57 protein-coding genes, 1 tRNA gene and 3 pseudogenes (2 of these 61 cut by a window edge) are annotated in these 55,236 nt (G+C 68.4%); 27 read left to right on the forward strand and 34 right to left on the reverse strand.

Annotated features, from left to right (window positions below; translation table 11 throughout):
* Both SKC42_RS01460 and SKC42_RS01465 read left to right on the forward strand, forming a co-directional pair.
* Positions 1-1,014, forward strand: the 3' portion of a protein-coding gene (locus SKC42_RS01460) for a dihydrolipoyl dehydrogenase family protein (protein ID WP_330962534.1). Its footprint begins 435 nt before the window's first position; the window shows 1,014 of its 1,449 coding nt (coding positions 436-1,449); its start codon lies off the left edge, out of view; its stop codon occupies positions 1,012-1,014.
* A 3-nt stretch (positions 1,015-1,017) separates the two neighbouring features.
* Positions 1,018-1,479, forward strand: a complete 462-nt coding sequence (locus tag SKC42_RS01465; RefSeq protein ID WP_330962535.1) for a cupin domain-containing protein — start codon at positions 1,018-1,020, stop codon at positions 1,477-1,479.
* Here the strand turns inward: SKC42_RS01465 and SKC42_RS01470 are convergent.
* Positions 1,476-1,910, reverse strand: coding sequence for a VOC family protein (locus SKC42_RS01470; RefSeq protein WP_330962536.1), 435 nt, complete (start codon positions 1,908-1,910; stop codon positions 1,476-1,478). The genes SKC42_RS01465 and SKC42_RS01470 overlap by 4 nt on opposite strands.
* A 68-nt stretch (positions 1,911-1,978) precedes the next feature.
* Between SKC42_RS01470 and SKC42_RS01475 the strand changes: the two are divergent.
* Positions 1,979-2,125 (forward strand): annotated as a pseudogene (locus tag SKC42_RS01475) (hypothetical protein); the annotation flags it as partial.
* A gap of 174 nt (positions 2,126-2,299) precedes the next feature.
* Positions 2,300-2,764 (forward strand): YbjN domain-containing protein, encoded by a 465-nt coding sequence (locus SKC42_RS01480; protein WP_330962537.1) that lies wholly within the window; start codon positions 2,300-2,302, stop codon positions 2,762-2,764.
* A 12-nt stretch (positions 2,765-2,776) separates the two neighbouring features.
* Here the strand turns inward: SKC42_RS01480 and purQ are convergent, their stop codons facing one another.
* From purQ to SKC42_RS01495, 3 genes and pseudogenes are all read right to left on the reverse strand, one after another.
* Positions 2,777-3,451, reverse strand: coding sequence for a phosphoribosylformylglycinamidine synthase subunit PurQ (gene purQ / locus SKC42_RS01485; protein WP_330962538.1), 675 nt, complete (start codon positions 3,449-3,451; stop codon positions 2,777-2,779).
* Positions 3,448-3,687, reverse strand: a complete 240-nt coding sequence (gene purS, locus SKC42_RS01490) for a phosphoribosylformylglycinamidine synthase subunit PurS (RefSeq protein ID WP_330962539.1) — start codon at positions 3,685-3,687, stop codon at positions 3,448-3,450. Before purS ends, purQ begins: the two co-directional genes overlap by 4 nt.
* A gap of 62 nt (positions 3,688-3,749) precedes the next feature.
* Positions 3,750-4,482: pseudogene (locus SKC42_RS01495) on the reverse strand (ATPase).
* Here SKC42_RS01495 and SKC42_RS01500 point away from each other — a divergent pair.
* Positions 4,459-5,097, forward strand: a complete 639-nt coding sequence (locus SKC42_RS01500) for an MBL fold metallo-hydrolase (protein ID WP_330962540.1) — start codon at positions 4,459-4,461, stop codon at positions 5,095-5,097. The pseudogene SKC42_RS01495 and the gene SKC42_RS01500 overlap by 24 nt on opposite strands.
* 90 nt (positions 5,098-5,187) lie before the next feature.
* Here the strand turns inward: SKC42_RS01500 and SKC42_RS01505 are convergent, their stop codons facing one another.
* Positions 5,188-6,855, reverse strand: a complete 1,668-nt coding sequence (locus tag SKC42_RS01505) for an FAD-binding dehydrogenase (protein WP_330962541.1) — start codon at positions 6,853-6,855, stop codon at positions 5,188-5,190.
* A 48-nt stretch (positions 6,856-6,903) separates the two neighbouring features.
* Positions 6,904-7,608 carry a DUF2334 domain-containing protein gene (locus SKC42_RS01510; protein ID WP_330962542.1) on the reverse strand — a complete coding sequence of 235 codons (705 nt, stop codon included), beginning with the start codon at positions 7,606-7,608 and terminating at the stop codon, positions 6,904-6,906.
* 184 nt (positions 7,609-7,792) lie between these two features.
* Between SKC42_RS01510 and SKC42_RS01515 the strand changes: the two genes are divergently transcribed.
* Complete coding sequence (locus SKC42_RS01515; RefSeq protein WP_330962543.1) at positions 7,793-9,406, forward strand: DHA2 family efflux MFS transporter permease subunit; 1,614 nt, start codon at positions 7,793-7,795, stop codon at positions 9,404-9,406.
* Here the strand turns inward: SKC42_RS01515 and SKC42_RS01520 are convergent, their stop codons facing one another.
* On the reverse strand, positions 9,407-11,545 hold the full coding sequence (locus tag SKC42_RS01520) for a S9 family peptidase (RefSeq protein WP_330962544.1): 2,139 nt from the start codon (positions 11,543-11,545) through the stop codon (positions 9,407-9,409). It abuts the gene before it with no gap.
* Entirely contained in the window at positions 11,542-12,447 is a 906-nt protein-coding gene (locus SKC42_RS01525) for a phosphoribosylaminoimidazolesuccinocarboxamide synthase (RefSeq protein WP_330962545.1), read from the reverse strand. Before SKC42_RS01525 ends, SKC42_RS01520 begins: the two co-directional genes overlap by 4 nt.
* Positions 12,448-12,499: 52 nt before the next feature.
* Here SKC42_RS01525 and SKC42_RS01530 point away from each other — a divergent pair, with 52 nt between their 5' ends.
* Positions 12,500-13,129 carry a hypothetical protein gene (locus SKC42_RS01530; RefSeq protein ID WP_330962546.1) on the forward strand — a complete coding sequence of 210 codons (630 nt, stop codon included), beginning with the start codon at positions 12,500-12,502 and terminating at the stop codon, positions 13,127-13,129.
* A gap of 13 nt (positions 13,130-13,142) precedes the next feature.
* Here SKC42_RS01530 and SKC42_RS01535 read toward each other — a convergent pair whose 3' ends face one another.
* Genes SKC42_RS01535 through purB form a run of 3 tightly spaced genes read right to left on the reverse strand, consistent with a single transcriptional unit; the run spans position 13,143 to position 16,622 of the window.
* Positions 13,143-13,907 carry a class I SAM-dependent methyltransferase gene (locus SKC42_RS01535; protein WP_330962547.1) on the reverse strand — a complete coding sequence of 255 codons (765 nt, stop codon included), beginning with the start codon at positions 13,905-13,907 and terminating at the stop codon, positions 13,143-13,145.
* A 52-nt stretch (positions 13,908-13,959) separates the two neighbouring features.
* Complete coding sequence (locus SKC42_RS01540; RefSeq protein ID WP_330962548.1) at positions 13,960-15,207, reverse strand: cytochrome P450; 1,248 nt, start codon at positions 15,205-15,207, stop codon at positions 13,960-13,962.
* The gene (gene purB, locus SKC42_RS01545) at positions 15,204-16,622 is read right to left on the reverse strand and encodes an adenylosuccinate lyase (protein ID WP_330962549.1); all 1,419 of its coding nucleotides are present in this window, start codon (positions 16,620-16,622) and stop codon (positions 15,204-15,206) included. Before purB ends, SKC42_RS01540 begins: the two co-directional genes overlap by 4 nt.
* Positions 16,623-16,842: 220 nt before the next feature.
* Here purB and SKC42_RS01550 point away from each other — a divergent pair.
* Positions 16,843-17,629 (forward strand): annotated as a pseudogene (locus tag SKC42_RS01550) (DUF429 domain-containing protein); the annotation flags it as partial.
* On the opposite strand, the gene SKC42_RS01555 reads toward SKC42_RS01550, so the two are convergent.
* Entirely contained in the window at positions 17,586-18,203 is a 618-nt protein-coding gene (locus SKC42_RS01555) for a TetR/AcrR family transcriptional regulator (RefSeq protein WP_442931932.1), read from the reverse strand. The pseudogene SKC42_RS01550 and the gene SKC42_RS01555 overlap by 44 nt on opposite strands.
* Positions 18,204-18,276: 73 nt before the next feature.
* Between SKC42_RS01555 and SKC42_RS01560 the strand changes: the two genes are divergently transcribed.
* On the forward strand, positions 18,277-19,185 hold the full coding sequence (locus SKC42_RS01560; RefSeq protein ID WP_330962551.1) for an alpha/beta hydrolase-fold protein: 909 nt from the start codon (positions 18,277-18,279) through the stop codon (positions 19,183-19,185).
* A 30-nt stretch (positions 19,186-19,215) separates the two neighbouring features.
* Positions 19,216-20,799, forward strand: a complete 1,584-nt coding sequence (locus SKC42_RS01565; RefSeq protein ID WP_442931933.1) for a gamma-glutamyltransferase family protein — start codon at positions 19,216-19,218, stop codon at positions 20,797-20,799.
* Here the strand turns inward: SKC42_RS01565 and purD are convergent.
* Entirely contained in the window at positions 20,796-22,064 is a 1,269-nt protein-coding gene (gene purD, locus SKC42_RS01570) for a phosphoribosylamine--glycine ligase (protein WP_330962552.1), read from the reverse strand. The genes SKC42_RS01565 and purD overlap by 4 nt on opposite strands.
* A 49-nt stretch (positions 22,065-22,113) precedes the next feature.
* A complete protein-coding gene (locus SKC42_RS01575) occupies positions 22,114-22,518 on the reverse strand; it encodes a MarR family winged helix-turn-helix transcriptional regulator (RefSeq protein WP_330962553.1) in 405 nt (134 codons plus the stop codon).
* Between the two features lie 81 nt (positions 22,519-22,599).
* Between SKC42_RS01575 and SKC42_RS01580 the strand changes: the two genes are divergently transcribed.
* On the forward strand, positions 22,600-23,685 hold the full coding sequence (locus SKC42_RS01580; protein WP_330962554.1) for an aldo/keto reductase: 1,086 nt from the start codon (positions 22,600-22,602) through the stop codon (positions 23,683-23,685).
* 58 nt (positions 23,686-23,743) lie between these two features.
* Here the strand turns inward: SKC42_RS01580 and SKC42_RS01585 are convergent, their stop codons facing one another.
* From SKC42_RS01585 to SKC42_RS01605, 5 genes are all read right to left on the reverse strand, one after another.
* Positions 23,744-25,114 (reverse strand): HNH endonuclease signature motif containing protein, encoded by a 1,371-nt coding sequence (locus SKC42_RS01585; protein WP_330962555.1) that lies wholly within the window; start codon positions 25,112-25,114, stop codon positions 23,744-23,746.
* A gap of 110 nt (positions 25,115-25,224) precedes the next feature.
* Positions 25,225-25,662, reverse strand: coding sequence for a carboxymuconolactone decarboxylase family protein (locus SKC42_RS01590; RefSeq protein WP_330962556.1), 438 nt, complete (start codon positions 25,660-25,662; stop codon positions 25,225-25,227).
* Complete coding sequence (locus SKC42_RS01595; protein WP_330962557.1) at positions 25,662-26,516, reverse strand: NAD(P)-dependent oxidoreductase; 855 nt, start codon at positions 26,514-26,516, stop codon at positions 25,662-25,664. The genes SKC42_RS01590 and SKC42_RS01595 overlap by 1 nt, the downstream gene beginning before the upstream one ends.
* Positions 26,513-27,262, reverse strand: coding sequence for an SDR family oxidoreductase (locus SKC42_RS01600; RefSeq protein ID WP_330962558.1), 750 nt, complete (start codon positions 27,260-27,262; stop codon positions 26,513-26,515). Before SKC42_RS01600 ends, SKC42_RS01595 begins: the two co-directional genes overlap by 4 nt.
* Before the next feature lie 18 nt (positions 27,263-27,280).
* Positions 27,281-28,756, reverse strand: coding sequence for an aldehyde dehydrogenase (locus SKC42_RS01605; protein WP_330962559.1), 1,476 nt, complete (start codon positions 28,754-28,756; stop codon positions 27,281-27,283).
* 209 nt (positions 28,757-28,965) lie between these two features.
* Here SKC42_RS01605 and SKC42_RS01610 point away from each other — a divergent pair, with 209 nt between their 5' ends.
* The 10 genes from SKC42_RS01610 to SKC42_RS01655 all read left to right on the forward strand — a co-directional run bounded on the left by SKC42_RS01610 (position 28,966) and on the right by SKC42_RS01655 (position 36,608).
* A complete protein-coding gene (locus SKC42_RS01610) occupies positions 28,966-29,610 on the forward strand; it encodes a TetR/AcrR family transcriptional regulator (RefSeq protein ID WP_330962560.1) in 645 nt (214 codons plus the stop codon).
* On the forward strand, positions 29,607-30,833 hold the full coding sequence (locus SKC42_RS01615) for a cytochrome P450 (protein WP_330962561.1): 1,227 nt from the start codon (positions 29,607-29,609) through the stop codon (positions 30,831-30,833). The genes SKC42_RS01610 and SKC42_RS01615 overlap by 4 nt, the downstream gene beginning before the upstream one ends.
* Positions 30,834-31,658 (forward strand): SDR family oxidoreductase, encoded by an 825-nt coding sequence (locus tag SKC42_RS01620; RefSeq protein WP_330962562.1) that lies wholly within the window; start codon positions 30,834-30,836, stop codon positions 31,656-31,658.
* Entirely contained in the window at positions 31,655-33,022 is a 1,368-nt protein-coding gene (locus SKC42_RS01625; protein ID WP_330962563.1) for a cytochrome P450, read from the forward strand. Before SKC42_RS01620 ends, SKC42_RS01625 begins: the two co-directional genes overlap by 4 nt.
* Positions 33,019-33,243 (forward strand): ferredoxin, encoded by a 225-nt coding sequence (locus SKC42_RS01630; protein WP_330962564.1) that lies wholly within the window; start codon positions 33,019-33,021, stop codon positions 33,241-33,243. Before SKC42_RS01625 ends, SKC42_RS01630 begins: the two co-directional genes overlap by 4 nt.
* 1 nt (position 33,244) lies before the next feature.
* Positions 33,245-33,784: a nuclear transport factor 2 family protein gene (locus SKC42_RS01635; protein ID WP_330962565.1), complete on the forward strand. Its 540-nt coding sequence runs from the start codon at positions 33,245-33,247 to the stop codon at positions 33,782-33,784.
* Between the two features lie 169 nt (positions 33,785-33,953).
* Positions 33,954-35,081, forward strand: a complete 1,128-nt coding sequence (locus SKC42_RS01640) for an NDMA-dependent alcohol dehydrogenase (RefSeq protein ID WP_330962566.1) — start codon at positions 33,954-33,956, stop codon at positions 35,079-35,081.
* Between the two features lie 63 nt (positions 35,082-35,144).
* A complete protein-coding gene (locus SKC42_RS01645; RefSeq protein WP_330962567.1) occupies positions 35,145-35,621 on the forward strand; it encodes an FAD-dependent oxidoreductase in 477 nt (158 codons plus the stop codon).
* Positions 35,622-35,675: 54 nt separating this feature from the next.
* Complete coding sequence (locus SKC42_RS01650) at positions 35,676-36,101, forward strand: ketosteroid isomerase family protein (protein WP_330962568.1); 426 nt, start codon at positions 35,676-35,678, stop codon at positions 36,099-36,101.
* Between the two features lie 102 nt (positions 36,102-36,203).
* Complete coding sequence (locus SKC42_RS01655; RefSeq protein ID WP_330962569.1) at positions 36,204-36,608, forward strand: HIT family protein; 405 nt, start codon at positions 36,204-36,206, stop codon at positions 36,606-36,608.
* Here the strand turns inward: SKC42_RS01655 and SKC42_RS01660 are convergent.
* Complete coding sequence (locus SKC42_RS01660; protein ID WP_330962570.1) at positions 36,596-38,038, reverse strand: sensor histidine kinase; 1,443 nt, start codon at positions 38,036-38,038, stop codon at positions 36,596-36,598. The two genes, SKC42_RS01655 and SKC42_RS01660, sit on opposite strands and share 13 nt — an antisense overlap.
* Before the next feature lie 51 nt (positions 38,039-38,089).
* Positions 38,090-38,812 carry a two-component system response regulator PhoP gene (gene phoP, locus SKC42_RS01665; protein WP_330962648.1) on the reverse strand — a complete coding sequence of 241 codons (723 nt, stop codon included), beginning with the start codon at positions 38,810-38,812 and terminating at the stop codon, positions 38,090-38,092.
* Between the two features lie 158 nt (positions 38,813-38,970).
* Between phoP and SKC42_RS01670 the strand changes: the two genes are divergently transcribed.
* Positions 38,971-39,696, forward strand: coding sequence for a hypothetical protein (locus SKC42_RS01670; protein ID WP_330962571.1), 726 nt, complete (start codon positions 38,971-38,973; stop codon positions 39,694-39,696).
* A 27-nt stretch (positions 39,697-39,723) separates the two neighbouring features.
* A tRNA-Thr gene (locus tag SKC42_RS01675) sits at positions 39,724-39,795 on the forward strand.
* A gap of 754 nt (positions 39,796-40,549) precedes the next feature.
* Here SKC42_RS01675 and SKC42_RS01680 read toward each other — a convergent pair.
* Positions 40,550-41,332 carry a DUF732 domain-containing protein gene (locus tag SKC42_RS01680; RefSeq protein WP_330962572.1) on the reverse strand — a complete coding sequence of 261 codons (783 nt, stop codon included), beginning with the start codon at positions 41,330-41,332 and terminating at the stop codon, positions 40,550-40,552.
* A gap of 181 nt (positions 41,333-41,513) precedes the next feature.
* Between SKC42_RS01680 and SKC42_RS01685 the strand changes: the two genes are divergently transcribed.
* Complete coding sequence (locus SKC42_RS01685; protein ID WP_330962573.1) at positions 41,514-41,720, forward strand: hypothetical protein; 207 nt, start codon at positions 41,514-41,516, stop codon at positions 41,718-41,720.
* Here the strand turns inward: SKC42_RS01685 and SKC42_RS01690 are convergent.
* From SKC42_RS01690 to SKC42_RS01705, 4 genes are all read right to left on the reverse strand, one after another.
* On the reverse strand, positions 41,717-42,499 hold the full coding sequence (locus SKC42_RS01690) for an enoyl-CoA hydratase (RefSeq protein ID WP_330962574.1): 783 nt from the start codon (positions 42,497-42,499) through the stop codon (positions 41,717-41,719). The two genes, SKC42_RS01685 and SKC42_RS01690, sit on opposite strands and share 4 nt — an antisense overlap.
* Before the next feature lie 105 nt (positions 42,500-42,604).
* Positions 42,605-43,516, reverse strand: coding sequence for an MAP_0585 family protein (locus SKC42_RS01695; RefSeq protein ID WP_330962575.1), 912 nt, complete (start codon positions 43,514-43,516; stop codon positions 42,605-42,607).
* A 53-nt stretch (positions 43,517-43,569) separates the two neighbouring features.
* Positions 43,570-44,034 (reverse strand): lipoprotein LpqH, encoded by a 465-nt coding sequence (locus SKC42_RS01700; protein ID WP_330962576.1) that lies wholly within the window; start codon positions 44,032-44,034, stop codon positions 43,570-43,572.
* Positions 44,035-44,190: 156 nt separating this feature from the next.
* The gene (locus tag SKC42_RS01705) at positions 44,191-44,835 is read right to left on the reverse strand and encodes a S1 family peptidase (protein ID WP_330962577.1); all 645 of its coding nucleotides are present in this window, start codon (positions 44,833-44,835) and stop codon (positions 44,191-44,193) included.
* Between the two features lie 229 nt (positions 44,836-45,064).
* Here SKC42_RS01705 and SKC42_RS01710 point away from each other — a divergent pair, with 229 nt between their 5' ends.
* Positions 45,065-46,507 carry a DHA2 family efflux MFS transporter permease subunit gene (locus SKC42_RS01710; RefSeq protein WP_330962578.1) on the forward strand — a complete coding sequence of 481 codons (1,443 nt, stop codon included), beginning with the start codon at positions 45,065-45,067 and terminating at the stop codon, positions 46,505-46,507.
* A 1-nt stretch (position 46,508) separates the two neighbouring features.
* Here the strand turns inward: SKC42_RS01710 and SKC42_RS01715 are convergent, their stop codons facing one another.
* The 4 genes from SKC42_RS01715 to SKC42_RS01730 all read right to left on the reverse strand — a co-directional run bounded on the left by SKC42_RS01715 (position 46,509) and on the right by SKC42_RS01730 (position 49,477).
* Entirely contained in the window at positions 46,509-46,910 is a 402-nt protein-coding gene (locus SKC42_RS01715) for a nitroreductase family deazaflavin-dependent oxidoreductase (RefSeq protein ID WP_330962579.1), read from the reverse strand.
* Positions 46,911-47,055: 145 nt separating this feature from the next.
* Complete coding sequence (locus tag SKC42_RS01720; protein ID WP_330962580.1) at positions 47,056-47,931, reverse strand: alpha/beta fold hydrolase; 876 nt, start codon at positions 47,929-47,931, stop codon at positions 47,056-47,058.
* 81 nt (positions 47,932-48,012) lie between these two features.
* Positions 48,013-48,177, reverse strand: coding sequence for a hypothetical protein (locus SKC42_RS01725; protein WP_330962581.1), 165 nt, complete (start codon positions 48,175-48,177; stop codon positions 48,013-48,015).
* Positions 48,178-48,328: 151 nt separating this feature from the next.
* Entirely contained in the window at positions 48,329-49,477 is a 1,149-nt protein-coding gene (locus SKC42_RS01730) for a TDT family transporter (protein WP_330962582.1), read from the reverse strand.
* A gap of 431 nt (positions 49,478-49,908) precedes the next feature.
* Between SKC42_RS01730 and SKC42_RS01735 the strand changes: the two genes are divergently transcribed.
* Positions 49,909-51,456 carry an LCP family protein gene (locus tag SKC42_RS01735; RefSeq protein ID WP_330962583.1) on the forward strand — a complete coding sequence of 516 codons (1,548 nt, stop codon included), beginning with the start codon at positions 49,909-49,911 and terminating at the stop codon, positions 51,454-51,456.
* Positions 51,457-51,483: 27 nt separating this feature from the next.
* On the opposite strand, the gene SKC42_RS01740 is transcribed toward SKC42_RS01735, so the two are convergent.
* Complete coding sequence (locus SKC42_RS01740) at positions 51,484-52,275, reverse strand: SDR family NAD(P)-dependent oxidoreductase (protein WP_330962584.1); 792 nt, start codon at positions 52,273-52,275, stop codon at positions 51,484-51,486.
* Between the two features lie 65 nt (positions 52,276-52,340).
* Here SKC42_RS01740 and SKC42_RS01745 point away from each other — a divergent pair, with 65 nt between their 5' ends.
* On the forward strand, positions 52,341-53,234 hold the full coding sequence (locus SKC42_RS01745; RefSeq protein ID WP_330962585.1) for an NAD(P)-dependent oxidoreductase: 894 nt from the start codon (positions 52,341-52,343) through the stop codon (positions 53,232-53,234).
* Here the strand turns inward: SKC42_RS01745 and SKC42_RS01750 are convergent.
* The 3 genes from SKC42_RS01750 to SKC42_RS01760 all read right to left on the reverse strand — a co-directional run.
* Positions 53,217-54,047: an SDR family oxidoreductase gene (locus tag SKC42_RS01750; RefSeq protein WP_330962586.1), complete on the reverse strand. Its 831-nt coding sequence runs from the start codon at positions 54,045-54,047 to the stop codon at positions 53,217-53,219. The two genes, SKC42_RS01745 and SKC42_RS01750, sit on opposite strands and share 18 nt — an antisense overlap.
* An 84-nt stretch (positions 54,048-54,131) precedes the next feature.
* Entirely contained in the window at positions 54,132-55,064 is a 933-nt protein-coding gene (locus tag SKC42_RS01755) for an enoyl-CoA hydratase (RefSeq protein ID WP_330962587.1), read from the reverse strand.
* 90 nt (positions 55,065-55,154) lie between these two features.
* Positions 55,155-55,236: the 3' end of an ABC transporter permease gene (locus SKC42_RS01760; protein ID WP_330962588.1), read on the reverse strand. It continues 707 nt past the right edge of the window; the window shows 82 of its 789 coding nt (coding positions 708-789); its start codon lies beyond the right edge, outside the window; its stop codon occupies positions 55,155-55,157.

A 55,236-nucleotide genomic window follows, 5' to 3' on the forward strand; every position in this document is an offset into this window, starting at 1 on the left:
ACGGGCAGTCGGCCGTCCCAGCCCGACCTACCCGGAATCCGCGAGGTCAACCCGTGGACCAACCGCCAGGCAACCGACAGCAGCGACGTACCCGGGCGGCTCGCGGTCGTCGGCGGCGGCGGTGTCGGCGTCGAAATGGCCTTCGCGTGGCGGGGACTGGGCTCACAGGTGACCCTGCTGGTCAGGAGGTCGGGCCTGCTGCCACGCATGGAGCCGTTCGTGGGTGAGCTGATCAGCCGCGGCCTCGTCGAAGCGGGCGTGGACGTGCGCGTGGGGGCGGCGGTCCGCGCGCTGCGCCGGCCGGCGGGCGGACCGGTGACCCTCGAACTGAACGACGGCGCCGAGCTGCACGTCGACGAGGTGCTCTTCGCGACGGGCCGGGCACCGCTCACCGATGACATCGGCCTGGACTCGATCGGGTTGACCCCGGGCAGCTGGCTCGGCGTCGACGACACGTGCCGGGTGCGGGCTGTCGGGGAGGGCTGGCTCTATGCCGCGGGCGACGTCAACCACCGAGCGCTGCTTACCCATCAGGGGAAGTATCAGGGGCGTATCGCGGGCGCGGCCATCGGGGCACGGGCGGCGGGCGTCCCGCTGGACACCTCCCCGTGGGGCGCGCATGCGACGACCGCCGATCATTTGGCGGTGCCGCAGGCGTTCTTCACCGACCCGGAGGCCGCCGCGGTAGGCATGACGGCGGAGCAGGCCGAGCGCGCCGGCCTGCGTGTACGTGTGGTGGATATCGAGATCGGCGACGTCGTCATGGGCGCCAAGCTCTACGCCGACGGGTACACCGGACGGGCCCGGATGGTCGTCGACCTAGACCGGGGCTGCCTAGTCGGCGTGACCATGGTCGGTCCGGGTGTCACCGAGCTGCTGCACTCGGCCACGATCGCCGTCGCGGGCCAGGTTCCCGTCAACCGGCTCTGGCACGCCGTACCCTGCTTCCCGACGATCAGCGAGCTGTGGCTGAGGCTGCTCGAGGCCTACCGGGACGCGCCGGGCGATAATTGACGTATGCCAGCATCGGACGGGTTTCACCCCGACTTCGAAACGAACACAACGCAAATCGAGCGCAACCGGGTCCACCACATCACGGCGTCGGAGATCAGTTCCGACACCGCACAATCGGAAGGACTCCGCCGCTTCGCCGCGCTGAGCGGCAAATCGGTCGGAGCGGAGAAGCTGTGGATGGGCGAGACACACGCGTCACCGGGGACTGCCTCGGCGAACCATCATCACGGCGACTCGGAGACCGCGATCTATGTGCGCAGCGGCAACCCGGAGTTCGTTTTTCACGACGGCGACCGCGAGGTGCGCATCTCCACGGCCCCCGGCGACTACGTTTTTATCCCGCCGTACGTGCCACACCGCGAGGAAAACCCCGCGGCCACGCCGGCAGAGGTGGTGATCGCGCGCAGCAGTCAGGAGGCGATCGTGGTCAACCTGCCCGAGCTGTATCCGCTGAGAGACGATTAATAGACCGCGATCTCGACGAGGTTCCCGTCGGGGTCCCGGCAGTAGTGCGAGGTCATCGCCCCCAGAGCCCCGGTCTTGGTGACGGGTCCGGCGACGATCTCCAAACCTTGCGCGACCAGGTGCGCATGGACATCTTGTGCGCTGGCGCGGGTGACGAAGCACAGGTCTTCGGAGCCGGCCGCCTCGACCACGCCGGTGACCCAGTCGGGATCGTCCGCTAGCGCCCCGATCGGTCGCAGGTTGATCTTCTGGTCGCCGAAACGCAGCGCGGTCCGGTTCGACGGCCCGAACGTCTCGCGCCTCATCCCCAGGACCCGCTCGTACCACGACGCCGTCTCCTCGACATCGTTGCAATTGATCACAATGTGGTCGAATCGTTCCACCGCGAACGCCACTGCAGCCTCCCCGAGCGTCACCGCGCCGCCGGGCATCGGCGGCCTCGTCGTACAACCCCTACCGCGCGGACCCCATTTCCCACGCTTGTTGACAAGACGTTTTAATACGACCTACGGCCGCCACCGGACTCGACCTCGATTCCGTCGAATTGGCGATACGCCGCGGCAGTGTCCCGGCAAGCACCCAGCTGGCCGAAGCGCTGAAGGCGGCGACCGTCAAGCAACGGGTGCAAAGCGGCGGCCGCCTGCCCCGGACAATGCCCGAACCCGTCGCCGGCATCGTCGAGCTGCGTGGTCCCGGCCGGACGTAACCTCGCTCGCGTCCGCGCCGGTACCGCGTCGCTCAGCAAATTCTCAACCGATTCTTCGCTCACGCATTGCCTGGCTCAAAGCGTGCGCAAAGTCACTGGCCCGAACATGATTTCATGACGAGTGAGCCCTCGGGCGCCAACCTGATCGAACGCTACCTCCGAACCCGTGGCAGCCGGTATTTCCGGGGCCATCACGACGGTGATTTCTTCTACGTCGCCAATACCCGACCCCGCCGGCTGCACGTGCATCTCGAGATGTCACCCCCACACGGCGACTTGCTGATCATCCGGGTGGCCCCGGCATCGTTCTTTCCGGCCGCGGAGCGGTCGTGGCTGACACACTTCGCCGACACGTGGAACCGCGGGGAGCGGGAGGTCACCGCGCTGGTGCACGACTCGACGGATCCGCAACGAATCGGCTTGCTGGCGCGCAGATCTCAATGGATTCGCGAAGGCGTCTCCTTCGAGGACTTCGCCTCCTTCGTCGATGCGGCGATCGCGGATGCGATCGACCTCTTCGGGCAGCTGACCCCGGTGGCCGAGTTACCGGCGCGGCCATTGCTGCAAGACGCGAGCTGAGCGCCAGGCCGCTCAGGCGGCGAGCACGGCGTCCAGTGCCGAGTAGAACAGGCCCAGTCCGTCGTCGGACGGACCGGTCAGCGCCTCGATGGCGTGCTCGGGGTGGGGCATGAGCCCGACGACCCGGCCGTTGGCCGAGCTGACGCCGGCGATGTCGCGCAGCGAGCCGTTGATGTTCTCGTGGTAGCGGAACACCACGCGCCCCTCGCCCTCGAGCTCGTCGAGCACCTCGACGGGGGCCACGTAACGACCCTCGCCGGACTTCAACGGGACAAGTAGGTCGGCGTCCGGCTCGAAGCGGGACGTCCACGCCGTCGACGTCGAGGCGACCCGCAGCCACACATCCCGGCAGACGAAGTGCAGGCCGGCGTTCCGGGTGAGGGCACCGGGCAGCAGGCCGGCCTCGCAGAGCACCTGAAAACCGTTGCAGATACCCAGCACCGGCATGCCGCCCCGGGCGGCCTCGATGACCTCGGCCATCACCGGGGCGAACTTGGCGATCGCCCCGGCGCGCAGGTAGTCGCCGTAGGAGAAACCGCCGGGCACGACCACGGCATCGACGCCCCGGAGGTCGGCGTCGGCGTGCCACAGGCTGACTGGCTCGGCGCCCACCCGCCGCGCCGCACGGGCGGCGTCGACGTCGTCGAGCGTCCCCGGAAAGGTAATCACGCCGATGCGAGCGCTCACTCAGTCTCCCGGCTGATCGTCCACTCCTCGATCACGGTGTTCGCCAAGAGCGACTCGGCGATCTCGGCGAGCGCCGAGTCATCGACAGTTTCGTCGACCTCGAGCTCGAACCTCTTGCCCTGCCGCACTTCCGAGATTCCCGGGTGACCGAGCCGGCCGAGCGCGCCGACGATCGCCTGACCCTGCGGGTCGAGAATCTCCGCCTTGGGCATCACGTTAACGACCACCCGGGTCACCGGCGCTCCTCCTCATGCTCTGTTCCGCAGTCACTCTACCGGCCGCTACCTGCGGAAGGGGCTCACGGGCACGAGGCGATGTAAGCGTCACACAGCGGCGCGGTCATGGCGTCCAGAACCGGGTCGTCGGCCAGCGCCGGCCAGGCGACCTGCGGCGGACCCGTCGACCACAGGGTGAGCTCGCTGATCGTGCTGCTCGCCACGTGGGCGAGCAGATAGGTATGCACGATGACGGGGCCGCTGATCACCGCGGCCGCGCGGGTCGGTCCGTCGCTGGTGATGGAGGGCGACTGCTGCGGCGCCCGCTGCTGGCAGGCGCGCAGCGCGGCGACGGCACCGTCGAAGACCGAGGCCGCTATCGCACCACCGTGTGCCGTGTCACCACGCCAGTGCAGAATCTGCGCCTGCAACTGCCACTGCCCGTCCGGGTGGGCCACCGTCGCCCGGGCCGCGACCGCGAAGTCGCGGGGGTCCTGCGGTCGGGGCGGGGTGGCGCACAAATCCTCGAACCGGAATCGGGGCGCGGTCGCGACCCCCGTCGGAGCAGCCGCGATCCCGGGCAGAGCCGGCCAGTTGTACGCCGCGTCCAGGGGCACGGATTGCGGATGGATCCATGCGGTGTCCGGGATCTGGTCACAGAGGGGCGGGCAGGCCTGAGGTTCGGCGTGTGCGTGCACCGGCACGATCAGGGCCACCGTGAGGCCGCCGGCGACCAGGATCGCCAGGATCACCCGCATCGGCATCACCCTCCGTCGAGGCACAATCGTAGACATGCAGCTGACGCATTTCGGCCATTCGTGCCTACTCGCCGAGTTCGGCAACACCCGTTTGCTCTTTGATCCCGGCACGTTCTCGCATGGTTTCGAGGGCATCACCGGCCTGACCGCCATCGTCGTCACCCACCAGCACCCCGACCACGTCGACGTTACGCGGCTGCCGTCGCTGCTCGAAGGGAACCCGGACGCCGCCCTGTACGCCGATCCCCAGACCACCGCACAGCTCGGTCAACCCTGCCGGGAGGTGCATGTCGGCGACGAGCTACAAATCGGCGGGCTGACCGTGCGGGCCGTGGGCGGCAAGCACGCCGTGATCCACCCGGAAATCCCGGTGATAGAGAACATTTCGTACCTGGTAGGCGATGGAGAGCATCCCGCAAGGTTCATGCATCCCGGCGACGCGCTCTTCGTTCCCGACGAGCCAGTGGACGTGTTGGCCACCCCGGCGGCGGCCCCATGGATGAAGATCTCCGAGGCGGTCGACTACCTGCGTGCGGTGGCGCCGCAGCGCGCCGTGCCGATCCACCAGGGGGTCGTCGCACCGGAGGCCAGGGGCATCTACTACGGGCGGCTCAGCGAGATGACCAGCACCGACTTCCAGGTGCTCCCCGAGGAGGACGCGGTCACCTTCTGACCGCGAGCGCCACCCCCGCTCCCCGCCGAGCAGACGCAAAAGCCCCCGACACGCCGAGCGTGCGGGGGCTTTTGCGACTGCTCGCGGTTTCTAGGTGATGTCGTCGGCGGCGCCGCGGCCGGCGGCACGTCCGGAGAAGATGCAACCCCCCAGGAAGGTGCCTTCCAGGGCGCGGTAGCCGTGCACACCGCCCCCGCCAAACCCGGCGACCTCGCCTGCCGCGTATAGGCCGGCCAGCGGAGTGCCGTCACCCCTCAGCACCCGGCCGCTCAGATCAGTCTCGATGCCGCCCAACGTTTTCCGCGTCACGATGTGCAGCTTGACCGCGATCAGCGGGCCCGCCTTGGGATCGGCGAGCCGGTGCGGCGCGACCACCCGGCCGAGCCGGTCGCCGAGGTAGCCGCGGGCGGCGCGGATCGCGGTGATCTGCCCGTCCTTGCTGAACTTGTTGGCCACCTCGCGGTCGCGGGCGGTCACCTCGGCCTCCACCGTGGCGTAGTCCAGGGGCTCCACATCCGGCAGATTGTTCATCCCGGTCACCAACTCGCGCAACGAATTTGCGCTCACGAAGTCCACGCCCCGGTCGATGAAGGCCTGGACCGGCGCGGGCGGCCCGGAGCTCGCCCGGTTGCGCACCAACTCGCGGACGCTCCGCCCGGTCAGGTCGGGGTTCTGTTCCTGGCCGGAGAGCGCGAACTCCTTTTCGATGATCTTGGCGTTCAAGAGGAACCAGGTGTAGTCGCACCCCGATTTGGTGATGTATTCCAACGTGCCGAGGGTGTCGAATCCCGGATAGAGCGGGACGGGCAGCCGTTTCCCGGCCGCGTCGAGCCACAGCGACGACGGGCCCGGGATGATCCGGATGCCGTGCAGCGGCCAGATCGGGTCGTAGTTCGTGATGCCCTCGGTGTAATGCCACATTCGGTCGGGGTTGATCACCCGCGCGCCGGCCTGCCGGGAAATCGCGATCATCCTGCCGTCGACGTGCGCCGGCACCCCGCTCAGCAGCTGCTGCGGGACGCGGCCCATCCGCGCCGGCCAGTTCTTTCGCACCAGGTCGTGATTACCGCCGATGCCACCGCTGGTCACGATGACGGCCGATGCACGGAATTCAAACTGGCTCACACTATTTCGCGATGATGGCACACCCCGCGACGCGGTCGAGGGCTCCAGCACCGTTCCCCGCACCCCCGTGACCGCATTACCCTCGAGGATCAGCTCGTCGACCTGGTGGCGGTGCGCGAAGCGCACGGTCGAGCGGTCCCGCAGCTGCCGGGCGAAGATGTCCACCAGAGCCGGGCCCGTGCCCCAGGTGATGTGGAAGCGCGGCACCGAATTGCCGTGCCCCTGAGCGTCGTAACCGCCCCGCTCGGCCCAGCCGACCAGGGGGAAGATCTTGAGGCCCCGGGCGCGCAGCCAGCTGCGCTTCTCCCCGGCCGCGAAATCGACATACGCGTGCGCCCATTGTCGTGGCCAGAAGTCCTCGGGGCGGTCGAAAGCCGCCGTGCCGAGCCAGTCCTGCAGGGCGAGCTCGTGGCTGTCCCGGATGCCCAGGCGGCGCTGTTCGGGGCTGTCCACGAAGAACAGGCCCCCGAACGACCAGAACGCCTGCCCACCCAGGTTGGCGCTGTTCTCCTGGTCGAGAATTAGCACGCGCAGCCCGCGGTCGACCAGCTCACACGCCGCCACCAGGCCCGACAGGCCCGCCCCGACGATGATCGCGTCAGCGGCGAAGCCCGCGGCCGAAGAATGGCTCATGTCGCAACAGGCTAGTGCCCGGTCCTGGCCGCCCGGCCGGACGCCGGGTCAGGCGGCGTCGAGGACCGCTTTATCGGACCGCCAGCTGTACACCGTGGGGTCGCACCCGTGCATCAGCGCCAGGTCGACCGAGTCCAGCATGGCCTGTAGTGGCCCGGGCTTGCGCAGTTGTCGGGCCGCCACCGCGACCCGCACCACTCCCCCGCGGCGCGCGATCCGCTCGGCGGACAGGACCACCATGCGACACCACCACGGTTCGGTCAGGAAGCCCTCGCCGATGCCCAGCACGCGGCTGCGCACGGTGTCGTGGCGGACCAGGTCGGTGATCCCGTGCAGGTCGGCCAGCAACCGGAACCCGTTCCGCGGTAACGCCTTCACCACGCCGGGTGACACCACCCAACCGGGCGCCGCGAACAGCCGGGTGCGCAGCCCCAGGTGTTCGAGCACCCGGTCGGCGCCCATCAACCGCAGGTTGGCCTCGTGCGCGCGCAGGACGGCGAACTCGCCGCGGCGCTTCTTGGTAGCGGGGTCGTCGAAGCCGTGCAGCACGATGGCGTCGCCACCGGCGCGCCGGGCGGTCAGCCACTCGACGGTCCTCGGGTCGTCGTCAAGCCGGTAGTCGGCCTTGAGCCGGGGGGCAACCAGCAACGACAGCGGGACGTTGCGGGCGTCCATCTGCGCGCAGAACGTCTCGACGTCGCCCAGGGTGCGTTCGCCTATCCCCGAGACCGAGACGATCAATTTTCCAGACACACCCGCAGTGTGCCGATCGCAGGTTTCCGAACGGTGAAGGACACGCAGACGGCAGGCGTACATACCACGAGGTCAGCGGCGGGCAAAGGGCCGCGCGCGCGGGTGGCGCTGCTCTGCCCGGCCGACCGGCGAACCGCCCATCCAGCAAACGCCTACCGGCACCGCAACGGGCGATCGGTTCGATATGCTAAGCAACGCCATGGAGAAGGCCCCCGCCGCGTCGGCCGACGCCCCGCCGTCCGACGCCCACACCGAGCCGCAGGGCGATCCGGCGTACCCCGACAGGCTGGACGCCGCCCTACTGCGGATCTCCGGCGTCTGCATCTTGGCCACCGTGATGGCGATCCTGGACGTCACCGTCGTCAGCGTTGCGCAACGCACGTTCATCCAGCAGTTCGACTCGTCGCAGGCCGTGGTCGGCTGGACGATGACGGGCTATACCCTGGCGCTGGCCACCGTCATCCCCATCACCGGCTGGGCGGCCGACCGGTTCGGCACCAAGCGGCTCTTCATCGGTTCGGTGGTGGCCTTCACGCTGGGTTCATTGCTGTGCGCGGTGGCGTGGGACATCCTGTCGCTCATCGTGTTCCGGGTGATCCAAGGCATTGGCGGCGGAATGTTGTGGCCGCTCGGCTTCATGATCTTGACGCGCGAGGCAGGTCCCCGCCGGCTGGGCCGGCTGATGTCGATCCTGAGCATCCCGATGCTGCTCGCCCCGATCGGCGGCCCGATCCTCGGCGGATGGCTCATCGACACCTCCAGCTGGCGATGGATCTTCCTGATCAACCTGCCGTTTGGGATCCTCACGCTGATCCTCGCGGCGGTGGTGTTTCCGAAGGACCATCCGGCCCGCTCCGAGACGTTCGACGTCGTCGGCGTGCTGTTGCTGTCGCCCGGCCTGGCGACCTTTCTGTTCGCGATGTCCTCGATTCCCGGCCGCGGCACCGTGGCCGATCGGCACGTGCTGATCCCTGCGGTCGTCGGCCTGGCGCTGATAGCCGCGTTCGTCGCCCACGCATGGCATCGCACCGATCACCCCCTGATCGACCTGCAGCTGTTCCGGAACCCCGTGCTCACCCAGGCCAATGTGACGATGCTGATCTTCGCCATCGCATTCTTCGGCGCCTGCCTGCTGCTGCCGAGCTACTTCCAGCAGGTTCGGCATAACACGCCGATGCAGGCCGGCGTGCACATGATCCCCCAGGGGCTCGGCGCCATGCTCACCATGCGGCTGGCCGGGCCCTTCGTGGACCGACGCGGCCCGGGCAAGATCGTGCTCGTCGGCATCGCCATGATCACGGTCGGCCTGGGCGGCTTCGCCTTCGGTGTCGCAAACCAGGTCCCGTACTGGCCCGTCCTGTTGATTGCCCTGACGATCACGGGCCTGGGAATGGGGTGCACGATGATGCCGCTGTCCGTGGCGTCGGTACAGGCGCTGGCACCGCACCAGATCGCCCGGGGCACCACCCTGATCACCGTCGGCCAGCAGGTGGGCGGCTCGATGGGGACCGCCCTGATGTCGATGATCCTGACCAACCAGTTCAACCGAAGCGAAAGCATCACCGCGGCAAACAAAGTCGCCGCCCTGCAGCAGAGGGCGGCCGCCACCGGGACCCCGGTCGACCCGGGCGCCGTCCCCCGACAGTCGCTTTCGCCCGGCTTCTGCGCCGAGGTGCTGCACGACCTCTCCCACGCCTACACGGAGGTGTTCGTCATCGCCGTCGCGCTGGTGGTGTTCACCGTGATCCCGGCCGCGTTCCTGCCGAAGAAGCCGGCCAGCCCGGCGTGGATTGAATAGTTATCCGCGCCGGCCGCCGCCGTAACGGTCGGGGTCGGCAACGGCCAGCAGCCAGGCGTATTGGAACGCGGTTTCCTGCCAGGACTTGTAGCGTCCACTGACTCCGCCGTGGCCCGCGTTCATCTGGGTCTTCAGTAGGATCGGTTTGCCGTCGGTGTTGGCGTGCCGCAGGGCCGCCACCCACTTGGCGGGCTCCACGTAGTAAACCCGGGTGTCGTTCAAAGACGTCATCGCCAGGATCTCCGGGTACGGCCGAGCGGCGACGTTCTCGTACGGCGAATACGACTTCATGTAGCCGTAGACGTCTTTGTCGCTCAGCGGGTTTCCCCACTCGTCCCATTCGGTGACGGTCAGCGGCAACGAGGGGTCCAGGATGGTGGTCAGCGGGTCGACGAACGGCACCTGCGCGAGGATGCCGGCGAACAGGTCCGGCGCCAGGTTGGCCACCGCGCCGACCAGCAGTCCGCCCGCGCTGCCGCCCAGCGCCACGAGCCGGTGCGGGCGGGTGACCCCGGAGTCGACCAGATGCCGCGCCGCCGCGACGAAGTCGGTGAACGTGTTCTTCTTCTCCAGCAGCTTGCCGCGCTCGTACCACAGCCGGCCCATCTCACCACCGCCGCGGACGTGCGCGATGACGAACACCATGCCCCGGTCCAGCAGCGACAGCCGGGCGATCGAAAAGCTCGGGTCGGTGCAGATCTCGTAAGCGCCGTAGCCGTACAGCAGCGTCGGGGCCGGGAATTCGATTCCGGCGCGATGAACGATCGACAGCGGGATCCGGGTCCCGTCGTCGGCGAGCGCCCAGTCGCGCCGCTCGACGTAGTCCTCGGGCCGGTACCCCCCGAGGACGGGCTGTTCGCGCAGCAGCGTGCGCTCGCCCGTGGCGAAGTCCACGTCGTAGATCCGCGCGGGGGTCGCCAGCGACCCCGCGGCGATCCGCAGTTTGGGCGCGTCCCACACCGGATTCCAGCCGACGCCGGCCGACATCAGTTCGGAGTCGAACGAGATCTCGCGCGGCTCACCGTACTCGCGGCCGGACTCGATGGGCCACAGCTGGATTCGCGGCAGCGCCGCGCGGCGATAGCTGACGACCAGGTGGCCGGCGAAGGCGTCCACCCCGTCGAGGCGAACATCGTCACGATGCGGGATCAGCGTGCGCTGCCGCGTCGGATCGCTGACCGGCGCCTCGGCGAGCGTGAAGTTCACCGCAGCGTCGTTGTGCAGGATCAGGAACCGGTCCTCGCCGCCGACCACGGCGTGCTCTACCGCGTATTCGACACCGTCGCGCCTCGGCAGCACGACGGTGAATCGCGCGTCGGGGTCTGTCGCGTCGGCGTAGTGGTATTCGGAGGTGATGGAGGATCCCGAGGCGATGAGGACGTAAGAGTCGCTCCGGGTGAGTCCGACGCCGAGCCAAAACCGTTCGTCCGCTTCGTGATACACCAGCTCCGAAGGCTGGCCGGAACCCAGCCGGTATCGCCACACCTTGTCCGGGCGGTGGGCCGCGTCCAGGGTCAGGTAATACACGGTGCGGTTGTCTGCCGCCCACGTCGCCCCCGCGGCGATATCGGCGATCTCGTCCGGGAACAACTCGCCAGTGCGCAGGTCCTTAAACCGAAGCGTGTAGCGCTCGTCGCCGACGGTGTCGACGGAATAGGCCAGCAGGTTGCCGTCCATGCTGATCCGGGCGGCACCGAGCGCGAAGAACTCGTGACCCTCGGCCTCGGCGTTCGAATCGAGCAGAACCTGCTCGCCGGGGATCTCGGTATCCTCCTCCAAGACCGGGGGGTCCCAGTCGTCGGGATCCACTACCGGACAACGACACTGGACGCGGTACTGCTTGCCCTCGAAAGTGCGGGCGTAATACCACCATTCGCCCTGCCGCGTCGGCACCGACAGGTCGGTTTCCTTCGTGCGGGCCTTGATCTCGTCGAAGATCTTCTGCCGCAAGGGCTCGAGGTGGGCGGTCACCTTGTCGACGTAGTCGTTCTCGGCCTCGAGATGGGCGATGACCTCCGGGTCACCCTTCTCGCGCAGCCACTCGTAGGGGTCGACGAAGACATCGCCGTGGTGCTCCCGCGACGTGTTCACCCGCTTGGCGACGGGCGGGACGGGGGTGTCGGACAGCGCGTCGGTCATGCGACGGGTCCGATCCAGTCACCGAAGCTGAGGCCGGAGATGCGTTCGTACGCCTCGATGTAGCGATTCCGGGTGGCCTCGATGATGCCGGCGGGCAGGGGCGGCGGGGGTTGCGCGCCGTGCCGGTCCCACCCGGACTCGGGGCCGGTCAGCCAGTTACGGACGAACTGCTTGTCGAAGCTGGCCTGCACAACACCGGGCCGATAGTCCCCGGCGGGCCAATACCGCGACGAATCCGGCGTGAAGATCTCGTCGGCCAGCAGCAGATTGCCACCCGCGTCGGTACCGAACTCGAACTTGGTGTCCGCGATGATGATTCCCTTCGTAAGTGCATGGCCCGCGGCCTGCGCGTAGATCGTGAGCGTCCGGTCGCGCAGTTCGTCGGCGCGCGCCTTGCCTACCAGTTCGACGACCCGGTCGAACGAGATGTTCTCGTCGTGGTCGCCCAGCGCCGCCTTCGTGGCGGGGGTGAACAGCGGTTCGGCGAACCGGCTGGCCTCGACCAGCCCCGGCGGCAACGTGATGCCGCAGACCGTCCCCGTGGCCTGGTAGTCGAGCAGCCCTGAGCCGGTCAGGTAGCCGCGGGCGACGCATTCCACCGGAAGCATCTCCAGGCGGCGCACCACCAGCGCGCGGCCGAGCACCTCGTCGGGGATGCGCGGGTCGTCCGGCGGCCCGGCCAGGTGGTTCGGAGTGTCGGTGAGACGGGAGATGAGGCCGAAGAAGAAGACGCTCATCGCGGTCAGGATGCGGCCCTTGTCCGGGATGATGCTGTCCAGCACGTAGTCGTACGCCGAGATCCGGTCGGAGGCGACCAGCAGCAGGTGCTCGTCGTCGACGCGGTAGATCTCTCGGACCTTGCCGCTGGCCAGGTGCTCGTAATCGGACAGTGCGGGACGCATCGGGCCAGCCTATCCGGCGCCGCTCCCCCGGCCCTGTGCTGGTATGAGGGCTATGACATCGCGGACATCGCGCTATTTGCCCTACTCGACCCGACCTGGCCGGTTGCTGGTCCAGCTGTTCAGCGATTTCGTCGTCGTCGTGTGGACGGCGCTGTGGCTGATCGTCGGCGCGGCCGTGCACGATGCCATCGCCACCATCGCCGAGGCCGGCAGGCAGGTCGAGAGCGGCGCGCACGGCATCGCGGGCAACCTGGAATCGGCGGGCCACGGCGCGCAGCACATCCCGCTCCTCGGGGATGCGGTGAGCAACCCCCTCACCTCGGCGAGCCACGCCGCCCTGGACATCGCGGGAGCCGGGCACAGCCTGGACACGACGGCGAGCTGGCTGGCGGTGCTGCTCGCCATGGCGGTCTCCTCGCCGCCGATACTCGTAGTCGCCGCGCCGTGGCTTTTCCTGCGGCTGCGGTTCTTTCGGCGCAAGTGGACCGTGTCCGCGCTGGCCGCCACCGCGGCCGGCGAGCAACTGCTGGCGTTGCGGGCGTTGACGAACCGGTCCCCGCGCAAGCTGACCGCCGCGATCGCGGACCCCGTCGGTGGTTGGCGCCGCGACGATCCCCTCACCATTCGCGCGCTGGCCCTCCTCGAGCTGCGTGCCGCCGGGATCAGGCTGCGCGCCTGGTAGGCGACCGCGAGATTCAACGCTGGCGGGCGAGCCTGTCGGCTCGCCAGCACCACGCCCGCATGGGCACGTCGATCCTCTCGACTCCGGGGAAGCGCGCCGCCAACGTGGCGCGCGCGTGGGCCAGCGCCTCCGCACGGTCGCCTTCCGAGGCGACGATCGCCCCGCTGTAGGTGCCCAGCATCGCCACGACGTCCTCGGCGCTCATCGCGCGCTCGAATCGGAATACCTCTCGTGCGACGTTGTCGAAGATCCGCGGTTCCGGAAGCTCGAAATGCAGGCGGCGCCGGAACCGCTCCGCCGAGCCCGCCTCACAGGGCTCCCGGCCGGGCAGGCGATCGAGATCGCGGACCCAGTCCACGTCGCGGTCCCGGCTGGTCCAGATCAGGCCGAACCGGCCACCGTCGCGCAACACCCGTCCGATCTCGGGGATCGCGCGGTCCGCGTCCATCCAGTGCCAGGCCGACGAGACGAACACCGCGTCCGCCGAGGCGTCGGGCAGCGGGATGGATTCGCCGCGACCCTCGACGACACGCACGCCCGTGGTCCGGTCGGTCAGCACCTTTCGCATCCGCGCGTCCGGCTCGACCGCGACGACCCGGGGCGCCCGGCCCACCAGCCTGCGGGTGAACAACCCGGTGCCCGCGCCCACGTCGACGGCCACCTCGCAACCGTCGGGAATCAGCCAGTCCACCGCCTCCGGCGGGGCCTCCGGTCGTAGCTCGTCGTAGTCCTCGGCGATCGACCCGAAGGACGTTGCGCGTTCTCGGCGATCCGTCACACCCGCCAAAGGTAGTCGCGCCCGGCGTCGGCTCGACATCGGCGAGCCGGGGTCACGCTTCCTCGCGCAGTTCCACGACGAGGTGTCGGATCCCGGTGTGCCGATTGCTGCGAGTCCACTCGACGGGCCGCACCACCCGCACGGCGGAAAACCGCGACAGCAGTTCCTCGAACAGCACGCGCAGCTCCAGTCGGGCCAAGTTGGCGCCCAGGCAATAGTGCACACCCTGCCCAAAGCCCAGGTGCGGGTTGGGCTTCCGGGTGACATCGAACTCGTCGGGCCGGTCGAACGCGTCGGCGTCGCGGTTCGCCGAGCCCTCCCAGATCTGGACCTTCTGGCCGGCTTCGATGCGCTGGCCGCCCAGGGTGACGTCGCGCGTGGCGGTGCGCCGCTTCGACGGCGAGGGCGAGGTCCACCGCACCATCTCCTCGACGGCCGTGGGCAGAGCACCGAGATCCGCACGCAGCGTACGCATTTGCTGCGGATGCTCGGCGAGGGCGAGCAGGCCGCCCGCCACCGCGTTGCGCGTCGTCTCCGCGCCGGCACTGAACAGCAGGCTGAAGAATAGGTACAACTCGAGGTCGGACAGGGGCAGGCCGCCCGCCGCATCGGCGTCGGCGTTCGCGACGACGGAGAGCATGTCGTCGGTCGGCTTCTCGCGCTTGGACGCGATGAGTTCCTGGCCGTAGGCGTACATCCGCGACCCGGCCTCCTCCACAGACAACTGCGAGAGAGACGCCTTGCGTGAGCCGCCGAAGTCGAATTGCGGCTCGATGGCCTCGAAGAGCCAATGCCGTTCGGCCTCGGGCACTCCGAGCAGGATGCAGATCATCTGCATCGGCAGCTCGGCGGCGACGTCGAGCAGGAAGTCGAACGGCTCGCCCGGGACCACCGCGTCCAGCAGGCGGCGCGCCCGCGCCCGCAGGTCGTCCTCGACGCGGCGGATCATCCGCGGCGTCAGCCCGGAACTGACCAGCCGCCGGATCTGCGAATGCCGCGGGTCGTCCATCATGTTGAGCACCTGGCCCGCGATGGCCAGGTCCTGCAGCAGCGTGCCCCCGAACGGCCGCCCGCCGCCCGTCATCGAGGAGAAGGTGACCGGATCCTTCAGCACGGCAAGCGTTTCCGCGTACGTGGCGACGGACCAGAAGCCCTCCCCGTCGGGGGTGTTGTCGGTCGCCTCATGCCAGTACACCGGTGCGTGACGCCGATGCACGTCGAAGAGGTCGTGCGGAAACCCGTTGGCGAAGTTGTCCAGATCGGTGAAGTCGATGCCCGAGAGCGCACCGGCGAGGGTCACAGGATCGCCCCGGGCGCGTACTTCGCGGCATCGGGGTAGCGGCCCACTAATTCCTCCACCGCCGCGGCCACCGCGTCCACCTGGTCCCCGGCGGCGCCCGTGAACGCCTTCCTGTCGGCCAGCGCGGCGTCGAGCGCGGCCCGGTCCAGCGGCAGCCGCTCGTCGGCGGCCAATCGGTCGAGCAGGTCGGGTTCGGCGCCGCGCTCCCGCATCGCCAGTGCCGTCGCCACGGCGTGTTCGCGGATCACGTGATGGGCGGCCTCACGCCCCATGCCCGCCCGCACGGCCGCGATCAACACCTTGGTGGTGGCCAGGAACGGCAGGTAACGATCCAGTTCGCGCTGGATCACGGCGGGGTAGGCGCCGAATTCGTCGAGCACCGTGAGGAAGGTCTCGATCTGCCCGTCGACGGCAAAGAAGCTGTCGGGCAATGCGACTCGGCGTACCACCGAGCAGAACACGTCGCCCTCGTTCCACTGCGCGCCGGCCAGTTCGGCGGCCATGGAGCCGTAACCGCGCAGCACCACCTGCAATCCGTTGACCCGTTCGCAGCTGCGGGTGTTCATCTTGTGCGGCATCGCCGACGAGCCGACCTGCCCCGGCGCGAAGCCCTCGGTGACGAGTTCGTGCCCGGCCATCAGCCGGATGGTGTGCGCCAACGACGACGGGCCCGCACCGAGCTGGACGAGCGCCGAGATCACGTCGTGGTCCAGCGAGCGCGGATAAACCTGTCCAACACTCGTCAAAACCGTTGCAAATCCGAGAAATTCGGCGATCCGGCGTTCCAGGACGGACAGCTTGACCACGTCACCGCCCAGCAGATCAAGCATGTCCTGCGCGGTGCCCATCGGTCCTTTGATGCCGCGCAGCGGGTAGCGGTCGATCAGTTCCCGCAGCCGCGTCAGCGCGATCAGCGTCTCCTGCGCCGCCGAGGCGAACCGCTTGCCCAGCGTGGTGGCCTGCGCGGCGACGTTGTGGCTGCGCCCGGCCATCACCAGGTCGCGATACCCCACCGCCTGCTCTGCCACGCGCGCCACCACCGCCACCCCGTGGGCGAAGACCAACTCGAGCGACCGCCGGACCTGCAGCTGCTCCACGTTTTCGGTCAGGTCGCGGCTCGTCATGCCCTTGTGCACGTGCTCGTGCCCGGCCAGCGCGTTGAACTCCTCGATGCGGGCCTTGACGTCGTGGCGCAGCACCCGTTCGCGGGCCGCGATCGACGCCAGGTCGACGTCCTCGATCACCCGTTCGTAATCGGCGACCGCCTGCGGCGGCACTTCCACACCGAGTTCCGCCTGTGCCCGCAGCACGGCAAGCCACAGTCTCCGCTCGGCGACGATCTTCGCCTCTGGCGACCAGATGGCGACCATCTCGGCGCTGGCGTACCTGGAGGCCAGCACGTTCGGAATGCTCACAAGCCCACAGCTTACGGGCGGACCCGCGCGCCGTTGGCGGGCGTTCCGCGCGCCGCTGGGGCCGAAGTGGCGCGTGTGACGCCCAGGCCGGGTCGGAAGCCGCGAGGCATAAACGTCTGCGACCGATATCGGCGTGGCGTCGCAGACGTTTATGTGCCGCGGGCAGATCGCGCGGCGAGGGCCAAGCCGTCGCGAGCCCGAGCCTCCCTACCCTGTACGGATGTATTTCGTCGGCGTGGACCTCGCATGGGCGGGCCGCAACCCCACCGGTGTGGCGGTGGTCGACGCGGACGGCGGGTTGGTCGACCTCGCCGCCGTGCGCGACGACGAGCAGGTGCTGGCCGCCCTGGCCCCGTACGTCCGCGGCGACTGCGTGGTCGCCTTCGACGCGCCGCTCGTGGTGACCAACCCCACCGGGCAGCGGCCCGCCGAGTCGGCGCTCAACCGCGACTTTCGCAGGTTCGAGGCCGGGGCCCACCCCGTCAACACCGGAAAACCCGAGTTCGCCGGCGGGCCCCGCGCGGCGCGGCTGGCCCGGGCGCTCGACCTCGACATGGACCCGCGATCGACGGCGGCGCGACGCGCCATCGAGGTCTACCCGCATGCGGCCACCGTGGTGCTCTTCCGGCTGGAACGGACGCTGAAATACAAGGCGAAGCCGGGCCGCGACGTCGGGCGGCTCCGCTCGGAGCTGCTACTGCTGATGGATGGCGTCGAGAGGCTGGCGCAGGCCGCGGTCGCGCTGCGCGTCGACGGCCACGAGGGCTGGGCCGAGCTGCGCCGACGGGCGGTCGCCGCGCAGCGGAAAAGCGACCTTCGCCGCGTCGAGGATCCCGTGGACGCGGTCGTCTGCGCGTATGTCGCGTTGTACGCACAGCGCCGCCCGGACCGCATCACCATCTACGGCGACTCCACCACCGGGCACATCGTGACGCCGACCCTGCAGCTCGACGCTTCGGGCGGCTAGATCTGTACCGGCCGCGGGTCGATCGGCGCGAGCACGTCGACGAGGTCGACCACCGTGGTCAGCGCCGCTGTGCGGGGATCCCGACCCTCGACCAGGGCCGATACCACCGAGCCGTCGACCGCGCAGATGAGAGTGCACACCAGTTCGATGTGCACCGACCGGCCCGATCGCTCCATGGCCTCGCCCACCGCCTCGGCGCGCTGGCGCAGGCTGCGGCGCATCGTCTCGCGCAGGGCCGGCAAGCGGGTGCACGCGATGTGTCGCTCGTACCGCGATATGAGCTGCTCGGCCAGGCCGGCCCCGGCCACGTCGCCCACCAGCAAATCCACCAGCACGTCGGCGGTGGTCTCCGGGCCGCGGCGCCGCCGAGACAACGCGGTGACCCGCGCCCGCAGTTGCGCGACTTCGATCATGGCGATGTGTTCGACGGCGCGGGCGATCAAATCGTCGAGCGACGAGAAGTAATACGTGGTAGAGGCCAGTGGCAGGCCGGCCCGCCGGGCGACAGCCCGGTGCCGCACCGCTTCGAAACCGCCTTCCGCGAGCAGCTCGGCGGCCGCGCTCACGAGCGCGTACCGCCGACGTTCCCCTTTTGGAGTAACCGCTGCAGTCACGAGTAGCCATGGTGCCAGCCAAAGTGGTACTGCATTGCCATTTTGGCCAAACGGCCCGCTAAAGCAACATGGCATGATGGCCCGCATGCCCGAGTTGAGCCGACGCGCCGTGCTTCGACTCGGCGTCGGCGCCGCGGCCGGCGCGGCCGGGGTATCCGCGCTCGACGTGCTGATACAGCCCCGGCCGTCACGGGCGGCGCCCGTCACTCCGGCCAACAGCCAGATGCCGCTAGTGCCCCCGCCGCTCGAGCCGGCTCCCCCGGCCCAGCCGGCGCCGACCATGGTGACCGGATCCTTCGTGTCCGCGGCGCGCGGGGGCATCAACACCAACTGGGCGATCGCCCGCCCACCGGGCCAGACCACGGCGCTGCGACCGGTGATCGCGCTGCACGGCAAAGGCAGCGACGCGGCCACGGTGATGGCCGGCGGCGTGGAGCAGGGCCTGGCCCAGGCCGTGGCCGCGGGGCTGCCACCGTTCGCTGTGGTCGCCGTCGACGGCGGCGGCAGCTATTGGCACAAGAGGACATCCGGCGAGGACAGCGGGGCCATGGTCCTCAATGAGCTGATCCCGATGCTGGGCGGGCAAAATCTGGACACTTCGCGGGTGGCATTCCTGGGCTGGTCGATGGGCGGGTACGGCGCGCTGCTCCTCGGCGGCCGGCTGGGACCCGCCCGCACCGCGGCGATCTGCGCGGTGAGCCCGGCGCTGTGGCTGTCGGCCGGCGCGGCGGCGCCCGGGGCCTTCGATAACCCGGACGACCTGGCAGCGAACTCCGTGTTCGGCATGCCCGCGTTGGCGTCCATCCCGATCCGAGTGGACTGCGGCGACAGCGACCCGTTCTACGCCGCGACGAAGCAGTTCGTCGCTCAGCTGCCCAACCCGCCCGCCGGTGGCTTTTCACCCGGCGGGCACAACCCGGCGTACTGGAGCTCGCAGTTGCCCGCCGAGCTGACCTGGATCGCACCGCTGCTCGCGGCCTAGTGTTTCCCGGCGCGCGTTACCCTCGCGGGCGTGACGACACCTTTCGATTGGAGCCTGCCCTACCCCTGGCCGCGCAAGCCGATGCTCGCGGCGAACGCGGTCTGCACCTCCCAGCCGCTCGCCGCCCAAGCCGGGCTTCGGATGTTGGCCCAAGGCGGCAACGCGGTGGACGCGGCCGTCGCCACCGCGATCACGTTGACGATCGTCGAACCGGTATCCAACGGGATCGGCTCGGACGCCTTTGCCATCGTGTGGGACGGCAACCGGTTGCACGGATTGAATGCGTCGGGCCGCTCACCGGCCGCCTGGACTCCGGACTACTTCGGGAGCGACGGCGTTCCCATGTTCGGGTGGAATTCGGTGACGGTGCCCGGGGCGGTCTCGGCGTGGGCGGAGTTGCACGCCAAGTTCGGCAAGCTGCCGTTCGAGAGGCTGTTCGAGCCGGCAATCTCTTACGGCCGCAACGGCTTCCTCGTTTCCCCGACGGTCGCCGGGCAGTGGGCGGCCCAGGTGCCCCTGTTCCGCGACCAACCGGGCTTCGCCGAGGCCTTCCTGCCCGGTGGCCGGGCGCCCAAACCCGGCGAGTTGTTCAGGTTTTCCGACCACGCCGCCACGCTGGAGAAGATCGCCGCGTCCGGCGGCGAGGAGTTCTACCGCGGCGAATTGGCCGAACGGCTCGAGGCGCACGCGCTCGCCAACGGCGGGGCGATGCGCGCGGGCGATCTGGCCGCCCATCGGGCCGACTGGGTCGGCACGATCGACGCGCCCTATCGCGGCTACACCGTCCATGAGATACCGCCCAACGGCCAGGGGATCGTGGCGCTCATCGCCCTGGGGATCCTGGAGCAGTTCGACATGGCGTCCCTGCCGGCCGACTCGGCCGACAGCGTGCACCTGCAGATCGAAGCAGTGAAGCTGGCCTTCGCCGACGCGCAGGCCTACGTCGCCGACATCGACCACATGTCGTTTCCGCCGGAACGGTTGCTGGACAAGGACTATCTGCAGCTGAGGGCGGCGCTCATCGATCAGAAGCGGGCCAAGCCGGCGTCCGCCGGCACCCCCGTTGGCGGGACCGTCTACCTCACGGCCGCCGACGCCGGCGGGATGATGGTGTCGATGATTCAGTCGAACTACATGGGATTCGGTTCCGGAGTGGTGGTGCCGGGCACCGGGATCTCGCTGCAGAACCGGGGTTCCCATTTCGGCTGCGAGGACGGGCATCCGAACTGCGTCGGGCCCAACAAACGCCCTTACCACACCATCATTCCGGGCTTCGTCACCAAGGACGGCGCCCCGGTGATGAGCTTTGGCGTGATGGGCGGGACCATGCAGCCGCAGGGCCACGTCCAGGTGATGGTCCGCATCGCCGACCACGGGCAGAATCCGCAGGCGGCCTGCGACGGCCCGCGGTTCCGCTGGGTGCAGGGCACGCAGGTCAGTTGCGAGCGGGGATTCCCAGCAGCCACGCTCGACGAGCTGACGCGGCGCGGGCACGAGCTGGTCACCGTCGACGACTACAACGAATTCGGCAGCTGCCAGGCCATCTGGCGCCTCGACGGCGGGTATCTCGCGGTGAGCGACCCACGCCGCGACGGACAGGCCGCCGTGTTCTAGACGCTGATCTTGCCTTCGGCCGCCGCGAGGCCGATGTCGCTGCGAAAGTGGCCGCCCGGCAACCGGATCGAGCCCAAGATCTCGTATGCCGCGGCGCGCGCGTCGGCCAGGTCGGCACCGGTGCCAACCACCGACAGCACCCGGCCACCCGACGAGACGATCTCGCCGTCCTCGCGCCGCGCGGTACCGGCGTGGAGGACGCCCTCGGCTTCCGAGCCGACGATGACGTCGCCGACCCTCGGGCGCCCCGGATAATTCTCGGCCGCCAGGACCACGGTGACGGCGGCACCATCACTCCAGCGCAGCTCACCGAATTCGGCCAGCGCGCCGGTGGCCGCGGCATACAGGAGTTGACCAAGCGGCGACTCCAGCAGGGCGAGCACGGCCTGGGTCTCCGGATCCCCGAAACGGCAGTTGAATTCGACCACGGCGGGCCCGTTAGCGGTGATCGCGAGCCCCACATAGAGCAGTCCGGAAAACGAGCAGCCGCGCCGAACAAGCTCGGCCGCAACGGGTTCGACTATGCCCTCGACGATGTGCCGGTGCAGGTCGTCGGGGAGCCACGGCAGCGGCGCGTAGGCACCCATGCCGCCGGTGTTGGGTCCGGTGTCGCCGTCGCCGACCCGTTTGAAGTCCTGAGCGGGCAGCAGCGGCACCACGGTGTGGCCGTCGACAACGCAGAACAGCGACACCTCAGGCCCGTCCAGGTAGGACTCCAGCAGCACTGGGTGGCCGGCCTCGAGCAGCCCGGCGGCGTGGGCGCGCGCCACCTCGCGGTCCGGGGTCACCACCACCCCCTTGCCGGCGGCGAGGCGGTCGTCCTTGACGACCCACGCCGGGTCGCCCGCGGGCGGGCCAAACCTGTCCAGCGCGGCATCGAGAAGCGCTGGACTGTCGACGATTTCACTGGTAGCGGTGCGCACGCCGGCCGCGCTCATGACGTCTTTGGCGAACGCTTTGGAACCCTCGATGCGGGCCGCGTCCGCGCTCGGCCCGAAGCAGGCGATGCCCGCGGCGCGCACGGCGTCGGCGACCCCCAGCACCAACGGCACCTCGGGACCGATGACCACCAGGTCGGCACGCAGGTCGCGCGCCAGGGCCGTGACCTCGTCGCCGGAGGTGATGTCGACGTCGCGTTGCTCCGCAAGCCGGCCGGTGCCGGCGTTGCCGGGGGCGATCGCCAGGCCGGTGACCTGGGGATCTCTGCGAAGCGCCAGCAGCAACGCGTGTTCACGGGCACCGGAGCCGATCACGAGGACTCGCACGAGAGGTCAGACTAGCCGGGCGAACGCGTCACGCCCACAGGAGTCGCCCTCAGAGGATCTTCTCGAGCAGGTGAGTAAGTTCCTTTTGTTGCGCGGCGGTGAGGCGGGCGAGACGCTCGGTGAATTCGTCCGACAGCACGGCGAGACCGTCCTTGGCGACCCGCCGACCGGACGCGCTGAGCCGAAGCCGATGCCGCCGTAGATCGGCGGGGTCGATCTCGCGGCGCACGAAGCCCGCCGCCTCGAGCCGTTTCAGGTACGCCGTCACGGTGGGCTTGGGCATGCTCAGCGTCGCCGCCAGTTCGGCGGGGTAGGGGTGGTCATCGATCTCGGCGAGCAGGAACAGCTCCTTCGACTCGATTCCCAGCGCACATATCCTGGGTTCCGCGCACACGATGACGGACAACAACACCCGATAGTTCAGGGACCAGATTCTGGCCGCGTCAGAGGTCACGAGTTGCCAAGTCGTTCAGGACTGAACTAGTTTAGATTCGAACAAACACATAACTGAACATATTAGCAGGAAGCGGTCATCATGCCCCTTGATCAATACGTCACGCTCGGACGTTCCGGCCTGCGCGTCAGCCCGCTGTGCCTGGGCGCCATGACATTCGGAGAGGACCTCGGCTGGGGCACCAGCGTCGAAGAATCGCAGCAGATCATCGATCGGTACATCGCGCTCGGCGGCAACTTCATCGACACCGCCAACTTCTACACCCGCAGCCATTCCGAGAAGATCATCGGCGACCATGTCGGGCGCCACCCCGCGCGGCGCGATCGCCTGGTCATCGCGACCAAGTTCAGCGGCAACCTCTATCCGGGAGACCCCAACGGCGGCGGGTCGGGACGCAAGTCGGTGATCAAGGCCTGCGAGAACTCGCTGCGGCGGCTGCAGACCGATTACATCGACCTGTACTGGATGCACATGTGGGACGCCAACACACCCATCGACGAGACGATGGCCGCCCTGGACGACCTGGTTCGGGCGGGCAAGGTGCGCTACCTCGGCGTCTCGGACACGCCGGCGTGGAAGATCGTCGAGGCGAACCTGATCGCGCGGTTCCGCGGCTGGACGTCGTTCGTCGGGCTGCAGATCGAGTACTCGCTACTCGAACGGACGGTGGAACAGGAGCTCGTCCCCATGGCGACGGGGTTCGGCCTGGGCATCACCCCGTGGTCGCCGCTGAAGGGCGGCGTGCTCAGCGGCAAGTACACCCGCAGCAACGACGGACGGCACAGCGCCGACCGGGGCGCGTTGGTCGAGAGCTTCCTCAACGAGCGGACGTACGCGGTCATCGACGAGCTGGAGGTCATCGCGAAGGCGCACGAGACGAATGTCGCCGCCGCGGCGCTGGCCTGGGTACACGCCCAGACCGCCGTGTCGTCCATCATCATCGGCGCGCGGCGGCTCTCGCAGCTCGACGACAACGTGCGCGCCGTCGACGTGGCCCTCACCACCGACGAGCTGAGCCGGCTCGACGCGCTGACCGCGCGGACGTTCGGATTCCCCGGCAACATGCTCGAGATGGCTCCCGGCATCATCAACGGCGGAACGACGGTGAACGGCGTCTCCACGACGACGTCGGAATACGTGATGCCGGAGGGCGTTCAGCCGTACTGATCGACCGGTCGGCTCGACCGGTCAGCCGACGCCCTGAAGCCTCGCGGCACTCCTGACGTCAATCAGGGTCGTCTTCGTTGGCGTCACCGTCGCGCAGGAGTCGTTCGGGGTGGTGGAACGTGTTGGTTCTGGGTTGGCCGTGGTCGAGATGTGGTGGCGGGATCCAGTCGGTCTGGCCGCGGGCGTTGGTGCGGGTGGTCCAGCCCTGTTCGGCGAACCGGTTATCGGGGCCGCAGGCCAGGGTGAGGTCGTCGATGTCGGTGCGCCGGGTGGCGGTCCAGCCCGTCACGTGGTGGACCTGGGTGTGGTAGGCCGGCGCGTCGCAGCCCGGTTTCGTGCAGCCACGATCCTTGGCGTAGAGCATGATCCGCTGCGCGGGCGAGGCCAACCGTTTCGTGTGATACAGCGCCAGAGACCTGCCCTGGTCGAAGATGGCCAGGTAATGATGCGCATGGCAGGCCCAGCGGATCACATCCGACATGGGCACCAGGGTGCCGCCGGCGGTCAGGGCCTTGCCGGTGGCGGCCTCGAGGTCCTGCAGGGTGGTGGTCACGACGATCGACACCGGTAGCCCGTTGTGTCGGCCCAACTCGCCCGAGGCGAGCAGCCCGCGCAGCCCGGCGAGCAATCCGTCATGGTTGCGCTGGGCCCCCGAGCGGCCGTCGCGTCGTACCGCCGCCTCGTCGGGTGTGGCATCGACCACCGGCGTCTCGTCGTCGGGGTTGCACGCCCCGGGCGCGGCGAGCTTGGCCAGCACGGCTTCGAGGGCGGCCCGCAACTCCGGGGTCACCAGGCCGCTCAGGCGCGACATGCCGTCGAAATCCTGCCGATCCAGGACGACGGCACGCTTGCGGGTGCGTTCGGCGTCGCTGAACTCTCCGTCGGGGTTGAGCCAATCCATGACGCGCTGGGCATATTTCGCCAACTCGTCGGGGCGGTACCCGGATGCCTTGGCGGCCAGGTCGGCGTCGGCGGCCTGGCGGGTCAACGCGTCCACCTCGGCGGGCGGGGCGCTGAAGAACCCGCGGATCACCTTCACGTGCCCGCCACCGAGCAGACCCTGACGTTGGGCGGCAGCCGTCGCGGTCAGCCGCGGCGCCAACGGCTCCCCGGTGATCGCCCGCCGCTGCCCAAGATCGTCGGCCTCGCCGATCCGCCGGCCCGCCTCGGCCTTACTGATCCGCAACCTATCGGCCAACGCCGAGCGCAGAGTTCCGCCCAGTTCCTCCCCATCGGCCCGCGCGCCCAGCTGATTGATCAGCGCGTGCTCGGGCGCGCGCAGCCGACGAGACGCGCGTTCCAGGCGTTCCAGGGCCCACAACCGATCCGGGGTGGTCAGCACGTCAAACGACAACCCACACAACCGATCCACCTCGGCATCGAACGCGTCGAAGGCCTCGACGATCTCCTCACGACCGCTCGCGCCCATGCCTCACACGCTACGATCACACTCACTCAAAACCGTCGTCGATGTGACCCTTGAAACTGCTGTGACACAAGGGATTTTGGGAGCCGGCGCCGACTCCGGGACTAACCGCGCTAGTTACCCGTCTCTCCCGAGTGCATCTTCAACGCGGCGTCCACGTTGGCCTTCTTGTCCTCGCCGGCGCCCCTCGCCGCGGCCTTCTCGCGCTTGGCGACCACGGCGCTCACGGCACCATTGAGGGTCGAGCCCAGCGGGAAGCCGAGGTAGTGGGTGAGGAAGACGGCCATCTCCTTGAGTTCGTCCTCGGTGAGTTCGCCGTTGAGCAACGCGGCGTTGATCTGGATCTCGGCCAGGTCGCGGTTACCGACGGCGGTCACGGCCGTCAGCGTCATGATGCGCTTGTCGCGCATGGAGAGTCCCGGCCGGGTCCAGATCGAGCCGAACAGGTGGTCCACGGTCAGGTCGAAGTAAGCGTCGCCCTCGACGTTGGGCATCTCCCAGCCGTAGACCTCGTTCATCTTCTCGAGGCCCTTGCGGCGCAATTCGTCCATTACGACTCTCCCTGCGTGTGCGGTACGCCCAGCGCGGCGGCCAACCGCTCAAAGGCCAACTGCGCGAGCGCCAAATCGACCGACAGGCTCTCCCCCAGCGCCAACGCCAGGCTCAGGTCCTTCTCGCCCAGACCACGCGTGTGCAGGAAGGGCTGGTAGAGGAAGTTGTCCGGGTCGAGCGGTTTCATGTCATCGCGGACCATGATCGCGCCGGGGCCGCCGGTAAGCGCATCGGTGTGTCGCACCACCCGCCCCAACGCCTGCAAGTCCAGGCCGGCGGCCTCGGCCAGCCTCATCGCCTCGCATGCCGCGGCGTACGAGGTGAACGTGAGCATGTTGCGCGCCAGCTTCATTCGCGTGCCCGCGCCCGGGCCGCCGGCGTGGATGACGAGCGATGCCCACTGCTTGAACACCGGCTTGATTCGCTCGTAGACCTCACGGCCGGCGCCCACCATGGTGGCGAGCTCGCCCTTCTCGGCAGCGCCGCCGCCGCCGCTGACCGGCGCGTCGACGACGTGGATGCCCCGGGGCCCGAGCGCGTCGGCCAGCTCGACGGCGGTGGTGTCGCTGATCGTCGAATGAATCGCGATCACCGTGCCGGGCTTGGCGTCCGCCGCCAGGTCACCGACCACCTCGCGCACCTGCGCGTCGTCGAGAACGGTCACGCTGATGATGTCGGCGGCGGCGACGCCGGCCACGCTGTCGGCCACCGTCGCCCCCGCCTCGGCGAACGGCGTCATGGCCTCGGCCCGCACGTCGAAGACCGTCAGGCCGCCTGGCCAGCCGACCAGCCGCTTGGCCACCGGGGCACCCATGTTGCCCAGGCCGATGTAACCGAGGTGCACGTCAGTCATGATCGGATGATCTGTCCGCCGTCGACGTTGAAGATCTGGCCGGTGATCCACGACGCCTCGTCGGACAGCAGAAACAGGCACATACCGACGAGGTCTTCGGGGGTTCCCATGCGGGACAACGGAAGTCCCTTGACGATGTCCTGAACGATCTCCTGCGGGGTGGTGGTCCGGTTGGCCTCGGTGTCGATGGGTCCGGGCGCGATCGCATTGATCCGGATGTTCTGGCCGCCCAGTTCGCGCGACAGCTGCTGGGTCAGGCCGTTGAGACCCACCTTGGCCAGCCCGTAGAAATTCGAGTACAGCCAAGCGGCGGTTGACGACTGGTTGACGATCGCGCCGCCGCCGCGCTTAGCCATCTTCTTGTACACCGCGCGCGTGCACCACAACGCGCCGTCGAGATTGACGCTCATGAACTTCTTGTAATACTCGGGGTCGACCGTGAGCAGGAAGTCCAGCTTCATGCCCCCGAATATCGCCGCGTTGTTCACCAGGTAGTCGATGCCGCCGAACTCGGCCAGCGTGCGATCGGCCATCGCCTTGGCCGACGCGGGGTCGGACACGTCGACCGCGACGCCCAGCGCGGTGCCGCCGTCGGCCGCGATCTGCTTGGCCACCCCCTCGGCCGCCTCGGCCTTGATGTCGGCGACGACGACGGCCGCGCCCTCGCGCGCCAGCGCCTCGGCGTAGGCCTGGCCGATGCCGCCACCCGATCCGGTGATGATCGCGACCTTGTTCTCGAATCGCATGCTCTCAAGCTCCCCTAATCAAATCGCCGTAGCAATCGCCTTGGTCTCTAGGTACTCCTCGAAACCCGCCAGGCCCATCTCTCGACCGTTCCCGGACTGCTTGTAGCCACCGAAGGGTGTGTCGGCCGAATACCAGACGCCGCCGTTGACGTTGATCGTGCCCGCGCGCAACCGCGCGGCAACCCTCGCGGCCCTGTCCGGGTCGGCGCCGAATACGGTGCCCGACAAACCGTATGGCGAGTCGTTGGCGATGCGGACGGCGTCGTCGTCACCGTCGTGCGGAATCACCGTCAGCACCGGGCCGAAGATCTCCTCACGCGCGCAGCGGGCGTCGTTACCCAGGCCCGCGATCACGGTGGGCTCGATGAAGAAGCCGACATCCCGGTCGACCGGCCGCCCGCCTCCACATGCGAACGTCCCACCCTCGTCGATCGCCGAATCGAGGTAGTCCTGGATCCGGTCGCGCTGACGCGCCGAAATCACCGGTCCACAAATGGTTCCGGGATCGGCGGGGTCGCCGGCCTTGATGCCGCCCACGGTCGCGGCCGCGATGGCGACGGCTTCGTCGTACTTCGCGCGCGGCACCACCAGCCGCGTGGTGATCGCGCAGCCTTGCCCGGCGTGCATGCAGACCGAGAACCCAGCCACGCCCACCGCGCCACCCAAGTCCGCGTCGTCCAGGACGATGAACGCCGACTTCCCACCCAATTCGAGGAAGACCCGCTTGATGGTGGCGGCACCGTCGGCCATCACGCTGCGACCGGTTGCGGTCGAGCCCGTGAACGAAATCATGTCCACACGAGGGTCTTTGGCCAGCAGCGCGCCCACACCGTGGTCGCTGGACGTGACGATGTTGACCACTCCGGCCGGGAAGTCGGTGTGCTCGGCGATGAGTTCGCCGAGCACCGCGGCGCACCAGGGCGTGTCGGGCGCCGGCTTGAGGACGACCGTGTTTCCGGCGGCCAGCGCGGGCCCGATCTTGGCGAGGTTGATCTGATGGGGGAAGTTCCACGGCGTGATGGCGCCGACGACACCGACGGCCTCACGGGCGATCGTGCGCAGGGTGCGGATACCCATCGGGGACGCCTCGCCCAGATCCTGGTTGTAGTCGTACGATTCGGCGGTCTTCGCGGCGAACTCCAGGTCGTTGACCGGGATTTCCAGCTGAGCGATGCTGGTGAGCATTCTCGGCGCGCCGACCTCGGCGATGGTCAGGTCGCGCAGCTCTTCGAGGTGCCGCTGCATCGCCTCACGCAGCTGCCGCACGCAAAGTACCCGCAAGCCGGTGTTGCGCGACCAGTCGGTCTCGTCGAAGGCGCGCCGCGCCGCGTCGATGGCGCGGTCCATGTCGTCGGCGCCGGCGTCGGCGGCAACGCCGAGCACTTCCTCGGTTGCCGGGTTGATCGTCTGGAAGGTTCCCGCACTTCCGGGCGACAACTTGCCGTCGATGAACAATTCACTCACGCCGTCGGCCAACAGGGTTTTCTGGGCCATTTCCGCTCCCGCCTATGGACTCGCAACATGGGTGCAACCGGAAGTAGACAGCTGTCCGATATTGCCCCTGGCACCATAGCCTTCGCGGGATCGCTGGTGCAAGGGCCTGCCGAGCCGATACCCCCAATCTGGCCCGAAAATACCCTTTATTTCGCATGTTTGCGGCACGATCTTGCCTCGCGCCACGGCCATCGGATAGCTTTGGACATGTGTCCAGCGACGCTCTGGTAGCGATCACGTCCGCGGCCGATCACCAAACCGGTCACGCGCCGCGCAACCGACGCCAAGAGGAGACTTTCCGCAAGGTGTTGGCCGCCGGCATCGAAACCCTGCGCGAAAAGTCCTACGCCGAGCTGACCGTGCGCGCGGTCGCCGCCCGCGCCAAAGTGGCGCCCGCCACCGCGTACACGTACTTCTCATCGAAGAACCATCTGATCGCCGAGGTGTATCTCGACCTGGTGCGGCAGGTGCCCTACTTCACCGACGTCAACGACCCGATGCCCACCCGGGTGGAACAGGTGGTGCGCCATCTGACCCTGGTGGTCGCCGACGAGCCCGAGGTCGGCGCCGCGTGCACCGCGGCGTTGCTCGGCGGCGGCGCCGACCCGGCGGTCCGGGCCGCACGCGACCGGATCGGTGCGGAGATCCATCGGCGCATCGCCTCGGCCATCGGGCCGGGGGCCAATCCGGCCACCGTTTCCGCCCTGGAGATGGCCTTCTTCGGCGCGCTGGTACAGGCCGGCAGTGGTCAATTCACCTACCGAGAGATCGCGGACCGGCTGACCTTCGTGGTGCGGCTGATCCTGACGGGCGCCGGCGAGACGGGCGAGCAAGCAGACGGGGCCCGACGATGACGGTGCATGTCGACGGCCACGAAGTGGTCCTGGATCCCTACGACTACCACTTCCACGAGAACCCCTACCCCTACTACCAGCGGCTGCGCGACGAGGCCCCGCTGTATCGGAACGAGAACCTCAAATTCTGGGCGCTGTCGCGCCACCGCGACGTCCTGCAGGGCTTCCGGAACAGCACCACGCTGTCCAACAAGTACGGCGTCTCGCTGGATCCCGCATCGCGGGGCCCGCACGCGAGCAAGACGATGTCGTTTCTGGCGATGGACGATCCCGCGCATCTGCGGCTGCGCACATTGGTCTCGCGCGGCTTCACCCCGCGCCGGATTCGGGAACTCGAGCCCAGTGTCGCCGAGATCGCGGTCCGCCACCTCGACACCATGCTGGCGAAGGCACGGGACGGCGCCGGCAACTGTGTCGACTATGTCGACGAGTTCGCCGGGAAGCTGCCCATGGACGTCATCTCCGAATTGATGGGGGTGCCAGAGCCGGATCGGGTGCAGGTGCGGGCCTGGGCCGACGCCGTCATGCACCGCGAGGAGGGTGTCACCGACGTGCCGCCCGAGGCGATCGAGGCCTCCCTCAACCTTATCGTCTACTACCAGGAGATGGTGGCCGAGCGCCGCAAGAAGCCCGCCGACGATCTGACCACCGCGCTGCTCGATGCCGAGATCGACGGCGATCGCCTCACGGACGACGAAGTGCTCGGGTTCATGTTCCTGATGGTGATCGCCGGAAACGAGACGACGACCAAACTCCTTGCCAATGCCGCGTTCTGGGGGCACAAGAACCCCGACCAACTGACGTCGGTCTATGCCGATCTGTCCCGGGTGCCGCTGTGGGTCGAGGAGACGCTCCGTTACGACACGTCCAGCCAGATCCTGGCGCGGACCGTGTCCGGAAACCTCACGTTGTACGACACCACGATCCCCGAGGGTGACGTCCTGTTGCTGTTGCCCGGTTCGGCGCACCGCGACGAGCGGGTGTTCGCGAGCCCCGACGAGTACCAGATCGGCCGTGAGATCGGCCCCAACCTGTTGAGTTTCGGCAGCGGCGCGCATTTCTGCCTGGGCGCACACCTCGCCCGGATGGAGGCGCGCGTGGCGCTGACCGAATTGTTCAGGCGAATCCGCGGATACGAGGTGGACGAGGCCAACGCCGTCCGCGTCCACTCCAGCAATGTCCGCGGATTCGCCCATTTACCCATGAGCGTGGAGGTCCGCTGAATGCCCCGCTTCGATCCCCTGCCCGAACGCCGACCGGCGATCGTGGCCGGCGCCTCTTCCGGCATCGGAGAGGCCACCGCGATCGAGCTTGCAGCGCACGGTTTTCCGGTCGCCCTGGGCGCCCGCCGGGTCGAGAAGCTCAACGACATCGTCGGCAAGATCAACGCGAACGGAGGCGAAGCGGTCGGGTTCCACCTCGATGTGACCGATCCCAACTCGGTGAAAGCCTTTGTGGCGCAATCGGTCGATGCGCTCGGCGAGATCGAAGTACTGGTGGCCGGCGCCGGTGACACCTACTTCGGGAAGCTCGCCGAGATCACAGGCGACGAGTTCGAGTCCCAGCTGCAGATCCACCTGGTCGGCGCCTACCGGCTGGCCGCCGCGGTGCTGCCGGGAATGCTCGACAGGCAGCGGGGCGACCTGATCTTCGTCGGCTCCGACGTGGCTCTGCGGCAGCGGCCGCACATGGGCGCCTACGGCGCGGCGAAGGCCGCGCTGGTCGCGATGGTCACCAACTTCCAGATGGAACTCGAGGGCACCGGCGTGCGCGCTTCGATCGTGCACCCCGGACCGACCAAGACATCGATGGGCTGGAGCCTGCCGGCCGAGAAAATCGGACCGGCGCTGCAAGACTGGGCCAAGTGGGGTCAGGCGCGCCACGACTACTTCCTGCGGGCCGCTGACCTGGCACGAGCGATCACGTTCGTGGCTGAGACACCGCGCGGCGGCTTCATCGCGAACATGGAGCTCCAGCCCGAGGCCCCGTTGGCCGACAACAAACAGCGCCAGAAGCTCGCTCTCGGCGAAGAGGGGATGCCGTCATGACCTCTATCGCGGTCGTTCCGCGGGTGTCCGGCGGCGAAGAGGAGCACGGCCATCTCGAGGAGTTCCGCGCCGACCCGATCGGCCTGATGAAGCGGGTGCGCGAGGAATGCGGCGACGTCGGCTGGTTCCAACTGGTCGACAAGCACGTGATCCTGCTGTCCGGCGCGAACGCCAACGAGTTCTTCTTCCGTTCCGCGGACGAGGATCTGGATCAGGCCGAGGCCTACCCGTTCATGACACCCATCTTCGGCAAGGGGGTGGTGTTCGACGCCAGCCCCGAGCGGCGCAAGGAGATGCTGCACAATTCGGCGCTGCGCGGCGAGCAGATGAAGGGCCACGCCGCCACCATCGAGGGCGAAGTCAAGAAGATGATCGCCGGCTGGGGCGACGAGGGCGAGATCGAGCTGCTTGACTTCTTCGCCGAGCTGACCATCTACACCTCGACTGCCTGCCTGATCGGGTTGAAGTTCCGCGAACAGCTCGACCACCGATTCGCCGAATACTACCACATGCTCGAGCGCGGTACCGACCCGCTGTGCTACGTCGACCCATACCTGCCGATCGAAAGCTTCCGCCTTCGCGACGAGGCACGGGTGAAGCTGGTGGCGTTGGTTCAGGAAATCATGGATCAGCGAATCGCCGACCCGCCCAAAGACAAGGGCGACCGCGACATGCTCGACGTGCTCGTGTCGATCAAAGACGAGGACGGCAACCCCCGCTTCTCCGCGGACGAGGTCACCGGCATGTTCATCTCGCTGATGTTCGCCGGGCACCACACCAGCTCGGGGACCTCGGCGTGGACGCTGATCGAGCTGATCCGCCACCCCGAGGCGTACGCCGAGGTGCTGGCCGAGCTGGACGAGCTGTACGCCGACGGCCAGGAGGTGAGCTTCCACGCGCTGCGGTCGATCCCGAAGCTGGACAACGTGGTCAAGGAGACGCTGCGCCTGCACCCGCCGCTGATCATCCTCATGCGGGTGGCACAGGGCGAGTTCGAGGTCGAGGGATTCCCGATCCACAAGGGCGACTACGTTGCCGCATCCCCGGCGATCAGCAACCGGATCCCCGAGGACTTCCCCGATCCCGACGCCTTCAAGCCCGAACGGTACAACAAGCCCGAGCAGGCCGACATCGTCAACCGCTGGACTTGGATACCGTTCGGCGCGGGCCGGCATCGTTGCGTGGGGGCCGCGTTCGCCCAGATGCAGATCAAGGCGATCTTCTCGGTGTTGTTGCGCGAGTACGAATTCGAGATGGCGCAGCCCGCCGACAGCTACCACAACGATCACTCGAAAATGGTGGTGCAGCTGGCCCGACCCGCCAAAGCCCGGTACCGCAGGCGCACCCCGCGGGGCTCGGCATGACGTTCCGCATCGAAGCCGACCTGGACCTGTGCCAGGGACACGCCATGTGCGAACTGGAGGCGCCGGACTACTTCCGGGTGCCCAAGCGGGGCAAGGTCGAGATCATCGACCCCGAACCGCCCGAAGACGCCCGCGACGAAGTCGAGCGCGCGGTCGAGATGTGCCCCACGCAGGCACTGTTCCTCAAACAGGCACCGTCCATCGAACAGAAGGAAGACTGACATGGCGTCACGCGAGGAACTGGAGGCGTGGGTCGACCGCTGGCTGCAGGCCAACAAGGACTGCGAAAAGGCCGGCGACTGGCGGCCGTTGGCGGACTTCTACACCCCGGACGCCACCTACGGCTGGAACATCGGCCCCAAGGAGGACGTGATGTGCGTGGGCGTCGACGAGATCCGCGACATCGCCCTCGGCCTCGAGATGGAGGGCCTGGAGAACTGGGTGTACGAGTACCAGAAGGTGCTCATCGACGAGAAGCAGGGCGAGGTCGTCGGCTTCTGGAAGCAGATCGTCAACAAGTCCGACGGCACCCAGGGCGAGATCTACGGCATCGGCGGCAGCTGGTTCCGCCTCAACACCGACAACCTCATCGAGTGGCAGCGGGACTTCTTCGACTTCGGTCACGTCGCGAAGATGTTCGCGACGCTGATCGAGTCGGGCGACCTGAGCCCCGGCATGCAGAAGCGGATCGAGCGCAGTGTCGCCGGCGAGAAACTGCCCGGCTACTACCCGCTCGGGCAGACCCCGGTGCCGATCTGGTGAGCCGGCACCGCATTGCTGGGACCTCGGCCTGGCAACCAACCAAGCATTTGATTCGTCGCACGCGCTATGCTGACGCGACAAGGGTGCCTGTGGCACTCGTCACTACACCTGCCGGGCATGACGGGCCCCGGCAGTCTCAATTCAAAGGCGAAATGGGGTCAGGTCCAACGTGAAGACAAAAGGCGCACTGATCTGGGAGTTCAACCAGCCGTGGTCCATCGAGGAAATCGAGATCGGCGACCCGCAAGCGCATGAGGTCAAGATCCAGATGGAAGCGGCGGGCATGTGCCACTCCGACCACCACCTGGTGACCGGCGGCATCCCGATGGCCGGTTTCCCCGTGCTCGGCGGCCACGAGGGTGCCGGCATCGTCACCGAGGTCGGCCCCGGCGTGGAAGACATCGCCCCGGGTGACCACGTCGTCCTGTCCTTCATCCCGTCCTGCGGGCAATGCGCGACCTGCCAGGCCGGCATGCGCAACCTGTGCGACCTCGGGGCCGGCCTACTCGGCGGCGCCGCAGTCTCCGACGGCACGTTCCGGATCCAGGCCCGCGGCCAGAACGTCTTCCCCATGACGTTGCTGGGCACCTTCTCGCCGTACATGGTCGTGCACCGCAGCTCGGTGGTGAAGATCGACCCCGCAGTCCCGTTCGAGGTAGCCGCTCTCGTCGGCTGCGGCGTGACCACCGGATACGGTTCAGCGGTCCGCACCGCCGACATCCGTCCCGGCCAGGACGTCGCGATCGTCGGCGTCGGCGGCGTCGGCATGGCCGCGCTGCAGGGCGCGGTCAATGCCGGCGCCCGCTACATCTTCGCGATCGACCCGGTCGAGTGGAAGCGCGACCAGGCCCTGAAGTTCGGCGCCACCCACGTCTACCCCGACATCAATGCGGCGCTGATGGGCATCGCCGAGGTCACCTACGGCCTGATGGCCCACAAGGTGGTGGTCACCGTCGGCGAGCTGCACGGCGCCGACGTCGACAACTACCTCAACATCACCCAGAAGGGCGGCACCTGCGTGCTGACCGCCATCGGGAGCCTGCTCGACACCAACGTGAACCTGAACCTGGCCATGCTCACCCTCATGCAGAAGAACCTGCAGGGCACCATCTTCGGCGGCGGCAACCCGCAGTACGACATCCCGCAGCTGCTCTCGATGTACACGGCCGGCAAGCTGAACCTGGACGACATGGTCACCACCCAGTACCGCCTCGAGCAGATCAACGAGGGCTACCAGGACATGCTGAGCGGCAAGAACATTCGCGGGGTCATCCGCTATACAGACGCCGACCGGTAGGCGCACCCGCGCGGCGAGGTCAAGCTCGGCGCCGCCGAAGTGGTTACGGGCCAGAATGTTTCCGTGCGCGACATCGCGAGGGCCGACCCGGACGCGGTGGTGGTGGCCACCGGTGGACGCATCGCGATTCCGCCCGTTCCCGGCGCCGACCTCCCACACGTGCGCACCAGGCCCGCCTTGTGCGAGCTCGCTGGCGGTTCGCCACAACGGCTGCTACGCCCCGGCGCGGTCCGGCTCGCCACCCGCGCCTGGATGCCGCTCGGCCGGCGAGTCGCCATCGTCGGCGGAGATTTGGTCGCGCTCGAACTGGCCGAATTCCTCGCGGCCCGTGGCCGTCTCGTGTCCGTACTCGAGGCGGGCGGGGACGTCGCGCCGGAGGTGGGCAACAAGCGCAAGACCGAGCACATGGACCGCCTCGACCGGCTGGGCGTCGCCGTGCACGTCCGGGCCGTCACCGAGCGCATCACGCCCGAGGCGGTGGTCTTCACCCCTCATGGGGGCGCCAGCCGGCGACTGCACCGGGGCCGGGCTCATCCGTAAAGCCACCGAGGACGGCGCGCGCGCCGCGTGCGCGATCTAGAGACAGGAGAAGACATGACGCAAACCGAGCATTCCCAGGCCTCCCCGGCGCTGACAGCGTCGCAAAACTCGTGGCGCTGCGTGCAAGCGCACGACCGCGAGGGCTGGCTGGCACTGATGGCCGACGACGTCGTCATCGAGGACCCGATCGGCAAATCCGTCACCAACCCCGACGGAACGGGAGTCCGCGGGAAGGCGGCGGTCGGCGGGTTCTTTGACAGCAACATCGCCGCCAACCAGCTCACCATCACCCGCGAAGAAACCTTCCCGTCCAGTGACCCCAACGAGATCGCGCATGTCCTGGTCCTGGACAGCAAGTTTGAGGGCGGCATCACCAGCAAGGTGCGCGGCGTGTTCACCTACAAGGTCAACGAGGCCGGGCTCATCACCAACATGCGCGGGTACTGGAACCTCGACATGATGAAGTTCGGCCAGGAATAGACGTTCCGTCGGCGGCGGCTTGTCGCCGAGATCGCGGTCCCGGTCGGCGCGGGACGGCGACCGCAGCCTTCCGGGCAATTTCGCCAAACCTATGCTGGGCCCATGGCTTCGATCTTCACCAAGATCATCAACCGCGAACTTCCCGGACGCTTCGTCTACGAGGACGACGACATCGTCGCCTTCCTGACGATCGAGCCGATGACCCAGGGCCACACGCTGGTGGTGCCCCGGGCCGAGATCGATCAGTGGCAGGACGTCGACGGGGCGACCTTCGCCCGCGTCATGGGCGTGAGCCAGCTGATCGGTAAGGCCGTGTGCAAGGCGTTCCGCACCGAGCGGGCCGGCATGATCATCGCCGGGCTGGAGGTTCCGCACCTCCACGTGCACGTGTTCCCCACCCGCAGCCTGAGCGACTTCGGCTTCGCCTCCGTCGATCGCAACCCTTCCCCGCAGTCCCTCGACGAGGCGCAGGCGAAGATCAAGGCGGCCCTGGCTCAGCTGGCGTGAACCGGCTCGGGCGCGGACACATCGCTCACCCGCGGCAGCGTGACCCGGAAACAGCACCCCTCCCCGGGTGAGGTCGTCAGCGTGACCACCCCGCCGTGCGCGCGCACCAAAGAGTCGACGATGGACAGACCCAGGCCGGTGCCGCCGCTGGCCCGCGCCCGCGACGAGTCGGTGCGGTAAAACCGCTCGAAGACCCGCGACGCGTCCTGCTCGCTCATGCCGGGGCCTCTGTCCGCCACTTCGAGGACCGCGTCATCGCCCTCGGTGCCCACCCGCACGGTGACGTCCGCCGTCGACGGCGTGTGTTGCAGGGCGTTCGCGATCAGATTGCTCAGCACCTGCCGGATTCGTGGTTCGTCCCCAACCACCTCCGGGGTGCCCGGGCCGTCGAGGACCTTCAGCGTGATGCGGCGCCTCGGGTCCACGGCCTGCGCGTCGTGCACGGCGTCGCTGGCCAGGGCCAGCAGGTCGACGCGGTGGTGTTCGAGCGGTCGCTGCACGTCCAGGCGGGCCAACAGCAACAGGTCGTCGACCAGCAGGCCCATCCGGCTGGCTTCGCTCTCGATCCGCGATAGCAGCATGGCCACGTCGCGGGCGGCGCCCTGCCGATACAGCTCGGCGAAGCCGCGGATCGACGTCAGCGGGGTGCGCAGCTCGTGGCTGGCGTCGGTGATGAACCGCCGCATCCGCTCCTCGGAACTGCGGGCCTTCTCGGCCGACGACTCGGAGGAGGCCAGCGCCTGCTGAATCTGCGTCAGCATCCCGTTGATCGCCAGCGACAGCCGGCCGACCTCGGTCCGGGGGTCGCGCTCGGGAACGCGGCGATCGCGCTGGCCGCCGGCGATCGCGGCGGCGGTCTGTTCGACTTCGGCGAGCGGTCGCAGGCTGCGGTGCACCACCACGAAGCTGGCGATCCCCACTAAGGCCAGTACCGCCACCCCGATGCCGATCTGCAGCCAGACCAGGGAGTCGACGGTGTGCTGGACGTCGGACAGGTCGATGGCGACGGTCGTCAGGCCGTTGGGCCCGCGCACCGACACGGCCCGCCACTGGATGTCGGAGCCGTTGACCGAGGGCAGCGTCGTCGGATTGGAGCCCACGTCGTTGTCAGGTGGCAGCGCCGGCTCGGCGTTGCGGTCGTTGATGGCGGTGAACGGGGTGCCGTCAGCGCCGATGCCCCGCACGTAGAACTTGGACGGCGGGCGGCCCGGGTCGGGCCCTTCGTACGGCGGCGCGGATTGCCGCCGCGGGGCCTGTGCCCAGCCGCGGGACGCGTCAAGCAGCGTCTGGTCGATCCGGCTGATCAGGCTGTGCCGCAAGATGGACGTGACCGCGAGGCCCGAAACGGCGAGGCCGCACGCCACCAACACCAGCGTGGCGGCAACCAGGCCCACTCGTAGTGGAATTCCGCGCCGATATCGTCTGGCCATCCCAGTATCCTTCGTCAACCGTCGTCACCTCGCCGAGCACCGAGCTTGCGCTCAGCGCGGCTCACGCAGCACATAACCCACACCGCGCAGGGTGTGCAGGAGCCGCTTCTCGCCGGTGTCGATCTTGCGCCGCAGGTAGGACACGTAGGACTCGACGACATTGACATCACCGCCGAAGTCATAGCGCCAGACGTGGTCGAGGATCTTCGGTTTGCTCAGCACCGTGCCCGCGTTGATCACGAAGTAGCGCAGCAGGGTGAATTCGGTGGGCGACAGCGACACCGGCTCCCCGGCCTTCCACACCTCGTGGGTCTCCTCGTCCAGCTCGATGTCGGCGAAGGTCAGGCGGGCGTTGCGCGGCTCGGCCACGCCCTTGCCGGCGCGACGCAGGATGACCCGCAGCCGGGCGACCACCTCTTCCAGGCTGAATGGCTTGGTGACGTAGTCGTCGCCGCCGAGGGTCAGGCCGGCGATCTTGTCCTGCAGCGAGTCGCGGGCGGTCAAGAAGAGCGCCGGCGCGTCGATGCCGTCGGCGCGCAGCCGTCGCAGCACCCCGAAGCCGTCCATTCCGGGCATCATCACGTCAAGGATCACGGCGTCGGGCCGTGCCTCACGGGCGCGGTCCAGCGCCTGGGCGCCGTTGGTCGCGGTGTAGACCTCGAACCCCTGGAACTTCAGGCTCACCGAGAGCAGCTCGACGATGTTGGCCTCGTCGTCGACCACCAGGACTCGGGCCTCCGGCTTGGTTTCATTTGATGATGTCGCCGCTGTCATGAGGGTCACTTCTGTCCTTGCTGTATGTGTCCTTGTCGAAAATTGTGCACTTCCTGGGAGCGCGGTACCAGTCGTCTGCTAACAGTCTGCCAGGAATCGTGGCATTGGCTTTGATTCGTACGCGTTTATGGGGTCGAGTCGTGGATAAACTCGGCAGGGTGAATCTCGCCAAGAGCATCGTGTCCGCGGCGACCGCTCCCGCACGGGTGGGCCTGGCGGCGGCGGACGCGAGCCTGGCCGTAGCGACTGCGGCGGTCGGCGTGGCGAAGCGGGCGCTCGGGGACGGCGGGGCGGGCGGAACGAATGCCATGACATCCATGTTGGGCATCGACGACGCGATCGTTCGCGCCAACCGCCTGGCCAGGCTGCTCGATGATGACGCGCCCCTGGGGCGCGCCGTGGCGCCCGAGGGGCCGATCGACCGGCTGCTGCGTCCGGGCGGCGTGGTCGACCTCCTCACGTCCGAGGACGGCTTGCTCGACCGGCTGACCGCGGAAGGCGGCGGCCTGCACCGCGCGCTGCAGCCCGGCGGGCTGGCCGATCAGCTCCTCGCCGAGGAAGGGCTGATCGAGCGACTGCTGGGCGAGAACGGGCTGGCCGACCGGCTGCTCAGCGAGGGCGGCTTGGTGGACAAACTGACCGCCAAGAACGGTCCGCTGGACCAGCTCACCGATGTCGCGGACACGCTGGCCCGGCTGACGCCCGGGATGGAGGCGCTGGAACCGGCGATCGCCACCCTGCAGGACGCGGTCATCGGACTCACGATGGTGGTCAACCCGCTCAGCAACATCGCCGACCGCATCCCGATCCCGGGCCGCCGCCCCGGACGGCGGCCGGTGTCGCGGACGGTGCGCTCGCAGCGCGTGATCGACAGCGACGAGTGAGCCATTAGGCTTGGACGCGGTTTACCCGCCTCCTTAGCTCAGTGGTAGAGCACTCGCCTTGTAAGCGAGCGGTCGTCAGTTCAATCCTGACAGGGGGCTCAGCGCAATAGGCTCGCGCACTGTCTTGTCACGAGCCCGAGGCACGATGCAAAGACAAGCCCACCCTCCATGCGATAAGGGACACCGCTGTCAGCAACACCCCGTAGTGCAGCGCCGAGGGCCACCAAGGTTGGGTCGGCTCCCCGTGAGCGTCCGAGACCGGGATCGCGCTCGGGGGCAGGGGACTCGGCGGAACGACCCGTGGCGTCCACAGCGGCACCGCGGTCGCCGGTAGGGGCGACGTTATCGGAATACGACGTTGCGGCGCCAACGACAGGACTCCCGCGCGGCCTCCGCAGGACGCCCCAGAGCCGGCGGCGTATGGAGCCGTCTGTGCCCCAACGGGTGTGGCGGCTACCACCGCAAACGACGCGAGAGCTGTGGCGGTTACCGCCGCGATCCCGACTGCTTTCATCCCAATGCCTTCCGTGGCCTTCGTGACGGGCGAAAGCGACGATGGAATCAGACCTGCACGAGCGAAATGGGCTGTCCCCGTTGTACACCGGGACGTCGCGGGTTCAACGAGCACAGGATTATTGATGCGCGCAGCGTCAAGCCGGCTGCGCGCAGACGCAAGAATTGTGCTCGCCGGTCAGCGCGCAGCATCGATCGCGGATGAACCACTGATTAAGAAACGCGCCTCGAGCATCGCCAAGAACGCCCACGTCGCGGCGCCGGATTGGACCCCGGCGTGGGGAAGGTGGGAGGTGACGCGGCCTCAAGAGCGTGCCTCAGCAGGTGTTGCTCACCCATCTCATGGGTGTCCCGGCAGGCCTTGCAGGTTTCCCTCGATGTCCCGCAGGTCCCCCTGGATTCCTCGCAGTTTTCCCTCAATGGCCTGAAGGTCCGAGAGGGTGTCCTGATAGACCGGCTGCATGTTGTCCACGGCCGCGGGTTGAGATTGAGGGCAATACGAGGCGATTGCGCCCGCGGTGACGTTGGCGCTTTGATTGGCGTCCCATATCGACGATTGCTGAACGAATCCGACCGCATCGGCGAAATTGGGCCGCCGCGCAAGGAAGTCACAGACCGCGTGCCCTTGGGTCGTCACGTACTCCTGGCTGGGGACCGGTACGCCTTCGTGCTTCAGCGCCGCGATGAACGCCGTGTCGACAATGTCGGTCCGTGGCACGGGCACCGTCGGCGCAATGGGACTCGGTGCCGGCGCGGCCGACGGCGGGCTTTTGGTTTCCGTCGGCTGAGCGGGTGAATCGTGGTGGCGCCCCGTGAACATCACCAGCACCGCGGCTGCGACAGCCACCAGAGATAGCGGCAACGCCGCGAAGAGGCCGAAGCGCCACAGCCCCGCGCGGCGCCGGCGAGCCGCCTTCTTGCGCTGCGAGCGGGAGGTCGCGCCGACCGGGCTCTCGCGCGCGGTCACCACGTCGATGTCCGACGCTCCCGCGCTGTGCGCCAAGAGCTCGTCGAGTAGTCGGTCAACCTCGGTGGACGACGGCTGACCGCCCTGCGCACGGATCGACTGACGCCCACGAGCAATGCGCCGCAATTCTGCGTCGATGGTCTCGCGGTCGCGCATATCAACCAGTTTGCGAGCGTCGCGACGTTGTCACAAGTCCGGGGCCACAAGTCCGGGCCATGCCGCCGCCGAGCTGAGCAACTTCACAGCGTCGGACATCCGCCACACCGGAAGTGGGTAAACAAGCGCAGTAGCGTCGGGCGCTTCGGGTGGACAGATCACGGTCGAAAGGCGGCATCGGATGGTTCGTCACGAAGGGGGCCGGTGGGACGTCGGCTCCGAAGGCAACGCGGTTTACCTCGAGCGGATCTCGGAGGACGACGAGCAATTGTTCGACGATTTGTTGTCGCCCGAGGAGGCCCGCGGGCTGGCGGGGTTACTGAGCAAGTACGCCGACAAGGCCGAGGACTTCGATGACTCGGACGAAGCGGTGGCCGACGGGGACTAAGCGTCGCCGGGGCGCCGGTCCTTCTTGCGCGTGAGAAACGCGCGCATGTGCTGTTGCGGCTCGCCCGTGAGGAAGGCGAGGCCGAACTGCTCGACGCTGTCTTCGATCGCCGCGTGAACCGTCATGTCGAACCACTTGTTCAGCAGGCGCTTCTGCTGTCGCACCACCTGAGGCCCGAACCCGGTGAACTTCGCACCCAACTCGGCGATGCGCCGGTCGAGCGCGTCGGGTGCGACCACCTCGTGCACCAGGCCCCAGTCGGCCGCCGTGCCGGCGTCGATGGTTTCGCCCGTCATCAACAACCAGCCCGCGTGCGAAGCCCCGATCAGCGCCGGCATGAGAGCCGAGTGAATCACCGAGGGAATTCCCATGGCCACTTCCGGCATTCCGAACTTCGCGCCGGACTCGGCGATTCGCAGGTCACACGACATCGCGACTTCCAGTCCCCCGCCCAGGCACCACCCCGCCAACCGGGCGATCACCGGGACCGGGCACGCGCGAATCGCCTCGCAGAAGCCGGCCAGTCGACGGATGAACACCTCCGCGGTGGACCGATCGAGGGCCACCATCTCGTTGATGTCGACGCCCCCGATGAACGCCCGCTCGCCGGTCCCGCGCAGCACGACGGCCCGGATGTCGGGGTCCTGGCCGACGTTGCGGAACGCCTCCGCCAGTTCGGCGATGGCGTCTGCGCCGATGATGTTGAGGGGCTTGGAGTTGGTCAGCTCGATGGTGACCGTGCCGCCGTCGCGGCCAAGCCGGACGAACCTTGACTCCATCGTTCAGTCGCTCCTCGGTCGCTACCCGGTCACGCGAACCGGGCGCGGCGGAAGATTAGCACCCCCTCGGCCGCGGCCTTCCCAGCTTCGGCAACGCAAACGCCGTCAGTAGAGCGGGACCCACACCCCGAAGAACCAGTAACCCCAGCCCCCGTACTGCCAGTTGAAGACCGGGAACACCGTGAAGGTGTCGTAGTTGAACGGGCCGTAGTCCGCGCGGGCAAGCGCGACGTCGCGCGGCGACCCCGCCCACGGGCGGTTCCATCCCCCGGGAGGCGGCGGACCGTCCCACCCGCCCTGGGGTGGCGGCCCGATCCAGTGCGGCGGCGGGTGGCCGGGGGCCGGCCCGTCGTTCCAGCCGAAGCCCCGCGGCTGCGGCGGGGGCGGCGCGCCGCGACCCACGATGCTGAACTGGACCGACGCGTTGCCCAGGTCACCGGGACCGCCGATCTGCGCGCTGGCCGTGACCAGGTTCTCCCGCGGCACGTACGCCGGGTGTGGCGGCTGGGTGCTCGGCGGGTTGAGCGCCGGGCGGAATTCCCTGTTCGACGGCGAGGTGCTCGGGCCTTGCGCAGGCTGCGTCGTCTGGGCGCTCGGCGGAGTGGTCTGCAAGCCGGGCTGGGTGGTCTGCGTGCTCGGAGTGCTGGGGGCCTGGCCCGGCGTGCTGGGCGTGCTCGGGGCCTCGCTGGCCGTGCTCGGGGTGGTCGGGGCCTGACTCTGCGGGCTGGGCGTGCTGTGCGCCTGACTCGGGGTGGTTGGCGCCTTGGACTGGGGCGCCTGGGTCTGTGTACTCGGCGCCTCGTGCGTCTGCGGCGGGCTCTGCGGCCCACCGGCGGGTCCGCCGCCGGACCCGCCGCCCGGGTTGCCGTTGCCGCCGCCCCCGCCACCGCCGCCGTGGCAATTCGGGCATGGGGGCGGTGGGTCCATGGGGGCCGAACTCGCGAGCCCCGGGTCCAGCGTCATCGCCGAGACGCCGACACCGATCGCAACCGCCGCAGCGCTGACGACACGTTTCATTGACGCACGTTGCGTTGACATCAGTGGGTCCCCTCCCGGGTATCGAGCCCGCACTACGGGCAGGTCACGTCCAGCTCGAATGACTTCGTCACCGTCTGGGGCTGATTGGGGTTGCTCATATCGACACCCGTCGCGGTGCCCTTGATCGCGTACGCCTTGCCGTTGACGGCCGCTCCGGCGTTGCTGCCCTGGTTCGGCGCGGCGTCGGAGAAACCGAGCGTGACGCCGTTGACGCTGCCCAGCCCGACCGAGTGAACGATCGGTGGATTGTCGCTGCTGACCACCGCGCCGAGCCCGGCGGTCGCGTCCCCGATACCGATGGTGGTGTTGCCGTTGGCCGTGTTGCAGGTGACCTGGCCGCTGATGTTCTGGTTCTGCCCGTCGACGATCAGCTGTGGGCCGGTCGCCTGCGGCGCCGAGCTCGACGCGCCGTTGTTCGACTTGTTGCTGGAACAGCCGACGCAGGCGGCGGCCACCACCGCCATGCCCGCCACGCCGACCACGATCCCACGCTTCACTAGATGTCTCCTTCGAGTCTCTGGCGCTCGTCGGGACCGCCCGAATTCCGGCGGCTCCCAGGGGCCCTCGCACGGGCGCTCACAGCGCCGCAGCGGCGAATACCCACACCGTAGACTTGCAAAACTAAGCGTTCGGCCGCCGAGGGGGCGCCGGCGTCACGGTAGGACGCGCAGGCCCCACTTGCCGAGCAGCGGGTGGACGAGCGTGAAGTAGGTAGTGTTGTCGTCGCCGTCCGGCGAAGACATCAGAATCCCGACGGCGCTGACGGTGCCGTCGGAATTCTTCACGTAACCGGGGCTGCCGCTATCACCGTTGAGGCTGAAGACGCTCGCTTCGACCACGCCGCCCTGGATGTCGGTGATCGCCCCGCAGGTCTCGCCGGTGATCGCACCCACCTTGCAAAAGGGCATACCCACACGAAGTTGGGAGGCACTCAACACGTCGCGGACAGTCTGGCCGCCCACATCGCCCACGGGCGCACCGACAGTCGGGGCCAGCCGGATGATGGCCGCGTCCCGCTTGTCGCCATCCTTCTCGCTTGCGCTGATCTTCCCGAGCGGCAAGTCGTCGCCATAGGTCCACTCGGAACCGTCGTGCGCGTCGCAGTGCCCGCTGGTCATCAGGTAGTAGCTGCCGTCGCTGCCTTGGGCCGCGAACCCTGATGTGCACCTGCTGGTTTCGGCATCGACCTGGATGCCCGGCGACGGCGGCGTCGCCGCCCGTGCCGCGCCGGCGGATACCGTCGCGGTCAACGTCGCGGCAACAACCACGCCCACGCCGCGCCACCACGATTTGACCACGCCATCCTCCTCCACTCGTGCCGGGCTGCATGATTACAACCGAAGACCTTCTAGTTAGCAAGGCGAGCGAAAACGGGTCACAGCCGCCAAGCGGCGGCCTTGGCAGGCTCGTCCGGCCGGGCGGTGTCCGATCGGCGGAGTTGCTCGCCCAGCGGGGAAGTCGACGGGAGCGGGGCCGTTCCAAGGATCCCCCAAGGATCCGCCAAGAGCGGACGCGGATCCTCTGCCCATGTTTCTGACCAGCGCCGGTGACGCCGAGCCCTGTCCCGCGGCAGAGGTTTCCGCCGCCCGGTCCGGCAGCCTCGATGCCAGGCTCGCCCTCGTTGCCTTGGCGTGCACACTGTTGCCCGCGCTGGTCACGCTCGACGCCACGATCGCCAATGTGGCGCAACGAACCTTCGTCGACCAGTTCTCGTCGACTCCGGCCGTCGTCGCGTGGACCGTAACGGGCTACAGCCTGGCGTTGGCGGCGGCGATCCCGATAACCGGCTGGGCCGCCGGCAGGGTCGGCACCAAAGTTCTCGCCCTGGGATCGGTGGCCTTGTTCTCCTGGGCGTCGTTGCTGTGCGCACAGGCGCCCAGCGTTGCCCTCATGGTCACGTTTCGCGTGCTTCAGGGGTTTGCCGGGGGAACGCTGGTGCCGCTGCAGCTGGCCATCCTTGCGCATGCGGCCGGCCCGCGACGCATGGGCCGAGTGCTGCCCATCAGCACGGTTCCGGCCCTGCTGACCCCGATCTATGGGCCAATGCTCGGTGGCTGGCTCATCGGCTCGTTCGGCTGGCAAGCGGTCTTCCTGATCAACGTCCCGATCGGATTGCTGACCCTGATAGTCGCGGGATTCGTTCTGCCCGAGAATGTTCCGGCTCCCGAGAAGGGGCTTGACGGCGTCGGCTTCCTGTTGCTGTCGCCCGGTCTGGCGCTGTTCCTGTACGGCGTGTCCCAGCTTCCGGAACACCGCGCCTTCGCCGAAGCGCACGTGCCGGCCGCCGCCGGCGTGCTGCTGATCGGCGCATTCGTCGTACGCGCCCTGCGCCGCCCCGAGGGCGCGCTGATCGACCTGCGGTTGCTCAAACATCGGGACGTGGCGGCCGCAAACGCCGTCAGGTTCTTGTTCGCCATCGCATTCTTCGGGAGCTGCCTGATTCTTCCCGGCTATTTCCAGCAGGTGCTGTGGAAGACGCCACTGCAGGCCGGGATGCTGCTCGTGCCGCAAACGCTGGGTGCCGCCGCGGTCAGGCCGATCGTGGGCCGTCTGACGCAACGGTACGGTGCGCGCCGCGTCGTGCTGACGGGAATCGCGCTCGGCGCAGCGGGCCTCACGGCGTTCGTCTGTGGGATCAGGGGAGACATCGGAAAGCTGATGGCGGGGCTCGCATTGCTCGGCATCGGCAGCGGCTGCGTGGCGACCCCGGTTTCCCGGTCGGCGGTGCAAACGTTGCCCGACCGCCGAATCGGCGACGGGACAACGTTGTTCAACGTCAACCATCACGTCGCGGCGTGCGTCGGGGCCGCGTTGATGTCGGTGATCCTGACCGACGGCGCCACGCACGCCACCGCCGACATCTCGCGGGCCTACGGGGGCGCGTTCCTGGTTGCGCTGGCATTGCTCGCGGCGGCCGCGGTCCCGGCGTCATTCCTGCCGCGCGGGGCCGACGGCCGTCGCGCGCGATGAATCAGTTCTGCCTGGTAGCAGCCGACTCCGCCTTGAGCTTGAGGTAATTGCGAATCCGAAACCGGGCGAATTCCCGCTGACGCCGCGGGGAGAGCTGCCCGCCCGCCGCCGCCGCGTCGATGACCTCGGGTTCGACGGCCCCACACGTTTCCCCGTGCACGCGCAGCGTGGCGCGGCCTGCCGCGAGCACGTTTCGCAGCCAATCCACCTGTGTGCCATACGGAAGAGGGATGATGAAGCCGTCGCCAACACGTTCGATCACCACCGGGGTGCTATACGGCTTGCCAGAGTTCCGGCCGGTGTGTTCAATAACCCCGGCGTACCAATACTTTTGGCCGGCCAGCAGCATCATGATGGGGTTCGTTACATGCTTGTTGAACACCCGAAGCGTGTCGAGGGCCATGCTGGGCTCCTTGGATCCGATGCGTCGCTTTCGACCAACACGGTAGGCCCGGCACCGGACGGGTTCCTAGGGCCTTTGGACCCCAGCGGGGCCTGCTTCGAAATAGGCAGGGCGCCAAGCGATCCCGCGGGGACATCGATCGAAGTCAGTCGGCGCCCACGTGGCGGACCAGGAAATCGAGGACCGCTTCGGCGAAGATGTCGTTGCGGTCGCCGGCGACCATATGCCCGGCGCCGCGCACATCGGTGAACTCGACCTGCGGGAACCGTTCGAGGAATTCGTCGGCGCGGTCCTGGCTGACCAAGTCGCTCATCTGGCCCCGAACCAGGAGCATCGGCGCGCCGCCCGCCAGGATGGCCTCGACAGCCGCATGCATCCGATCGGGATCGGTGACCTCAAACGGCGGAAACGCGGCTGTGCCACTGATGAATTGGGGATCCCAATGCCAGTACCAGCGATCGCCGCGGCGCCGCAGGTTAGCAGTCAGGCCCGCCAGGTCGGTCGGGCGTGGCCGGTGCGGGTTGTACTCGGCGATCGCGTCCGCGACCTCGTCGAGCGAGCCGAAACCCGACTCCACCCGGTCGGCCATGAAGGCGTGTACCCGGTGCGCTCCCGACTGGTCCATGTTCGGCACGATGTCGACCAGCACGACCGCGCTCGCGATCCCCGCCGAGATCTCGCCCGCCAGCAACATCGACGTGAATCCCCCGAGCGAGGCACCCACGAGCACTGGGCGCGGTGGCAGATTGCGCAGCACTTCAAGGACATCGGCGGCGAAGCTGACGACGCGATAGTCGCCGTCGGCCGACCAGTCCGATTCGCCGTGACCGCGCAGATCGATGGTGACGGCCTGCCAACCGCGCTGGGCCACCGCGGCGGCCGCCTTGCCCCAGGAGCGGCGAGTCTGCCCGCCGCCGTGCAGGAAGACCACCGGCCGCGCCGTAGGGTCGCCCAGGCGGTCAGCGACGATGCGTACGCCGCCGGGGCCCTGGATAGAGAACGGTTCCGCTGCCCTCGTCATCACGTGATACTAATTCGCCCGGACTCGCGGCCCGCGCCCGCTCAGCAAATGCGGAGGCGCCGCGCCGCGCCGCGCGTCAACTCACTGCGGTGGGGCGCCATCCCCGTGCTCACCGCGCCACAATTTGGCGAACCGCCGGGCAACTCCGCCCAGTCGGCCTTGCTGGAATCCCTTGAGTCGGCTCAGGGTCTGTTGCCCCTCGGCGGCGTAGTCGTTGACGGTTTCGTCGCCCTCTTCAGCGCGCATGCCTGTCCCCCGTATCTGCTGGGTTGCTTCGTTGTGCCCGCTCCGGCTGCGGAAAGCCGCTCCAGCCGTCACCGCCGCCGACGGGCTCAAACTTGCCTACCCGAGCCGTCGAGATCCGAAACCGCGGCGGGATTCCGCCCGTCCGCAGTGCTCACGACACCCGCTGTTTGCTGGCCTTGACCGGCGCAGTGCTCGGCGGCGACTTCCACAGACTGCCGCCGACGCTGCCCCGGGCGGTGCGCGCCGCCACCAGGAGCCACGTGAAGAGCAGACCGGCATAAGCGATCGCGGCGGCGGCCCTGAACGCCGGCAGATGGGTATGCCCGGCGAGCTGTGCCGTCCCCGTGACGAAGGTGCCGACCGGGAAGGTGAGGCTCCACCACGTCAGCGCGAACGGCATGCCGCGTCGCAACGTGCGCACCGTGAGGGACGTCGCCAGCGCGATCCACAGCACGGCAAACCCCCATACCGGGACCCCATAGACGATCGCGAAGGCGTTCATGTCCTCGGCGACCGCCTGGTCGACGGCAAGGCCGGCGGTGGCACCCAGGAGCCCGGCCGCGGTGATGGATTGCCCGAGCGGGCCCAACACGATCCACAGGGTGGGCACCCGAGCGGAGCCGGAGGTGCCGTACAGGACGAGGCGGCTCCAGATCATCGCGATGATGTTCAGCGAGGCCACCAGCGACAACCCGAACATCGCGTAGCAGCCGTACAGCATGGTTTGCCGCCCGACGCCGGCTGCCATGTGTGGCAGCAGCAGCGCCCCCGTCGCCGCCGACACCATCGGCGGGACCACCGGCATCAGCCAGCCCCCGAACGCCGCGTCGGGCTCGACGTCGTGCTGCGTAAACATCAGGAACGGAATGCTGACGGCTGTGAAGAGGCCGCCCAGCGTGCCGGCGGTCCACAGCACCCAGTCCAGGTCGACGGCGGCGCGCTCGCCGAGCAGGTCGCCGCCGACCAGCACCGCTCCCCCGCCGACGGTCATCAGCGCCATGGGCGCCGCGCCGTAGAAGTGCGCCATCTGCGGGTTACGCGCGTGGCTCCGCGCGGCGGTGGGGTGGCGCAGCCAGTGGCCGCCGACCAGGACGATCAGGACGATCAGCAGCACGGCGGCGACCACCCACACCACCTCGGCGAACGCCCGCAAACCCACCACGTGGACGGGCAGGGTGGCACCGGCGGTGGCGACGATCCCGGTCCCCATCACCGAGGCGAACCAGTTGGGCCCGATGTTGCCGAGAACCTCTACCCGCGTCAGCGGCGGCGGGACGCCCTGCGGCGTTGCGGTGGCCATAGCAGGAAACCTACTGCGCGGAGGCGGCGGGATGCGCGGCCTAAACTCCCATCCGCGACGGAACCGGTGCGGACCGCGCACGCATGGAGCAAAACGTCACCGGCCACGACATCCGGTTCTGTTACAAATCGAACGAGGAGTCGGTGAAGGTGCACTAGCCGTCCCCACGCTTCGTACTGTGACCGCGCCCACATCGAATCGGTATCCGCCGCCCAGCCGTCTCAATCGACGGGCGTCCGGCGCCGAAAGTGCTGGTAGAGGCGCCGTCTGAGCCAGCGGTAGGCGCCGAGAGCGGCGTTCGCCCGCGCTCGGGCGGAATTTTCGATTGGGGACTGCGCGGCAAGCTCCCGCATACTTGACGGCATGCTTCTTGCGACTTTGCCGCAAACCGCGTCCGCGGTCCGCGGTGATGCGCGGAGCCGAGGTTTGTGATGGCACGCTCTGGCGGCGCTCATCGCCGTCATCGAGCCGTCCGCCAGCCATCCCGCCTGCGGAAGGCGCTGACGCGCAGCTTCATGGCGCTGGTTTCGGTGGGGGCGGTGTTGATGACCGCGGCCGGCTATTACGTGGCCCACGGCGCGCTGGGCGGCATCACCGTCTCGGACGCCCTGCGCCCCGAAGACCCCCGGTCCAGTGGCGACAACATGAACATCCTGCTCATCGGGCTGGACTCGCGCAAAGACCAGGACGGCAACGACCTGCCGTGGTCGATCCTCAAGCATCTCCACGCCGGCGACTCCGAAGACGGCGGCTACAACACCAACACGTTGATCCTCGTGCACGTCGGGGCCGACGACAAAGTCGTCGCGTTCTCCATTCCGCGCGACGACTGGGTGCCCTTCAACGGTGTCCCGGGGTACAACCACATAAAGATCAAGGAGGCGTACGGGCTCACCAAGCAGTACGTCGCCCAGAAGCTGGTCAACCAGGGCGTGGGCGACCAGAAGGAGTTGGAGACCAAGGGCCGCGAGGCCGGCCGCGCGGCGACCCTGCGCGCGGTGCGCAGCCTCACCGGCGTCCCGATCGACTACTTCGCCGAGGTCAACCTGGCCGGCTTCTTCGACATGGCGCAGACGCTGGGCGGCGTGGAGGTGTGTCTGAACCACGACGTGTACGACTCGTATTCCGGCGCGGACTTCCCGGCCGGGCGGCAGCGGCTCGACGCGGCGCAGGCGCTGGCGTTTGTTCGGCAGCGGCACGGCCTGGACAACGGGGACCTGGACCGCACCCACCGGCAGCAGGCGTTCCTGTCGTCGGTCATGGAGGAGCTGCAGAGCTCGGGCACCTTCACCAACATCGACAAGCTCAAGAGTCTGATGGCCGTTGCGCGCAAGGACGTCGTGCTGTCCGCGGGCTGGAACGACGACCTGATCCAGCGCCTGGGCACGCTCGCCGGCGGAAACATCGAATTCCGCACGCTGCCCGTGGTCCGCTACGACAACATCGACGGCCTGGACGTCAACATCATCGACCCCGCCGCAATCAAGGCCGAGGTGGCGGAGGCGATCGGCGCGCCCGCGCCGTCGACCACGCCGGCCACCACCGCCGCCAAGCCCAGTCCCTCGACCGTCGTGGACGTGGTCAATGCCGGCAGCATCAGCGGGATGGCCACCCAGGTATCCAGCGCGCTGAGAAAACAGGGCTACACCTCCGGCACGGTGCGCGATCGCAAATCCGGCGATCCCTCCACGACGACGGTGCAATACGGCGCCGGCGCCGAGACCGACGCGCAGAACGTCGCCAACGCGCTCGGCATCGACGCGCCGGCGCTACCCAGCCCCAACCTGGACGCCGGTCACATCCGGGTGGTGGTGGACACCAACTTCTCGCTCCCGGCCGCGGACGAGACGACCACCACAACCACCACGACGACGACCAGCAAGGCGAACACGTACTACTACAACGGGACCGCGGCCACCTATCCCACGCCGAACGAAGGGAAACCGGTGGTCGGCGGCGGTGTGCCCTGCGTCAACTAGCGGCGATCGCGGCCACGTGAAGCCGCCCTACGCGTGCGTGCCGCCGTCTATGCGGATCTCGGTGCCGGTGATGAACGCACCGTCGTCCGACACCAGCATGGCGATCACGCCGGCCACGACGCCCGGATCGGCCATCCCGGTGCCGCTGGACTCGACGGTCGTCGGCAGGACCGGCATCAGCCGGGTGAACAGCGACCAGTCGGCGTCTTTGGGGATGTAGCCGCCCGTGGCATCGGTGATGCCCGACTTGATGCTGCCGGGCGCCACGCACACGGCGCGCAGCCCGTCGCGGGCGTACTCCAGCGCGAGCGAGTGGGTGAAGGCCTGGATCCCGCCCTTGCTCGCCGCGTAAGCGGCCATGTACGGATGCGCGAACGACGCCGACGTCGAGCTGAAATTCACGATCGCGCTGCGGGAATTCCCCAGCAGCGACGGAAGCGCCTCACGCACCACCAGGAAGGTCCCGGTGAGGTTCACCCCGACGATCTGGTTCCACAGATCCAGGCTCGTCTCGTGGGTGTGGGCGGCGCGCAGCATGCCGGCGGCGTTGACCAGCGAGTCCAGGCCGTCGAGGGTCTGCACGGCCCAGCACACGCCGTCGATCACCGACCCCTCGTTGCTGACGTCCATCATCATGGTGGTGAGACGGCCGGCGCTGCCGGCCGCCTCCGCCATCGCGCGGGTGGTGCCCAATCCGTCCTCTGCGACGTCGGCGGCGGCGACGGTGGCGCCCTCGTCAAGCAAGCGCAGCGCGGTCGCCTGCCCGATTCCGGACGCGGCGCCCGTCACCAGGATCCGCTTGCCCTCGAGTCGGTTCATCGTCGCTCCCGTCGCTCGGCGTGCTCATCATCGTAGGGACGGACCCGGTAGGGCAGGCTGGATGCATGGAAATCGGATTCGTGGGCCTCGGAAACATGGGCCGGGGCATGGTAGTGAACCTGATCAGGGCGGGTCACCACGTGACCGTCTACAACCGCTCGCCGGACAAGGCGGAAGCTCTCGTGCGGCACGGCGCTACGGTCGCGGGCACCGTCGCCGACGCGAGTCGGGGCGAGGTCGTGTTCACCATGCTGGCCGACGACGGCGCGGTCGAGGACGTGACACTGGGCGAAGGGGGCATCGTGGCCTCGCTGGCGCCGGGTGCCACGCACGTGTCGTCGAGCACCATCAGCGTCGCCCTGTCCGAGCGCCTGGCAACCGCGCACGCCCAGGCGGGCCAGCGTTATGCAGCCGCGCCCGTTTTCGGGCGGCCCGAAGCAGCCTCGGCTGCAAAGCTTTTCGTGGTTGCAGCGGGCGCCTCGGACGTCCTGGAAACACTGTCGCCGCTGTTCGACGCGATCGGGCAGCGGACCTTCGTGGTGTCCGAACTGCCGCAGACGGCAAACCTCGTGAAGCTGAGCGGAAACTTCCTGATCGCCTCGGTCATCGAGAGCCTGGGCGAGGCCGTGGCCCTGGTGGGCAAGGCCGGGGTGGACCGCCAACAGTACGTCGACCTGCTCACCGAGACCCTGTTCGCCGCGCCGGCGTATCACACCTATGGCGGGCTGATCGCGCGGCGCGAGTTCGAGCCGGCCGGATTCGCGGCGCGCCTGGGCCTCAAGGACGTCCGTCTCGCGTTGGCCGCGGCCGAGCAGCTGCAGGTGCCGCTGCCGCTGGCGAGCCTGCTGCGCGACCGGTTCCTGACGCTGGTGGCGACCGGCGGCGGGGACCTGGACTGGTCGGCGTTGTCGTCACTCGCCGACCGCGACGCCGGTGTCGGGTCAGACCACTCCGCGTAGGCCGTCGGCGCCGAACAACGGTTCCAGCATCGGGGAGAAGTCAGGGCCGCGGCGCAGCATCAGCCCGCCGTCGACGTTGATGACCTGCCCGGTCACATAAGCGGCGGCGTCGCTGAGCAGAAACACCGCCAGGTTGGCGACGTCCTCGACCTCGCCCGGTCGCGGGACCGGGGTGCAGATCCGGTAATCCTCGCTCAATTCCGGCGAATCCAGCACGGGCGCAACCAGATCCGTGCGTATCAGGCCAGGCCGGATGCTGTTGACCCGCACCCATGACGCGCCGAGCTCGTCGGCAGCCAGCTGCATCATGTGATCGACGGCGGACTTGCTGACCCCGTAGGCGCCGAACCACCGGTGGGTGTTGCTGGCCGCGATCGACGAGATTCCGACGAAGGAGCCCCCGCCGCCGCGCACCAGCTCGCGCGCGCCGTGCTTGAGCACGTACATGGTGCCGTTGACGTTGAGGTCGACCGTGCGCCGCCACGCCTCGGAGTCGATCTGGGTGATCGGCCCGATGGTCTCCGACCCCCCGGCGCAGTGCACCGCGCCGTGCAGGCGGCCGTGCCATGCCGTCGCGGCGTCCACTGCGCGGGCCGCCTCTTCTTCGTCGGTGATGTCGGCGGGCTCGTAGCGAATCGCGCCACCAGCATCGAGCGCCGCAATCTCTTCGACGGCGGCCGCCAAGCGGTCCGGGTTGCGGCCGACGATCATGACGGACGCCCCCGCCGCGACCAGACCGGCGGCGACGCCCTTACCGATTCCGCTGCCACCGCCCGTAATTAGATACGTCCGGTTGTCGAAGGAAAGCTGCACCCAACGCTCCTCAGGCCGAAACTGAAACAGGTTCTAGCATGCTGTCACACCGGCCCGCGGGCGCAGAGTCCGACCCGGAGGGACTCAGGGGGTGTCGCGGCGGGCGACCTGGGTCGGCTTCGCGTTGCGCCAGTCCTCGACCTCGGGCGGCAGGCCAACCGGGTATTTGTTCTCGTTGTGGGCGGCCCAGTGCGCGTGACCCAACTCGTGGATGTGGAAGGCGTGCCGCAACGCCTCGGTGAATCCCATCGCGTCGGACGCGGCGTTGACCGAATCCTTCACGAGCAGCGCCGCCATCGTGGGCCGGTCAGCGATGCGCCGGGCGAATTCCAAAGTCTTGTCTGCCAGCTCGTCGACCGGAAACACCTTGGAGACCATGCCGAGCCGATAGGCCTCGTCGGCGTCGAGCGAATCACCGGTCAGCAGTAACTCTTTGGCCTTCCTTGGGCCGAATTCCCAAGGGTGTGCATAGTATTCGACACCCGGCATGCCCAGACGGACGGCCACGACGTCACTGAATTTGGCGTTGTCGGCGGCCACGATCAGGTCGCACGCCCAGATCAGCATCAGCGCGGCCGAGATGGCGTTGCCCTGCACCTGGGCGATGGTGATCTTGCGCAGATCGCGCCAGCGGCAGGTGTTTTGGAAGAAGTAGTGCCATTCTTGCAGGTAGATCCTCTCCATGACCGGCTCGCGGGTGCCGCCGTTGACGCGGAAGCTCGGGAGCTGCTCCCGTTCGGCAATGGCCAGCTCCGAGCCCAGGTCGTGGCCGGCCGAGAAATTGCGGCCCCGCGCCGCCAGGATCACCACCCGAACGGTGTCGTCGGCCTCGGCTCGCAGGAACGCCTCGTCGAGCTGGACCAGCAGGCCGCGGCTCTGCGCGTTGTGAGCCTCCGGCCTGTTGAGCCAGATGCGGGCGATTTTGCCCTCGTCCAGGGTTTCGTAGGCCACCAGCTCCTCGGCGCCGCCGGGCACCTGGGAAGCGGTTTCAGCCTTGGCTTGCTCGGAGAGTGTCATTGCGCCCACCTTCTGTCAGATCCGACTGTTACAGATTACGGCGAGTGTGTAACCGAAAACCGGGCAGGGTTGGGCCGTTGCCTGGGAAGATCAGCGGCCGGCGGGGGGCCGCGCGACGAGCGGCACCAGCCGGTGGTCGCGGGTGAACACCAGGCGGACCAGGCCCAGGGCG

The sequence above is a fragment of the Mycobacterium sp. 050134 genome (genome assembly GCF_036409085.1).
Classification (GTDB): Bacteria; Actinomycetota; Actinomycetes; order Mycobacteriales; family Mycobacteriaceae; genus Mycobacterium.

What these genes read in the sequence shown, in the direction of transcription:
- SKC42_RS01710 (WP_330962578.1), top strand. Translation starts at nt 45,065, where the DNA reads ATGTTTCTGACCAGCGCCGGTGACGCCGAGCCCTGTCCCGCGGCAGAG.
- SKC42_RS01465 (WP_330962535.1), top strand. Translation starts at nt 1,018, where the DNA reads ATGCCAGCATCGGACGGGTTTCACCCCGACTTCGAAACGAACACAACG.
- SKC42_RS01520 (WP_330962544.1), bottom strand. Translation starts at nt 11,545, where the DNA reads ATGACCGACGCGCTGTCCGACACCCCCGTCCCGCCCGTCGCCAAGCGG.
- SKC42_RS01725 (WP_330962581.1), bottom strand. Translation starts at nt 48,177, where the DNA reads ATGCGCGCTGAAGAGGGCGACGAAACCGTCAACGACTACGCCGCCGAG.
- phoP (WP_330962648.1), bottom strand. Translation starts at nt 38,812, where the DNA reads ATGACAGCGGCGACATCATCAAATGAAACCAAGCCGGAGGCCCGAGTC.
- SKC42_RS01630 (WP_330962564.1), top strand. Translation starts at nt 33,019, where the DNA reads ATGACGTTCCGCATCGAAGCCGACCTGGACCTGTGCCAGGGACACGCC.
- SKC42_RS01470 (WP_330962536.1), bottom strand. Translation starts at nt 1,910, where the DNA reads ATGCCCGGCGGCGCGGTGACGCTCGGGGAGGCTGCAGTGGCGTTCGCG.
- SKC42_RS01745 (WP_330962585.1), top strand. Translation starts at nt 52,341, where the DNA reads ATGGAAATCGGATTCGTGGGCCTCGGAAACATGGGCCGGGGCATGGTA.
- SKC42_RS01685 (WP_330962573.1), top strand. Translation starts at nt 41,514, where the DNA reads ATGGTTCGTCACGAAGGGGGCCGGTGGGACGTCGGCTCCGAAGGCAAC.
- SKC42_RS01720 (WP_330962580.1), bottom strand. Translation starts at nt 47,931, where the DNA reads ATGACGAGGGCAGCGGAACCGTTCTCTATCCAGGGCCCCGGCGGCGTA.
- SKC42_RS01580 (WP_330962554.1), top strand. Translation starts at nt 22,600, where the DNA reads ATGCCCCTTGATCAATACGTCACGCTCGGACGTTCCGGCCTGCGCGTC.
- SKC42_RS01625 (WP_330962563.1), top strand. Translation starts at nt 31,655, where the DNA reads ATGACCTCTATCGCGGTCGTTCCGCGGGTGTCCGGCGGCGAAGAGGAG.
- SKC42_RS01595 (WP_330962557.1), bottom strand. Translation starts at nt 26,516, where the DNA reads ATGACTGACGTGCACCTCGGTTACATCGGCCTGGGCAACATGGGTGCC.
- SKC42_RS01515 (WP_330962543.1), top strand. Translation starts at nt 7,793, where the DNA reads ATGCTAAGCAACGCCATGGAGAAGGCCCCCGCCGCGTCGGCCGACGCC.
- SKC42_RS01740 (WP_330962584.1), bottom strand. Translation starts at nt 52,275, where the DNA reads ATGAACCGACTCGAGGGCAAGCGGATCCTGGTGACGGGCGCCGCGTCC.
- SKC42_RS01480 (WP_330962537.1), top strand. Translation starts at nt 2,300, where the DNA reads ATGACGAGTGAGCCCTCGGGCGCCAACCTGATCGAACGCTACCTCCGA.
- SKC42_RS01650 (WP_330962568.1), top strand. Translation starts at nt 35,676, where the DNA reads ATGACGCAAACCGAGCATTCCCAGGCCTCCCCGGCGCTGACAGCGTCG.
- SKC42_RS01715 (WP_330962579.1), bottom strand. Translation starts at nt 46,910, where the DNA reads ATGGCCCTCGACACGCTTCGGGTGTTCAACAAGCATGTAACGAACCCC.
- SKC42_RS01735 (WP_330962583.1), top strand. Translation starts at nt 49,909, where the DNA reads ATGGCACGCTCTGGCGGCGCTCATCGCCGTCATCGAGCCGTCCGCCAG.
- SKC42_RS01695 (WP_330962575.1), bottom strand. Translation starts at nt 43,516, where the DNA reads ATGAAACGTGTCGTCAGCGCTGCGGCGGTTGCGATCGGTGTCGGCGTC.
- SKC42_RS01680 (WP_330962572.1), bottom strand. Translation starts at nt 41,332, where the DNA reads ATGCGCGACCGCGAGACCATCGACGCAGAATTGCGGCGCATTGCTCGT.
- SKC42_RS01605 (WP_330962559.1), bottom strand. Translation starts at nt 28,756, where the DNA reads ATGGCCCAGAAAACCCTGTTGGCCGACGGCGTGAGTGAATTGTTCATC.
- SKC42_RS01505 (WP_330962541.1), bottom strand. Translation starts at nt 6,855, where the DNA reads ATGAGCCATTCTTCGGCCGCGGGCTTCGCCGCTGACGCGATCATCGTC.
- SKC42_RS01525 (WP_330962545.1), bottom strand. Translation starts at nt 12,447, where the DNA reads ATGCGTCCCGCACTGTCCGATTACGAGCACCTGGCCAGCGGCAAGGTC.
- SKC42_RS01660 (WP_330962570.1), bottom strand. Translation starts at nt 38,038, where the DNA reads ATGGCCAGACGATATCGGCGCGGAATTCCACTACGAGTGGGCCTGGTT.
- SKC42_RS01615 (WP_330962561.1), top strand. Translation starts at nt 29,607, where the DNA reads ATGACGGTGCATGTCGACGGCCACGAAGTGGTCCTGGATCCCTACGAC.
- SKC42_RS01655 (WP_330962569.1), top strand. Translation starts at nt 36,204, where the DNA reads ATGGCTTCGATCTTCACCAAGATCATCAACCGCGAACTTCCCGGACGC.
- SKC42_RS01755 (WP_330962587.1), bottom strand. Translation starts at nt 55,064, where the DNA reads ATGACACTCTCCGAGCAAGCCAAGGCTGAAACCGCTTCCCAGGTGCCC.
- SKC42_RS01500 (WP_330962540.1), top strand. Translation starts at nt 4,459, where the DNA reads ATGCAGCTGACGCATTTCGGCCATTCGTGCCTACTCGCCGAGTTCGGC.
- SKC42_RS01635 (WP_330962565.1), top strand. Translation starts at nt 33,245, where the DNA reads ATGGCGTCACGCGAGGAACTGGAGGCGTGGGTCGACCGCTGGCTGCAG.
- SKC42_RS01690 (WP_330962574.1), bottom strand. Translation starts at nt 42,499, where the DNA reads ATGGAGTCAAGGTTCGTCCGGCTTGGCCGCGACGGCGGCACGGTCACC.
- SKC42_RS01590 (WP_330962556.1), bottom strand. Translation starts at nt 25,662, where the DNA reads ATGGACGAATTGCGCCGCAAGGGCCTCGAGAAGATGAACGAGGTCTAC.
- SKC42_RS01585 (WP_330962555.1), bottom strand. Translation starts at nt 25,114, where the DNA reads ATGGGCGCGAGCGGTCGTGAGGAGATCGTCGAGGCCTTCGACGCGTTC.
- SKC42_RS01600 (WP_330962558.1), bottom strand. Translation starts at nt 27,262, where the DNA reads ATGCGATTCGAGAACAAGGTCGCGATCATCACCGGATCGGGTGGCGGC.
- SKC42_RS01730 (WP_330962582.1), bottom strand. Translation starts at nt 49,477, where the DNA reads ATGGCCACCGCAACGCCGCAGGGCGTCCCGCCGCCGCTGACGCGGGTA.
- SKC42_RS01560 (WP_330962551.1), top strand. Translation starts at nt 18,277, where the DNA reads ATGATGGCCCGCATGCCCGAGTTGAGCCGACGCGCCGTGCTTCGACTC.
- SKC42_RS01530 (WP_330962546.1), top strand. Translation starts at nt 12,500, where the DNA reads ATGACATCGCGGACATCGCGCTATTTGCCCTACTCGACCCGACCTGGC.
- SKC42_RS01620 (WP_330962562.1), top strand. Translation starts at nt 30,834, where the DNA reads ATGCCCCGCTTCGATCCCCTGCCCGAACGCCGACCGGCGATCGTGGCC.